This is a genomic window from Sphingomonas sp. GW821-FHT10F11 (genome assembly GCF_058809095.1).
Genome location: NZ_JBXASH010000002.1, coordinates 163,852 through 217,408 on the forward strand (window position 1 = coordinate 163,852; position 53,557 = coordinate 217,408).

Below are 53,557 nucleotides of genomic sequence, written 5' to 3' on the forward strand. Positions count from 1 at the left end.
CCATCATATGGTCCGTATCAAGCGAGCGTGTGCGGTTTTCCTGGCCGGTCACCTCGTCTCGAGCGCCTTGGCCATGTCGAGATGGGTCTTCACCACCGGCGCGATCTCGGCGGCCGCAGCCTTTAACGGCACGACGTCGCCGTCCTTCGCGAAATTCTCCATCAGTTCGAGCGCGTCGTCATGCGCGTCGATCTGGCCGTCGATATAGGCCTTGTCGAAATCCGTGCCCTTGAGCTTGCCCAGATCGGTCAGGTCGTCATTTTGCTCGCCGGTCAGCGTCGCATCCGGGGTGATCGCCGGACGTGCCTGAGCCGCCGCCGCCTCGATCCTGGCGGTGGAGGCGGTGTGCGCCTTGATCATGTCGTTGGCGAACGCCTTGACCCTGGCCGAGGAGGCGTTGGTCAGGGCAAGCTTGGCCGCCGCGATCTCGAACGCGTCGCTCTTCGCCGCGGTATCGGCGAAGGTCTGGCCGCTCGGCGTCGGGTTGAGCGCGTCATCCACCGCATCGGCCGCGTTCGAGGCGGTGTTGCCCAGATCGTCGATCGCTTCTCCGGCGGTGTTCACGGCATTGTCGGCGGCCGCCTCGGTCTTCGGCCCGCAAGCGCAAAGGCTCAGGGCGAGGGCGGCTGTTGCGACGGAAGTGAAGTATTTCATGAAGGATTCTCCCTGTGGGCACAGGCGCGTCGAACGCGCGGGCGGACGCGTACGTTCCGCCCGCGGCCCGCGTCAGCCCCGGTAGAATCCGTCGCGCCAGCGCGGGAAAATCTCGTCGGCGGTGGCGGGGTGGCCGAACAGGAAACCCTGGCCGACCGCACAGCCCCGGTCGCGCAGATGGTTCGCCTGGGCCCTGGTCTCGACGCCCTCGGCGACGATCATGATGCCCAGATTGCGACCTAGATCGATCACCGCGTCGGCGATCGCCGCATCGTCCGGGCTGTTTTCCAGGTTGCTGATGAAGCTGCGGTCGATCTTCAGCACATCGACCGGATATTGCTTCAAATGGCTGAGCGAGGCGTAGCCCGTGCCGAAATCGTCGAGCGCGATGCGGATACCCGCGGCGCTCAGCAGGCGTAGCGCCCGGTCGACGAACTGGGCGCCGCGGCCGAGGAACACCGTCTCGGTCACCTCGATCTCGAGCATGGGCGCGGGCAGGCCGCATTGCTCCAGGCTTGCCAGCACACGCTCGGCGAAATTGTCGTAGCGGAAGTCGTTGGCAGACGTGTTCACCGCGATCGACACCGGATCATGCCCCTGGTCGAGCCAGCGCCTGAGGTCGCCCGTCACCTTGCCCAGCATCCGGTCGGTGATCTCGATCGACAGGTCCGGATCGTCGAAGGCGGCGCGGATATCGGCCGGCATATGGGTGCCGCCCTGCGGATCCTGCCAGCGAAGCAACGCCTCGAACCCGACCAGCCGGTGCGTGTTGAGATCGATCTTGGGCTGGTAGAAGGCCTCGATCCGCGCATTGGCCAGCGCGTCCTTGGCCAGGTTGATCATCGAGAATTGCCGCTGCAGATCGGACCGCATTTCCGGGCTGAACAGGCGGGTGCGCCCGCGTCCGGACGACTTCGCCGCATAGAGTGCCAGGTCGGCCGATTTGAGCAGCTCGGTCGGGTTGTTGCCATGTTCCGGGAAGATCGAGGCGCCGATGCTCGCCGCGCAGTCGAGCGTGCGCCCGTTGAACGCGAAAGGCACGCGCAGGCTTTCGAGCAGCGCGGTGGCGCAGCGATCGATATCCTCGCCGCTGCTGATCGCCGGCATGACGATGGCGAATTCGTCCCCGCCCAGCCGGCCGATCGTCGCGCCCGCCGGCGCGACCGCGGCCAGGCGCCGCGCAAAGACGCGCAGCAGGGCGTCGCCCGCATCGTGCCCGAGCGTGTCGTTGATGCGCTTGAGATTGTCGACGTCGAACAACATCAGGCCGATCTGCTCGTCGCTGCCCTTGGCGATCGCGATCGCGCTTTCCAGCTCTTCCTGTAGCGCCAGCCGGTTGGGCAGGTTGGTCAGCGGGTCATGCGTCGCGGCCCAGCGGATCCGCTCCTCGGCGTCGCGCTCCTCGGTCACGTCCTGGAAGGTGACGATCAACCGGCTGAGATGGCCCGATCCGCTCACCGTCTTCCAACCGGTGGATTTGAGCCAGCGCTGGGCGCCGTCATGCGCGCGCCGGACGCGCAGCGCGACCTCGAACCCGGCGGGCAGCAGGCCGCCGGTCGCCGCCGAGACGACCGACTGGAATTTCTGCCGGTCGTCGGGATGAACGAGCGCCATCACCGCGGCCATGCTCGGCTCGGCGTCGGACGGCAGGCCGAGCATCTCGAGCAGCTCCTCCGACCAGCGCCGCTCCCCGGTGATCGTATCGTAATCCCAGACCCCGAGCCGCGCGGCCTGCACCGCCAGGCGCAGCCGCTCCTCGCTTTCAGTCAGCGCCTGCTGGGCCAGTTTGCGATCGTGGATGTCCTCGAGCGAGCCATACCAGCGGATGATCTCGCCCTGCTCGTCGCAGCGCGGCGCGGCGCGCGCGCGCATCCAGCGATAGGTGTCGCCGCAGTGCAGCCGATATTCGACATCGACCGGCTGGCGAAGCCGGATCGCCTCCTGCCAGGACCGGACCGTGGGCACGATATCCTCGGCGTGGAGCGCCTGGATCCAGCCGTCGCCGCGGGCCTGTTCGGTGGTGCTGCCGGTCAGCGAGGTCCAGAGCGGGCCGACTTCCTCGATCGACCCGTCGGGCCGCGCGGTCCACTGGATCTGCGGGTTGAGTTCGACCGAATGGCGATGATGCTCGCGGCTTTCGCGCAGCGCCTGCTCGGCGTGGCGGCGGCGGGTGATGTCCTGCGCGACGGTGACGACCGAGCGGATTTCGCCGGTCTCGTCGCGGACGAAGGAGAGGTTGACCTCGCACCAGATGATCGACGTGTCGGGCCGGACATAGCGCAGCTCGATGCGGAAGGGCGTGCCCTTTTCGAGATGCCGGCGATACTTGCCCTCGTTGCGGGCGATATCGTCGGGGTGCACGTGGATCTGGGCGGACAGCGTCTCCAGCTCCGCCAGGGTGCGGCCGACCAATGTGCAATAATGCTCGTTCGCCATCAGCAGCCGGCCGTTCAGCTCGCGGTGGACGATGCCGACCATCGCCTCGCGGAACACGGTGTCGAGCTGCGCGGTGCGGAGCGCGGGGCGGGTGACGGGCACCGGGTTCGGCGCGGGCCAGCGTTCGGCCCCGGCGAGCGCGGCGAAGCCCGCGAGCATGCGCATCGCACGGGCGTCGGGCTCGGCGCGGGGCACGGTATCGAACACGCAGAGCGTCCCGGTATCCGCTTCCCCCGGCGCGCCGATCGGCATGATGACCGCGAACCGCGCGCCGATCAGCTCGGCGGCGGGGATCAGGCCCTGCCAGTCCGCCGCCTGGGTGTCGGTGACGATGATCGGGTCGGGCTGGCCGATCAGGTCGGCCGAGAGCAGCGCGTCCGCCGGCCGCAGCGGGCCGGACATGCCGATCTGGACCCGCACCAGCTGACGGTCGGCGGCGGCGAAGCTGATGAAGCCGATCGGTGCGTCCAGCGCATCGATCGCGAGCGCGACGATGCGTCGCAGGATCGAATCCTCGATCGCGCCGGCGCCCTGCGGCATCGGCGTTACGGACGGTCCTTCCGGCAAGCCCCCGGCGCTATTCCGGTCATCTGTGAATGGGCGTGCGCCCCACCGCTTCACGCGTTCCTCCCGCGCCGCTCGCCCCTCGCGATGGCTGGAGTCCTAACTATGTTGGAAAGGCTAATAAACCATTGGGTCTCCACCCAAGATTTTCAGCCCCACTTGATCCGAAATGGAGATTTTTCGCGCTCAGGTTTTGGGCGCCTCCGCCTGGTCGAGATGCAGGTACAAGGCACTGAAATCAGCCGCGGCTTTCAGGCGGTCGAGATCGTCGAAGCGGACATGGCGCTTGTCGCGGCGGATCAGCCCGAGCTCGCTCAGGGCCTTGAGGGTGCGGTTCACATGCACGCTGGTCAGGCCGACCGCGTCGCCCAATTGTTCCTGGGTAAGGGGAAGGTGATATCCCTGCCCATCGTTCAACCCGGCCGCCTCCATGCGCACCGATACTTCGCAGAGCAGATGGGCGACCCGCGCCTTGGCGTCGCGGCGGCCGACATTCAGCACCCATTCGCGGAAGATCGACGCGTCGATCAGCGCATCGATCCACATCGCCCGGCCGATTGCCGGGTGCTGCAGCACCAGATCCTGCAGTGCGGTGCGGTCGATCTCGGCGGTCCCCAGCCGGCTCAACGCCTGGACGCTGTGGTCGGCGCGGTTGAGGAACAGATGTTGCAGATCGAGAATGTCACCCGCCATGTGAATCGAGACGATCTGCCGCGCGCCGGTCGCCGCCAGCTTCTGGCGGAAGGCCAGACCCGAGATAACGAAGCTGCAATGTTTCTTCGCCGGCTCGCCCTCGCGCAGCACATAGGCCGGCGCCTCGTACGTCCGCTCGACAAAGGGCAACTCCAGGATCGCCGCGCGATCCCTCTGGTCAAGCGGTGTCCGGCTTTCGAGTTTTCGCGCCAGTTTCAGCAGGGGATGGTCGTCCCGCGACATGCATGCTCTCCGTTGGGCGGGAGCTCACGCATCTCTCAGTCGCCGGACCCGAACTTAACCCAACGGCGATGGAGCCGCTTTAACACATGCAGCGCAATAACGAGGACAAATGTTCGTAAAACAGGCCAACTTATGTTATCAAGATCGTATCGGGAGCGAAACCGCTTTTGCCGCGTTCGACCCGTATGCCCCGATATTATTTCCACCTTCATAGTCGCGATGGCATCACGCCGGACGAAGAGGGCCAGGAACTCGACGGGTTGGGCGACGCGCACAGCGCTGCGCTGGCCGGCATCCGCTCGCTCCTTGCCGGCGAGGTGGAGGAAGGGGCGATGGACCTCGACGGCCGGCTGGAGATCACCGAAGGCAGCGGGGAACCAGTGCTGATCGTGTCGTTCCGGGAAGCGGTCTCGGTCCGTGCGCCGGGCGCGGGAAACCGGTGATATCCGCGCGCTGGAGCCGCTGGCCGAAGCACGGGCCCCTTTTGGAAACCTCGTAACAGCCGCATGTTCTCCCCATCTCACGAACGAAGGAGGCTGCCGATGCTCGAACATGTGCCGCGCTGGCTGGGGAGCCTCTTGAAGGGCGTGCGCGCCGGCCATGCCCGGCTGGTGGTTGCCGATCCAGAGCTTGGCCTCACGGGCAAGTCGATCGACCTGTCGAGCCCGGCCTTTGCCGACGGTGCGCGCCTGCCCGAGCGCTTCACCGCCGACGGAGCCGGCGTGTCGCCGCCCCTGATATGGGGGCCGGTGCCGGAGGGCACGCTGAGCCTGGCGTTGATCGTCGAGGATCCCGACGCGCCGTCGCTCAGCCCGCTGGTCCATGCGGTGGTGTGGGGCTTGCCCGCCGACGCGCATAGGCTGGCCGAGGGCGCGATCGCCGGGGACGGCGCTGGCGATGCCGATGGCCGCGATGTCGGGCGCAACAGTTTTTTCGCGCAAGGCTGGCTGCCGCCCGATCCGCCGACCGGGCATGGATCGCATGATTATGTGTTCCAGCTCTTCGCGCTGTCAGAGGTGCCGGCGCTCGAGGCCAATCCGGGCCGGGCGGCGATCGTCGAGGCGATCCGCGGCCGCGTGCTGGCGGCGGGCGTGACGACCGGCACCTATTCGCGTGGCGAGCAGGCGCCTACCGGTCCCGCGCGGCTGGGCGGGGCGGCGCGGGCCTGATGGCAACCCAGGGAGGCTGTCGGAGAAGGGAAGATCGCCGGTCAGCGGAAAACCAGGCCGGGGCACTCGCCTAAAGTCCCGGCCTGGTTCCGCCGCCGTACAGCTACTCGATAGCGGCTGGCCCGCTCAGCTAGTCTGGTGAAGGCCGCCTCAACCATTCCGTAGTCCTCCGCATAGGTAGTTTCCCGGATGCGCCGCGTACCGTGCGAGCACCCCGAACAATCGCATTGCAAGGAGGGGATGGCGTTATAGGACGGGAACCGCGCGAATCCCCGGATGCCGGTCATCATCGGTTAAACCGGAATGAGCGAGGGCGGATTCGTGACGTTGTGTTTGGGAGCAGGGAATGACGTATTTTGCAGGCCTGACGGCGATCGCTATGCTGGCCGGCTCCTCCGCGGCGTCCGCCGCGCCGCCCGCCGATGCGGCTGCGGGGGCCGTGGTGTTCAAGAAATGCGCCGCGTGTCACAGCGTCGATCCGTCGGGCAAGAACGGCCTCGGCCCCAATCTGCGCGGCGTGGTCAACCGCAGGGCAGGCACGGTCGCCGGCTTCGCCTATTCGCCGGCGATGAAGGCATCGGGCCAGGTATGGAACGACAAGAACCTCGCCCGCTTCCTCGCCGCGCCCCGTCCGGCGCTGCCGGGCACGAAGATGATCTTCATCGGTCTGCCCAACCCACAGGATCAGGCGAACGTGATCGCCTTCCTCAAGCAGAATGGCGCGGGCAAGAAATAGCCCCGCCTCGCTCGCCCCGCCTCTCGCGATGAGTCAATCGCTCGATTGCTCCTGTAGCGCCTTCTTGTGCTGCTGGAGCAGCTGCTCGGCCTTGGCCGACAGCTGCTTCGTCTCCTCGATGCTCTCGCGGAGCGCTTCCTGCGTCGCTTCGATCCGGGCTATTTCGTCCTCGAGTTTCTTGTTCATGCGTCCCACCATCGGGGTTTAATGCAGATCAAGCCGCGATCGTTCCGTCGATATCTGACACCGCCGGACAAAATGCGATGAAGCGAGCTGCTCGGATCGATATGGCGCTGATCTTCCGACTTTTTTGGACTGGATCGGTGGTACCCCGGCCGGCTTAACGGGGCTTCAACCGTGACCGTGATACCGCGGGCGCCATGCGCATCAGTACCATCACCAACTGGGCCTATGGCGTCACCTTGTTGCTCACCGGGCTTTCCGGCGCGGCGTTCATCACCTCGGTGCGGGCGGCCGATCAGGAGCGCCTTGCGGTCCAGGAACATCTGACCCTCGACGATTTCGGCGAGGAACTGGCGATCGCCGCCGAGAAGCGATCGGACGAGGCGCGGCTTTACGCCATGCGTGGTGCCGCGCGGCACCTCGCCGCCTTCCGTGCCGAGGAGCGTGACGTGCGGGCGCGGGAAAAGATCATCGATCGGCTCCATGCGCTCGAGCTGGCGCCAGCGGAACGCGCTGCGCTGAAGGAAGTCGAGCGCAACCTGGACGAGCTCGACACGCTCGAACGCACCGCCATCGCCAAGGCGCAGTCCGGCGACGCGGCGGCAGCCCAGGCCTTGCTGTTCGGCCCGGATCACGAGCGCGCCCAGACCGGCGTGCTGGAACCGGTCAACCGCTTCCGCGCGCTCGCCGCATCCCGCACCGACGCGGCCCTGCGCGAGGCGCGCGAGCGGAGCGACTGGTACGGCCGCATCGCCCGCGGCATGCTGGCGATCACCGCGCTGCTGTTCCTGGCCGTGCTCTATTTCGTGCTGCGCCGCCGGGTCGCGATGCCGCTGATGCGCATGACCGGCATCCTCGCCCGGCTGGCGCGGCAGGATTACAGTGTCGAGGTGCCGCAGGATCGCCGCCGTGACGAGATCGGCGACATGACCAATGCGATCCATGTCTTCCGCGACAACGGCCTGGAGCGCGACCGGCTCGAGGCCGAGCGCGCGGCCGACCAGCGTGCCAAGGACACCATCCTGCAGATGATGCACCGCCTGCAGGCGACCGAGACTCAGGACGAGCTGGCCGAGGTGGTCGCCTGCTTCGCGCCGCAGACCTTCCCCAATCTCGCCGGGCATCTCTATGTCCAGAACCATACCCGCACCGCGCTGACCCTGGCGAGCAGCTGGCTCGATCCGGCGGCGTCGGCCGAAACTTTTCCGCCGACCGCCTGCTGGGGCCTCAGGCGCGGGCGGCCGCATGTCAGCAATCACGACCATGTCGATATCGCCTGCCCGCATATCGGCGAGAGTTCGGTCGCGGCGCTGTGCGTGCCATTGACGGCGCAGGGCGACACGATCGGCCTGCTCTATTTCGAGGAGCGTCAGGGTGTCGGCGCGATCGGCGGCGCCTCGCGCCTCTATCTCGAGCTGATGGCCGAGAATATCGGCCTCGCGCTCGCCAATCTCCGCCTGCGCGAGCAGCTGACCAACCTCGCGATCCGCGACGCGCTGACCGGATTGCTCAACCGGCGCAGCCTGGACGGCACGCTCAACCGGAGGCGGCAGGAAGGCGATGTCACACCGATCGCCGGGCTGATGATCGACATCGACCATTTCAAGCGCTTCAACGACGAGTTCGGCCATGAGGCGGGCGATGTGGTGATGCAGCAGGTCGCGGCGATCATGCTCGATGCGGTCGGGGATGCGGGCCATGTCCATCGCTTCGGCGGCGAGGAGTTCACCGTCTTGATGCCCGGGGCCGACGAAGCCACGGCGCGCGAGATGGGCGAGCGCATCCGCAGCCGCACCGCGGCGGCACCGCTCGCCTATCGCGGGCGCGTGCTCGGGCATATCTCGGTGTCGATCGGCGTTGCCGCTTCACCGCAGGACGGGCCGGTCGCCAATCTGGTGGCACGTGCCGACGCGGCGTTGCTCGAAGCGAAGACGCGCGGGCGCAACCTGGTGATCGCTGCGTCCGGCGTCGACTCTCCCAAGAGCGCGGCCGCCTGATTATCAGCCCAAAGGTGGTCCCGGCGGCTGCGGGAAGCGCGAGCGCGGTCCCTTGCCCCAGCTTGGCGTCGCGGTCTTCGGCGCATTGGCCTTCGGGTCCTCCAGATAATGCGCGATGTCGCGCGCGGTCTGGCGGTAGAAGGCAGTGGTCAGCGCATCGGCACCGGGCTTGGTCCTGAGCGTGGTCGCCAGGGTCGAGAGCTTGTCCAGGACATAGGCGCGCGCCTCGGGTGCAGCATCGTCATTGCCGCCGAGGATCATCATCGATTCGAGCGCGACCTGCTGCGTCACCCGCCGCAGCGCGCGATCGGACCCGGTGCCGTCGGCCGGCGCGCTCCAGCTATGCGCGAAGACGGTATCGACCATTTCCGGGAAGGTCAGTGTATCGGGCTGGCGTGCGGCGAGCGCGATCATCCGGGTGGACTTGGCGGCATCGAACAGCGGCTCGAGCACCATGCCGGCCAGGATGCGTGCGGCGCGGAGCTGGTCGAACACGTCGTCGGTCGACAGATCCTCGAGGTTGTTGCCCGGATCCGGGGTGAGCTGCACCAGCAGCGATTCCGGCAGGGCCAGGTTCTTCGGCTCGATCACCTCCATCAGCAGGCCGAGCGTGTCGCGTTGCAGCTTGGCCGGAATGAACTCGGTTGGTGGCAGCGTCTCGCCCTTGACGACGATATTCTGGTAGAGGCCGCCGACATATTTCAGGCCGGATTCGATCGCGTAGCGATGGTGGAGATAGGCCATCCACAGCCGCGTGTTGCGCAGCGACCCGATCGGCTCGTCAGGCTTGAGCATTCCCTGCCCGTAATTGGCGATCATGATCGCGCGGGCAGCCATGTCCTCGCGCAGATTCTCGGTCGGCGTCGCGCGGTCGTCATACCAGGTCCAGCGCGGATCGGTGTCGGGTACATAGATGATGCCCTTCGCCCGCATGTCGGCGATGATCGCGTCGAGCCCGGCCTTTTCCGACGCGGCGGGGAAGGGGGTGTAAGCGTAGCGGACCATATAGGTGTCGTACGCGCCGATCTGCTTCTGGAAGCTCTCGGTCAGGTCGAGCTTGCCGTTGACCACCTTCACCCGCGGCGTGGGATATTCCATCACCGAGGCGCGGTTGTTGAGGCTGGAGGCGAAGTTGTGGCCGAAACCCTGGGCATGGCCGAGCTCGTGCGCGGTGAGCAACGCCTGGCGCAACAGCACCATGTCGCGCTGCCCCTTGGGCATCGCGGCCATTGTGTCCTCGCTCAGCAGGTTCGGGTCGGCGATGGTGATGCCGCTGCCGTCGCCGGGCAGGCCGCCGCTATAGGTGTCCCAGTAGTTGCCGACGGTGCGGATGCGGTGCGTGTCCATGCGCACCTTGGATCCGATCACCTCGCCGGTGCGTGGATCGCGGTACGTGCCTCCGCTCGAGAAGCCGCGCTCGTCGCGGTTGATCCACAGGACATAGGCGTAGCGGATGTCCATCGGGTCCATGTCGGCCGGCGCATCGAGCGCGACGATCGCGTTGCTGAAGCCGGCTGCCTCATAGGATTTGTTCCACCACAGCAGCCCTTCCTTCATCGCGTGCCGGATCGGCGCTGGGATGGCCGGGTCGAAATAGATGGTGATCGGCTTGATCGGGTCGCTGAGCGGGGCCGATGGGTCCTTCTTCTCGAGCCGCCAGCGGGTGATCCAGCTTTCCTCCGGGCTGTCGTTGAACGGTTTCGAATAATCCTGAAACCGCACCGTGCTGACGCCGATGCGCGGGTCGGCTTCGCGCGGTGTGTAGCCGGTCGGCGCGCGCAGGAAGCTGTGGTGGATGCGCATCGTCATCATGCGCGGATCGGGCGTCACGCCGGTGACGAGCGCGCCGGGATTCTCGGCGACGAAGGTCGCGCTGGTCTCGATCTCGGTATTGTCGGGGAAGGCCCTCATCCGCGCGGGGTAGAAGCTGCTCTTGCCCGCATCGAACTTGTAGCTGCCCTGGTTGGCGCGGCGAAGCTGTGCCTCCACATTGGCGGCGTCACGCATGAAGAAGGAGGTCGCATCGACCACCACCTTGCCGCCGCTCTCGGACTCGATCGGCAGCGCGGCGAGCGTCGAGGTCGGGAAACTGTCCGCCACGCCCTGGGCATGCGCCGCATCGCCCTTGAGCGAACGGAAGCGCAGGTTCTGCTCGTTGACCAGCACTTTGCCGCCGACCCGGGTGAAGCGGATCACCGCACTGTCCATAACCCCGCGATCGAACGGCAGCTCGACCGATCCGCCGCCCGTCGCGGCGGAGACGTAATAGAGCACATCCTCGTCGAACACTGGTACTTCGAGCAGCACGCGACCCTTCGCCGCGTCGAAATAATAGGGGATGAAGCCGTCCACCCGCGCGGGCAGCGAGGCGCTCTTCGGCGGGTCGGCTGGCCGGGCGATGACAGGCAGGGGAAGGGCGGCCAGGCAGATAGCGCCGAGCGAGGAGTATAGCAGCTTCGCCTTGTTCATGGTCCTATCCCAGATCCTTGGAGTTTGAGGTCGGCCGGATATACCCCCGCCCGTCACCCCGGACTTGTTCCGGGGTCCACCGCGCCGCACATCAAAAGGCCGAAGATTGTGCGGGCCGGTGGATGCCGGAACGAGTCCGGCATGACGGGGAAGGGGTGGGGCTTCTTACTTGGTCGCAGGCGCGGGCGGCGAGGCGGGCGCCGGGTAGGGCACGCCCATCTGCTCGAGATAGCTGCTGTACCTGGTCGGATCGTAGTAGAATTTCGTCATCTGCGGGCGCATCTGCGCCATCAGCTGGGTATTGAGGTCGATCGCCGGCTTGTCGGCCGCGGTCAGCACCGGATCGTATTTCTGGTCCTTCTGCTGGACGGTGTTGAAATAGGTCTTGGCGTCGGCGATCAGCTTCGGCGTGGTCATCAGGTCGAGCACGGTCATCGCCACTGCCTTGGCGCCCGCCACCGCGCCCTTGTGCGCGATCGGGGTCGCCATCGCGATCGCCGCCGTCACATTATGGCCGATCGTGCTGGGCACGTTGGAAGGGAAGCGGATGGTGATGGTCGGGACGGTCCACATGATGTCGCCGATATCGTCCGACCCGCCGCCATTGGATTTGCCGCGCGTCTCCGGCGTGGAGAGCGGCTCGACGGTGGTAGCGAGCGGCTGGAGCTTCAGGCCGTTGGTTTCCTGGATCGCCTTGGCGAAGGCCTGGTCCTCCGGGCTCCATTTCGGCATGCCGACCGCCTTGATGTTGAGATAGGCTGCCTCGGCCATCGGCTTGTTGGCGAAATTGGGCGCGGCATAGCCCAGCACGCGCCGGGTGACGGTGGTGCCCGTCGCCATCGCCGCGGCTTGCGAGATGGTGTTGCCTGTCTCGTAGAGCTGCCGGATCGAATCGAAGGTCTGCTCGCGGAAATAATACCAGACCGCGGCTTCGCCCGGCACGACGTTGGGCTGTCCGCCGCCATTGGTGATGACATAGTGCGAGCGCTGGGTGAGCGGCAGATGCTCGCGGCGCATGTTCCACGCCATGTCCATCACCTCGACCGCATCGAGCGCGCTGCGGCCCGCCCAAGGGGCGCCTGCCGCGTGCGAGGTCTTACCGTGGAAACTATATTCCACCGAGACCATGCCGTTGTTGCCCATCTCGCCATAGCCGGTGCCGAAGCCGTTGCCGACATGGGTGAAGATCGAGGCATCGACGTCCTTGAACAGGCCTTCGCGGACATAATAGGCCTTGGTCGCGAGCAGCTCCTCGGCGACCCCGGGCCAGAGCATCAGCCGGCCCTTGATGTTGTTCTTGATCATCACCTCCTTGGCGGCGATCGCCGCGGCGACGATCAGCGGCATGCCGCTGTTATGGCCTTCGCCATGCCCCGGTGCGCCGGGGACCATCGGCGTGATCTTCGGCGTGCCGGGCATCTGCGACAGACCGAGCAGACCGTCGATATCGCTGCCCAGCGCGATCAGCGGGCCGCCCTCGCCCCAGGTCGCGGTAAAGGCGGTCGGGATGCCGGCCACGCCGCGGGTGACTTTGAAGCCCTCCTTCTCCAGGATCCCGGTGATGTATTCGGAGGTTTTGAACTCCTGGAAGCCGGGCTCGGCGAAGCTGTAGATGGAATCGACCATCTCCTGCACCAGCTTGGCATGGGCATCGACGTTGGCGGCGGCCGCGGCCTTCAGCGCCGGCTTGGCCTGGGCATGAGCGGCGGTAGGGACATAAAGCGCGGTGGACAGCAAGGCGACCGTCAATCCAACCATCTTCTTCATTGAAAATTCTCCTGATCTTTTCTGGTCTTGAGGATTAGAAATCGAACCGGACGCCGACCCGGAACACGCGGCCGAGGACGTCGTAGAGGTTGCGGTTGGTCTGCGGATAAGCAGGCGTGTTGTTGCCGGTCGGGCCGTTGCCCACCAGCACCGGATCGGTGTCGAGCAGGTTCTTGATCGACAGGAACGCGGTGGTCTTGGCACCGGCGATCTCGAACTCGTGATTGACCTGGAGATCGAGATAGATCGCGCCGGCGATGTCGTTGCGGTTGACCGTGCGGTTCGCCACGGTCGAGACCGGGCAGTCGGTGCTGCAGACGATATAGCTGTTGTCGTACACGCCGCCGCTGACGCCGCGGCCGACCAGCTGAAAGCCCCACGGCCCGACATCATATCCGGCGGTCAGACGATAGGTCCAGTCGGGCAGGCTGCCTGAATTCTGGCCCGCAGCCTCGGTCGGCACGTCGACGCCGTTATTGGTGTAGAGGCTGATATTCTTGGTCACCAGCGCGCGGAGCGTCAGGGCGCCCGGCCCGATCGGCTTGCGATAGCTCGCCTCGAAATCGATGCCCTTGGTTTCGATGCTGACGAAGTTGGTCGGCTTCAGCTCGATGCTGGTGATGGCCAGGGTATTGGGGCTGGTCACGCCGCGACCGCCGGTGGTCGAGATGGCGGCGCAGGCCGCAGCGTTGTTCTGCTCGTAGCATTGAGTCACCAGCGTCTGTGCGGTGATGGTGTTGATCGCGCCACTCAGCTTGATCTGGAAATAGTCGACCGAGAAGGCGAGGCCCGGAATGAAGCTGGGCGTGAAGATCGCGCCCACGCCGTATGTCTTGGCGACTTCCGGCTTCAGGTCGGGATTGCCGACGGTGGATTCGTTGAATTGGTCGGCACGCTGCGCTCCGCCACCGAGCGGCACATTGACCGTGTTGGTGCGACCCGTGCCGGGGGCGAACAGCTCACCCAGATTCGGCGCGCGGATGTCGCGGGAGATGGTGCCGCGAAACTTGACGTCGCTGATCGGCTGCCAGGTCAGGCCGGCCTTCCAGGTCGTGACGCTGCCTGAGGTCGAATAGTCGGTCAGACGGAACGCACCGTTGAAATCGGCGCCCTTGAACAGCGGGACGATGGTTTCGAGATAGGCTTCCTTCACATTGTATTTGCCGAAGGTGGGCAGGTAGTTGCCGTAGATCCATGTGCCGTTGGTGACCCCGTTGGCGACGCGCGGCTGGAACAGTGGGTCGACCGAACCGGTGACCGATTCCTGACGCCATTCACCGCCGAAGCCGAGCGAGATGGGGCCGGCCCAGATATCGAACAAATTGTTGGTGAAGAAGTTGAACGCCGCCACGTCCTGCTTGAGCGTCTGCTTCCGCAGCGGCTGCAGGCCGTCATACATGATGTAGTTCAGCGCCTCGGGCGTGATGCCGCCCACGCCGATTCGGTTGATCGGCACGCAGCCATTATTGACGTTGGCGAGCGTCAGGCGCGACCGGCAGACGATGGTGCCCGCCGCGATGCCCGAGGCGTTGCCCGCCGGCGCCACGACAGCGTCGGTCGCCAGTGCCATGCGATCGAGGTTCCAGGCGTTGGTCAGCAGCTCGTTGGTCTTGGTGATGCCCTTCTGGTAATAGGCGTCCCAGTGCCAATCGCGGTCGAGCAGGCCAAAATCGCCGCTGGCGCCGACGACATAGCGAAACACCTCGCGGGTATTGTCGCTGCCCTGGGGCGGGATGCCGGCATTGCTGGTGCCGATCGAAACCGTGGAGATCGGAACGTTCCCCGGGGTCGCGTTATACGCATTGACCTGATTGACGAAGCTGGTCGGGAGATAGGCGTTGATCAGCCCGCCATTGGACGCGGACGGCGCGACCTGGATGGTGACACCGGTAGTGGGCGTCTGCTGGTAATAGCTCTGGCCCTGGTATCGGCTATAGGCGAACTGGCCGTAGATCTCGATGGCGGGCGAGAATTCATAGCTCACCCGGCCGAACGCGCTCTTGCGATCCTCCGACGGCAGCAGGGTTGCGCTGCTGACATGGCCTTCGCGACCGATGAGGTAGTCGCCGCCGACCATCCACTGGCCGTTGGCCGGGCCGTACACGAAGTTGTTGACGCTTGCCTTGCCGGTCGCCGGGTTGATCTGGCCGAAATAAATGCCTTTGAAGAAGTTCGTTGCCGCGACGCCGCCAGGCGTGTTGGGGACCCCTGCGGAGTTGATCAGGCCGCCTTGCGTGAACTGGCCAGTGCCAATGCCGCCCTGGATCAGGCGTGCCGGATAGCAGATCGTCGAGGCGAGGGCGTCCTTGCAGGCGGCTTCGCTGTAGGCGGGGTTGTCGATCTGGAAGAAGCCGCTGTCGTTCCAGTCGCGGTCGATCGACTGGATGCCCTTTTGCGTGAAATATTCGCCGCTGACCAGGATATGGCCCTTGCCACCGGCAAAGGGCGTGCCCGCCGTCAGGGTGAATTTGTGGTTCGGGCCGTCGCTATAGGTGGTGACGCCATATTCGTAGCTGCCCTTCACCCCGGTATATTTCTTGTCGAGGATGAAGTTGATCACGCCGGAGACTGCGTCCGAGCCGTAGGCCGAGGAGGCGCCGCCGGTCACCACCTCGACGCGCTCGATCAGCGCCTGGGGGAAGGTGTTGACGTCGACCACGCCGCTGGTCGCCGAGGCGACCGAGCGCTGGCCGTCGAACAGCACCAGGGTGCGCTGTGAGCCGAGGTTGCGCAAATTGACCGAGGCGACGCCCGCCAGGCCGTTGCTGAGCGAGCCGTTCGAGTTCGCCGCGGTCGAACTGCCGCGCACCGAAGGCAGGGTGTTGACGAAATCCGCGACGTTCGCGGGGGCCTCGGCCTGCAATTCCTTGGCGCTGATCACGCTGACCGGCGTGGGGGCGTCATAACCGTCGCGCACGATGCGCGATCCGGTGACGGTAATCTCGTCCTGAGGCCCCTCTCCCGATGCTGACTGATCCTGAGCGGCCGTGTCGATCGTCGCCGTGTCGACCGTCGCGGTGTCGCCGGCGGCCGGTGCCTTGTCCTCGACGCTCGCCATCATCGCCGGCGCGGCCTGCGCATGGGCGATGCCGGGCATCGCGGCAATGGCCAGCGTCAGGATCCCGGCGGTCGAGAGGCTATGCCGCCTGAAAATCCGGCGGTCGGAAGTCGTGTTCGCGCTGAATCGAATTGTCATGGTCGCCCCCGATTATTGTTACTCCCTGGGCAACCTCTCCCTTCACTCTGTTCTTTTCGAACATTGTTCTTGAACGCCGTAGTTACTGGTCGATTTGTTGAGCGCACACTTCACCTGCGGCGCCGGCCTGGTGGTCGGCGCCCCGGATCATGTCTCGCCTGGTCTATTCTCCCTGGTGGGAACAATTCTCTGCGGAATTGCCCTGACGCAAGATTAGCAGAGTTTACTTGGGGGATGTCGCTATTTTCGCGCGCAGATCGACGCTGCTTGCGTGGATTCTTTCACGAATGCCGGATCGAGCGGTGATTCCCGGCGCCGTCAAACGTCAGCTAGCCCGATTTCCGCGTTACCACCGAATTCGATCCGAATCGGTGGAACGTCTTCAGGCGGGGCCCTTGAGCAGCACGGGCGGGACCGAGCGCTGCGCCACCTCGCGCATGACGAAGCTGCTGCGGATCTTGGCGACGTGCGGCAGCATGGAGAGTTCGCTGCGATAGACCCGGTCGTAATCCTCGAACGACTTCACATGGATGATCATCAGGAAATCGACATTGCCCGAGACGAAGCTGCAATAGGACATGGAGGGGCATTTCACGACCGCCGTCTCGAACTCCATCAGGACGTTCTCGGCCTGGGAGCGCAGCTCGATCATCACGATCACCACGATGCCGAAGCCGAGCCGCGCCATGTCCAGATCGGCGGAATAGCCGCGCACCGCGCCGCGCTCCTCCAGGATCTTGCGCCGGCGCGCGACGGCGGTGCTCGACAAATGCACCCGCTCGCTCAGCGCCACATCGGACGCGCGCCCGTCGCTCGCGAGCTCACGGAGGATGCGATAGTCGATCGCATCGATATCGGTCATGCCCGAATCGTTCACGCACTGTCCCCTTTGCGCATCAATTGATCGATTGTGCGACGCAACATGAATAGAAGCAACGCCGATGGCAATGCTTCTAGGGGATTCCAGCGAGAGAATCGGCTCGGCCGGCTACGGTGCAGGGACAGTCCAGGCGATCGCGGATGCTGCGGCGCGGCGCGCCACATCAAGCGGCACCATGCCAGGCGACAGCCCCTGGGACGGCTCGACTGGTGCGTCGTTGAACAGGGGATCGGTATAATCGTCGGTGACGATCACCCGCGCGCCGAGCCCGATGATACCGTACAGCTTCCGGGCAAAGGCCATCGGCACTCGGACGCAGCCATGCGAGGCGGGATAGCCCGGGTTGCGGCCGGCATGGATCGCGATCCCGTCCCAGGTGAGGCGCAGCATGAAGGGCATGGGCGCGTCGGAATAGATGTTGGAGCGGTGATTCGCGTCTTTCTCCAGGACGGTGAACTCGCCGACGGGCGTGTCGAAGCCGGGCGCGCCACTCGAGATCGGGGACAGCGCGATCAACGCCCCGCCGCGATAGACATAGACGCGCTGCAACGGGATGCTGACCAGGATGCGGATATCGCCCGTGCCGCCATTGTCGTTCCAAAGGAACTGGCCGGGCTCGAGCATCGCGACATTATCCATGGTGAACGGCGCGCCCTCTGCCGCGCGCGCCGGCGTCGCGGTCCAGGCAAGGAGGAGCACGACGGCGAGAGAACAGATCGAACTCCGGGACCGGACCATGCACACCTCGTTGTCGACCTCTCATCCGTTTCGGGACACGAACGGTCTTATGGTTAATATGTGCCGCAACTTTGTTCAGGAATCGAGGGGCCAAATCTGCTATTCCATGGTCATAAGGATCTTCGAGGCTTGATAGTGCGGGACAGGGAAGCAGCGCCCTCGCGGCGTGCAATCTTGCGGAGGGGCGCGGGCGCCGCCGGCGCGCTGACCGCGTCCCTTCTACTGCCCGACCTGCTCGGCTCGGCCGCGGCGGCGGCGGCGTGGGAGGAGTTTCCGCCGATCGCCGCGCCTCGCAAGGTGCGCCCGGCCTTGCTCGGTCAGGCGATTGTCGCGCTTGATCAGCACCGCGACCGGATCGAGTTCCGCGACCGCATCGCCATCGCGGATTTCAGCGCGCCGTCGTCCCAGCCGCGCTTCTATCTGGTCGATATGCTGAACGGCGCCACCACCAGCTTCCTCGTCGCCCATGGCAAGGGCTCCGATCCGGATCATAGCGGCTGGCTACAGCGTTTCTCGAACGATGAGGGGTCGCTGTGCTCGTCGGAGGGGGTCTTCCTCACCTCGGACTATTATATCGGCGACCATGGCGCCTCGCAGCGATTGATCGGCCTCGATCCGACCAACAGCAATGCGGAACCACGCGCGATCGTCATCCACAGCGCCTGGTATGCCAATCCCGAACTGCTTCTGACCCAGCCGATGCTGGGCCGGAGTGACGGGTGCTTCGTCTTCGGCGAGGCCCAGATCGATTACGTGTTCGATCGGCTCGGGCCGGGCCGGATGCTCTATTCCGCCAGAATCTGACGCGCGGCCGGCGGGTGCCGCGCGCTATACCGATGTCAGGCGAGCGCGGCGCGCCGCCGGGGCCGCGCGATGCGGAAGCTGTCGCCGACGCCGCGCTGTTCGGCGCGAAGGCGCAGTTTCTCCGCCAGGACCCGCCCGACCAGCTCGTGATCGGCTCTGAAATAGATCGTGCCGTTCATTGTCAGTCTCCGTTACCCAGTCATGGACTCACCAGAGTCAGGCGCTTCATCGTGATTCCTGCACGCCTCGACCGACAACGTCGTCGATTCCCGATTGTTCCGCGATTCGTCGCAAACGCGTCGCGCCGCCCCATCGGTCGATGGGACGGCGGCGACGTAGCGAAAATGATGGGATCGGAGCCCGGCGTCAGAACTTCTGGTTGACGCTCAGGTAGAAGTTGGCGCGCCGCGGATCGCCGAAAAAGCTGTAAAAGGTGCTCGTCGTCGCATTGATCGGCGGGGAGCGATCGAACACGTTGTTCATGCCGGCCCGCAGCTCGGTTTTGGGCGTTATCTTGAAGGAGCCCATGAGGTCGAAATAGGCTTGCGACCCCATCTTCGCCGTTCCCTGCAACGGCTGCACGCTATGGTCCGGGTTGAACCAATAGGGCCCGAAATAGCGGCCCTTGACCCCCAGGCTCCATTTGCTGGTCGAATAGACGATCGAGCCGTTGCCCTTCCACTCGACGCCACCCGCGGCGCCGAGCATGCCGAGGAACAGGTTGGAGACGACGCCCGCCGACTGGAGTGGCTTTGCCGACGGCGTGGTCTGGAGGGTCAGATCGCGCAGCCATGTCGCTGCGGCCTGGAGGGCAAGGCGCCCATTGCCCAGAGGGATATCGTAGCTGCCGGCGAAATCGATCGCCTCGGAACGGTTGGACGAGACGTTGGCGGTCGTGACATCGGCGAAGATGATGGGGCCTATGCCGTACTGGCCAAAGGTGGCCGGATTGGTGCTGCGGGTGAAGCGCTCGGGATGGGCGGCGAGGAAGTCGTTGAACGCCTGTTGCCCGCCAGGAAAATTGCCGCTGCTGAGCAGCGACTGGGGCTGGAAATAGACATTGTTCTGCGTGATGCGCGACCAATCGACCGACAGGCGCAGACCAGGCAGGAAGCGCGGCGTCAGGATCGTGCCGAACGACCAGCTCTTCGAGGTCTGCGGATCGACATCGGGATTGCCGCCCAGCCGCGCCGGCAATATCCGAAAGAACCCGAACAGGTCTTCTCCGATGATTTCGTTGCCCCGCAGCGGATCGGTGACGTTGACGATCGTCTTTCCGGCGAGAAACGTCCCGGGAATGCCGGCGTCCACCGATATGACCGAGTTGAGATAAGGGGGCAGATAGCCAGTCGAATAGGAGCCGCGGAACGCGATATCCTCCGACACCGCCCAGCGCAGCGCCACCGTCGGGTTGGTCGAGCTGTTGCGCGTCGTCGCGAAGACCGGCTTGTCACCCGCTTGCGGGCAGGGTGCGCTATAGGCACTGGCCGGCAACGGCCCGGCAAAGATGGTCGGCGTGCCGGGGAAGCAATTGAGGAACGTATTGGACCCAACGCCGACATAGCGATCATAGCGCGCCGCGACCTGGAGCTCGAGTTCGTGGATCAGCGGGACGTTGTTGTCCTTGCCGACGACCGGGAAACGTACTTCGGCATAGGCGCTGTCGGTCCGCTGGGAGCGCTTGGGCGTGAAGCTGATCGACGAGCTGGTCACGCTGTTGGCGAAGGAAGCATATTCGCCCTGAGTCTGCTTGTCCTGCTCGACCAGCAGGGTCGCGATCGGTTTGCCGCCCCATAGTCGCAACAGGGGCAGGGGACCGGCGAGCTTGAGCGTATAGGAACGCGAATAGGAGCGCGACGGTTGCAACAGGCCCGTCTGCGGACCGTCGAGATAGCCGAACTGAACCGGAAACTGGCTGACATCCTTCAAAAGGCTGATCGTGCCGTTCGTTGTCCCGTCGCTGGTCGCCTGGTCGAACGAGGGCAGCCCGTCCGCCGCGGCATAGCGGCTCCAGTTCCAGGTCAGGTCGATCGCCGCTTGCCAGTCGAAGGGCAGCTTGACGATCGCACCGGCCAGCGCCCGCATCGTCGTGCTGACATTGGTGATGGTCCGATTGCCGGTACTGATCGGCACCGACACCGAGATCGCCTGGGTAAAGGGATTGTCGATCGAGGTGGCCGCAAGCGTGTAGGTGCCTGCCGCCGGGTTGGTCAGGTTCTTCGTCTCGTAACGCGTATAGCCGAACTCGCCATAAAGGCTGAGCCACTTGTTGAAATCGCGCCGCACCGTCAGCGACCCGTTGTAATTCTGCGTGGGCGTGATCAGCGGCGACAGCGTGCCGTTACCGGCCTGGCCGCCCACCACCGTTGGAGAGAGGTCGAAATTCTGCTTCCCGGCATTGGCGATCAGCGCCGCCACGCCGTCCTGAGCGATGCCGCGAAAGCCGTACGGGATATAGGTGCTACGCGCGCCCAGCGACGTGCCGCCATATTGCGGCTTGAGCACCAGATTGCCGCCATTGGTACTGACGATATTGGGCGTGGCGCCCGCCACCGGGTTGGTGATCGTGCTGAAATAATTGGGGGCGTTCGACAGCAGCAGAGCGCGTCCACGCGCGATATAGTCGCGCTCGCCTTCATAGAGCCCGTCATTCTGCTGCCAGCCGCCCGTGACCGAGATGCGGGTCCTGCCGCCCTCGACCGAAAAGCTGCCGTTGAGGCTCAGCCGTTTTTCAGCGGCGTCGAAACGGCTGGTGTTGCCATAATAGGCCGTCGCCTCGATCCCGTTATAGTTGCGGCGCATGATGATGTTGATCACGCCGCCGACGGCATTGGAGCCATAAATGCCCGAGGCTGACGAGGCGAGGACCTCGATGCGCTCGATCGCATCCAGCGCGATGCCGTTGACCGAGGCCTGGGTGAAGGCACCATCGCCGGTATTGGCCTGCGCGTAGCGCCGCCCGTCGACCAGGATCAGCGTGCTGGCCGTACCGAGGCCACGCAGGTTGATGACGCTCTGGCTCTTGGTCGTGGAGGTCTGGGTCGAGTTGGACCCGGTGTTGTTGGCACCGAGATTGGCGCGAAAGAAATCCTCAAGGCTGGTGGCGCCCGACCGCTGGATCTCCTTCTGGGTGAACACGACATAGGGCTGGGCGTCGTCGGCGGTGCGGGGAATGTCGAGATTGAGATTCCAGTTGCGGCCGCCGACCACCAGGATGTCCGGGATGACCGACCTGCCCTCGGCATCGCGGCCCTGGGCGGTATTGGCGTCCTCGATCACGCGCTTGATCTTGGCCTGCGTCTCGGCTGAAGGTCCGCCGACGACATAGGAGCCGTTCGGCGTCCGCTGGTGACGCAGCGCGGTGCCGTTCAGGAGCCGCTCGAGCGCTTCCTCAACGGTAAAGGTGCCGCGCACCGCGACCGCGCGGTGCCCACGAACCCGATCGGGCAGGAAGGCGATCTGCACATTGGCCTGGCGACCGAGCAGCATCAGCGATTTGGAGAGCGTGCCGGCGGGGATGTTGACCCGCACTTTGGCCTGAGCGGGCGCTGCCTGGGCATAAGCGGTGCCGGCCATGCCGGCGGTCAGTGCGATCGCCGCGGCCCCCGCCGCGAGATAGTGACAGATATGTGCGTGCTTGCCCCGAAACTGGGTCATCGACTTCGCCCCCTATTGGATCCCTTTTTGTCGGGGGCTTTTCCCTGCCCCCCGACTCGAGAACGCAAGCCGATTTCGAATCCACATCCTTATATGAAAAAAATGTGACGAAGGGGAGATCACCACAAGTCATGCCAAGTCGGCCGGCGCCTTTGAGAGCCGGATTTATCGTGCCTGTTCTTTGGCTTACCTACTTCTGGGCGCGGCTCGACAGCGACAGTTCGATGCCGCCCTGCGGTGTCGTCTTCGATTCGATCGGCAGGATCGCACCGACGGCATCGACGAACCGGTCAGGCGCGCCGGTGCTGAACACGCCGCTCAGGTGAAGCGAGGCGACACCGTCATCGCCGAGCGTGATCGGCCGGCTCGAATAGCGGTTGATCTCCGCTACCGCGGCGCCGAGCGGCTCGTCGTCGAACTCGACGAACCCGTCGCGCCACAGCAGCTGGCGGTCGACATCGACCGAGCCGACCCGTTGCGGCGCGCCAAGCGCCACGCTGAATTCCTCGCCGGGCTTGAGCAGGGTCGGGGCGAGCGGGGCGGAGTCGAAGGCGCGCGCCGCCTCGGGCGTGCGATCGACCACCACCCGCCCCTCGATCAGCACGACATTGACCCGGCCGGGATCGACCCGCACTTCGAAGATGGTGCCGAGCGCGGTCACCTGCCGGTCGGCCGCCTCGACCACGAAGGGCCGGGTGCGGTCGTGAAAGACCTCGAACAGCGCCTGGCCGCGCAACAGCCGGATGAGACGCCGGCCACCGGTGAAGACGACCGAGAGCCGGGTGCGGGTGTTGAGCGTGACCGTACTGCCGTCGGCCAGCTTGACGGTGCGACGCTCGCCGACGCCGGTCGCATAGTCATTGGTGGCGTTCGCCGGCTGCACCACCGGTGTCACGGGCGCCTGGGCGACCACGACGGCGGAGGGCCTGGCGGACGGCGCCGGGCTCTTGCCCGACCGCTCGATGCCGAGAAAGGTGATCGCGCCGACCAGGCTCGCCGCCATCAGCGCGGCGACCGCCTGGAAGCGGCGGCGCGGCGCCGGCGTGGCGTCCAGCGCTGCCTGGCGCAGCGCCTTGAGATGCGGGTCGGCACCGAGATCCGCGTCGAACAACTCCATCGCGCCGCTCGCCCGGCGATAGGCGTCGGCATTGACCGGATCGGCGCGCCAGGCGTCGAACTCGGCCTCCTCGGCTGGCGACAGCTCATGTGCGTCGCGGCGCACCAGCCAATGGGCGGCGGCTTCGACCGGGGACATGCCGCGGGTGCGGGGGATGGCGCGCAATTGCATCATTCCGGTTCCACGCTCTCCGCGAGGCGCGCGACGGCGCGCTCCATATGCTTCTCCACCGCGCTGACGGAAATGCCAAGCCGCGCCGCGATGTCGAGATACTTCATGCCCTCAAGCCGCCTCAAGACGAAGATCACCCGTGTCCGTTCGGGAAGCTCGAGCAGTACCGCGGTCGCGCGGGCCAGCCGTTCCCTTTCGAGAAGGACGTGCTCGGGCGAGAAATCCACATCTCCATGATTTCTCTCGTCGAATTCGTCGTGCGCATCGGCGTGGCGGCTGCGGCGGCGGCGCAGGTGATCGGCGAAGACGCTGGAGGCGGTCTGGAACACATAGCCGCCAAGATGCTCCACATTGGCTACATCTCCGCGCTTGAGCAGGCGTTCGAACACCTGCTGGACCATGTCGTCGATCTCGGATGCGTCGCGCACCCGCCGCGCGAAATAGCGCTGCAGCGACGCACGAAAGCCGGCGTTCAGCGCCTCGAACGAGGCCTGATCGCCGGCTGTGTCGGGGCGAGGTGCGCGAGGTGTTACGACCGACCCTCTCCCTTCATGGTGCGCGCGTTACTTGGCATCCGCTTTGGCCGAGGCATCGGGCGTGACCTCGGCCTTCCAGGCGGCCTCGGGCCGCAGATATTTCTGCGCAAGCGCCTGGATGTCGGCGGGGGTGACCGCCTCGAACTGCGGCACCACGGTCAGTGTCTGCGGAATATAATAAGGCCGATCGACGATATAGGTGAGCTGGCCGAGCCACCAGCCATTGGTGTTCTGGCCGCGCTTGGCCGATTCGACCAACGGCTCGCGCGCGCGCTTCAGCTCGTCCGCGCCGATCGGCTTTTCGCGCAGGCTCCTGGTGATGTCGTCCATCGCGGCGAAGAAGGCGGGCAGCTTCTCCGGCGCCGTCTCGGCCTGAACCGAGATGGTGCCATATCCCTTGTAGGTGTCCGAATAGCTGGCCGAAACGCCGGGCGAATAGGCCAAGGCCTGCTTTTCGCGGATCTCGTCGAGCACGCGCAGCTTGAGCACCGCGGCGAGCACTTCGATTCGCCGCGCTTCGCCCAGATCCTGCACCACATCGGTGGCCGGCCAGGCGATGAAGCCAAGGCCCTGCTCCGCCAGCCCCTTATGGGTGAAGTGGAGCGGTACCGGCGTCGGGGCGGGGAAACGGCGCTGGTCGGCACCGGGCGCGGGGGCAGCTGCCGCGGGCCGAGGCGGCAGCGCACCGAAGGTGGTGGCGGTGACCTTGATCGCTTCGTCCACCGTCATGTCGCCGACCATGGTGATATGGATCGGCCCGACCGCCAGCAACGCCTTCAGCCCCGGCCGCACTGCATCCATCGACCACTGCGACAGGGTCTCGGGTGGGACCACCGCTGTGCGCTTGTCGCCGCCGGCGAGCAGTTCCTTCGCCTGCACGCTGAACGCGCCGGCCGGCAGCGCCAGCGTCGCCTGGTACATTGCCGGATAGTTCGCCTTGGTCTGCTCGAATTGCTGGCCGCGATAGGCAGGGTCGGTCAGATAGGCTGCCATCACCTGCATCTGGAGCTGCAAATCCTCGCGCCGCGTGCCGCCGCCCAGCAGGAACTTGTCGCCCAGGGTGTTGAGCCCGGCCCCGACCATGTGGCCGTTGAGCGACCGGCTCATCTCGTCGACCGTCATCTTGCCCAGGCCGCCCGATTGCAGGCCGCCGATCGTGGTGGCGCGCGGATCGAGCGTGTCGGGCGAGAAATTCTGCTCGCCGGTGCCGGTCAGCAGGTTGATATAGATCGAATCCTTGCTGAAGCTGGTCGGCTTCACCGTCAGCGTCACCCCGTTGGTGAAGGTGACGACGGTGGTGCCCAGTCCGGCGATCTCGCGGCGGTCCTTGACGGTGCCGGGCCTGCCGAAATCGGTATAGGGCCAGGGCATCTTGATCCCGGCGGCGGGCGCCGCGACCGCGACCGCGCGCGAGCCCTGCAGCGCCGCCGCGACGGCCTTTTCGCCGCCCTCGATCTCGACCGGAGAGATCAGCATGGTCAGCGGGCCGCCACCGGTGAAGACCGGCTTGATCGCCTCGTTCACTTGCGCCGCGGTCAACCCTTTCACCGTCGCCTCGAACAGCGCGAGGTCGGTCTTGGGCGCGGTGAACACCTGACGATCGTTGACCGCGCCCAGGATGCTGCCGGCAAGACCGCGGGTGTTGCGGGTAGGGGCGCCCTTCACCGCATTCTCCAGCGCAGTGCGATAAGCGGTCACCTCGCGCTGCAGCTCGGCATCGGACACGCCATACTGAACCAGGCGGCGCTGCTCCTGGTCGATCGCTTCGAGCGCGGGCTTCCATTTGCCCTGGATGAATTGCGCGGTGACGGTCGCGACCTCCAGGCTGCGCATCAGGCCGGAATCGCTGGCGCTGGCGTTGAGGAAGGGCGCGTTGTCGGTGCGCGACAATTCGGAGAGCCGGCGGTTGAGCACGGCGAGGCCGAGATACTGGATCGTGTCCAGGCGCCGCTTCGCGACGGTGTCCGGGCGAAGGTCGGGCGCGCGGGTCCAGGCGAGCGAGATGCCGGAGGAGACGCCCGGCTCGACCGTGACATGGGTTTCGGGGCCATGCGTGGCGACGGTGCCGAGATCGGGCTCGGGGCCGTCCGGCGCCTTGGGCTGCCAGTCGGAGAAGCTCTTCCTGATCTTCGCTTCCATCACCGCGACGTCGAAATCGCCGACCGCGACCATCGTCGCGCGGGTGGGGCGGTAATAGCTCTGGTAGAAATCGACGAAACGCTCGCGCGGGGCGCTGTTGATGATCTTCAGGTCGCCGATCGGAAAGCGCGATGCGATCTTCTGCCCCTTGGCGAGCACGTCGAGCGTCTTGCGCGAGACGCGCAGCGCCGGCGAGTTGCGCAGCCTTTCCTCGCCCGCGATCACACCGCGTTCGTCGACGATATCCTCCGGGTCCATCGTCGCTTCGGACACCTGCTCGCGCATCACGTGAAGCGCGGTGTCGACCGTCTCGTCATTGGTGCGTGGCAGCTCGAGCTGGTAGAAGGTCTGGTCGAAGCTGGTCGCCGCATTGAGATCGGCGCCGAACGCCAGGCCCAGTCGTTCCAGGATGTTGATCAGCTCGTTCTTCGGGATATTGGTCGTGCCGTTGAACGCCATATGCTCCATGAAATGGGCGAGGCCGAGCTGGTCGTCCTTCTCCATCAGCGAGCCCGCGTCGATGCGCAGCCGCAAGGATGCCTGGCCGGGCGGGGTGGCGTTCTTCATGATCGCATAGCGCATGCCGTTGGGCAGCGTGCCGGTGCGGACATCGGGATCGGCCGGTACGTCGCTCGCGATCTGCGGCCAGGGTTGCGAGGGCTGGGATTGAGGCTGGGCGGTGGCGGCAACGCTCGATTTCACATCGGCTTGCGCCAGCACCTGGGGTGCGACGAGCAGGGCCGCGGAAGACGCGGTGACCAGAAGAAGCAGGCGGCGCGAACTCGACATCAATCATTCCTCCACAAGGTGCGCGATGCCCGTCTCGGTGCAAGCCTTCGCTATGGAGCGCAGAGATGTTGCGGCTCCCCCACCCGAGGACGCGATGATAGTGGATTTCCCCATCTGCCCGGTGCAATTTTTTTGTAACGAAGCGTCCCGCCCGTAGCGGCAGTGACCTTTGCGACGATCGTCAGCCCTCGCGCGCGCTCGGCAGAACGGCCGTCGCCTCGATCTCGATCCTGGCGGCCGACTCCATCAGCGATGACACGGCCACCACGGCCATCGCCGGATAGTTTCGCCCCATATGCTCGCGCCACGCCGCGCCGATCTCGGTGAGCGAGGCCAGATAGGCGTCGCGATCGGTGATGTACCAGGTGAGGCGGACGATATGTTCCGGCCCGGCATCGCCCTTGGCCAGGATGGCGAGGATGTTCTTCAGCACCTGGCGGAACTGGCCGACCAGGTCGTCGGCTACGAGGCGTTCCTGCTCGTCCCAGCCGATCACGCCGCCGGTGAAGATCATCCGCCCCTCGGCGAGGATGCCGTTGGCATAGCCCTTCGGGCGCGGCCATCCGTCGGGGAGCAAGGTCTGGTGGATTGTCATGTCGTTGTCCCCGAGCCGAGCCGTGCATGCCACGCTTCCGGCCACGCCATGGCCTTTCCGTCACCGTCCGTCAGGACCTGCACATAGGTCGCGGCGAAGCGCGGTTCGCCAGCGCAGCTGATCGTGGCAGTCAGCGCGATCGAGGAGCGACCGGGATCGGCACCCGCAACCACGATGTCGAGCGTCTCGCCAAGCCGGCATGGCCGGACGAAGGTGACGTGAAGATCGACCGTCGGCAGCGCGAAGCCGAGCCCGACATGCATATGCGACCGCGTGACGCCGATACAGGCCTCGGTCCAATCCTCGATCGCTGCGTCGACGATCTCGAGCAGCCGCGGATAATAGCCGATGCCGGCCGGATCGCAGTGCGCGAAGCGAACCGGATAGGTGCCGCGGAATTCGGTGGTCATCGCGCCACCCCGGCATCGGCGAGGTGCGCTCGGGCGATCACGATCTTCTGGACCTCGGAGGAGCCTTCATAGATGCGTAGCGCCCGGATCTCGCGGTAGAGCGCCTCGACCGGCACGCCCTTCACCACGCCCATGCCGCCGAAGATCTGCACGGCCTTGTCGATCACCTGCTGGGCGCGGTCGGTGGCGAAGAGCTTGGCCATCGCGGCTTCGCGCGTGTTGCGCCGTCCCGCGACATCGCGCGTCCAGGCCGCCCGATAGACGAGGAGCGCGGCCGCGTCGACGTCGAGCGCCATCTCGGCCAGCTTGGTCTGGGTGATCGGATTGTCCGAGAGCCGGGCGCCGAACAGCTGACGCGAGGCGGCCCGATCGGTCGCGTCGTCCAGCGCGCGGCGCGCGAAGCCGAGCGCGGCGGCACCAACCGTGGTGCGGAAGATATCGAGCGTCGCCATCGCCTGCGCGAACCCCTTGCCGCGCTCGCCGAGCAGGGCGGAGGCGGGAAGCGCCATCCGGTCGAAGCCGATGGTGGCGAGCGGATGCGGCGCGATCACCTCGATCCGTTCGACGATGGACAGGCCCGGCGTCTCCGCCGGTACGATGAAGGCGGAGATGCCCTTCGCACCCGGTGCTTCGCCGGTGCGCGCGAAGAGGACATAATAATCGGCGATGCCGCCGTTCGAGATGAAGGTCTTGGCGCCGTCGACGACATAGCCGTCCGCGGTGAGCGTCGCCGTGCTGTCCATGCCTGCCACGTCCGATCCGCTGGCGAGCTCGGTCAGCGCGAAGGCCGCGATCCGGTCGCCGCGCGCGACGGCGGGCAGGTAATCGGCCTTCTGCTCGGGCGTGCCGAACAGGCTGATCGTGCCCGATCCCAGGCCTTGCATCGCGAACACGAAATCGGCGAGCCCCGAATGGCGCGCCAGCGTCTCGCGGATCAGCGCGAGCGAGCGCACGTCGAGTGCGTCGTGCACCCCGCCATAAGCCGCGGGCACGGCATAGCGCAGCCAGCCGCCGTCACCGAGCTGGCGGACCAGCGTGCGGCAGGCCGCATCGACATCGTCGCCATGATTGTGGCCCAGGGTCGCGCCGCACCAGGCGTCGAGATCGCGCGCGAGTGCCCGGTGGGAATCGTCGAAGAACGGCCAGTCGAGGAAGGTCCGGTCGCTCACGCTCAATTGCCTTCGAATACGGGCCCGCGTTTTGCGGCGAAGGCTTCGAAGGCGCGGCGGAAGTCGGCGGTTTGCATACAGATCGCCTGGGCCTGGGCCTCCATCTCGATCGCGACGTCGAGGCTGACCGCCCATTCCATGGTGAGCTGGGTCTTGGTCATGCCGTGAGCGAAGGTCGGGCCATCGGCGAGCGCGCGGGCCATCTTGTTGGTTTCGCTCGACAAAGCGTCGGGCTCGACCAGGCGGTTGTAGAAGCCCCAGCGCTCGCCTTCCTCCGCCGACATCGAGCGGCCGGTGAAGAGCAGCTCCGACGCGCGGCCCTGGCCGATGATGCGGGGCAGGAGCGCGCAGGCGCCCATGTCGCAGCCGGCCAGGCCGACCCGGGTGAACAGGAACGCCGTCTTCGCCCGAACCGTCGCGATGCGCAGGTCGGACGCCATCGCCATGATCGCGCCGGCACCGGCGCAGATGCCGTCGACCGCGGCGATCACCGGCTGCGGGCAGGCGCGCATCGCCTTGACCAGGTCGCCGGTCATGCGGGTGAAGGCGAGCAGCGCGGGCATGTCCATCTCGGTCAGCGGGCCGATGATCTCATGCACGTCGCCGCCCGAGCAGAAATTGCCGCCGGCGCCGGTGACGATGACCACTTTCACCCCGGGCGCGAAGGCGAGGTCGCGGAACAGGTCGCGCAGCTCGGCATAGGAATCGAAGGTGAGGGGGTTCTTGCGCTCGGGCCGCGACAGCGTGATCGTCGCGACGCCCGTATCATAGGCCCAGGCGAAATGCCGCGGCGTGTAGGTTTCGGGATTCATGCGGCTTCCCCTCCCGCGACGATGATGGATTGTCCGGTGATCGATCCGCTGTCGGGATGGCAGAGCCAGGCGACCGCATTGGCGACTTCGCGCGGCTCGATCAGCCGCCCCTGCGGATTGAAGGCGGCGAGATCGGCGCGCGCCGCGTCCGCGGTCCGGCCGGTCTTGGCGACGATGCCGGCGACGGCGTCCGCGACCAGATCGGTATCGGTGAAGCCGGGGCACACCGCGTTCACGGTGACCGCGCTCTTCGCCAGCTCGGCGGCAAGCGCCTTGGTGAAGCCGATCGCGCCGTGCTTCGCGGCGCAATAGGCAGTCGTATAGGCATAGCCCTTCACGCCCGCGGTGCTGGCGATCGTGACGATCCGGCCCATCGGCGCGGCCTTCAGGTCGGCCAGCGCCGCCTGGGTGCAGATGTGCAGCGCATCGAGGTTGATCGCCATCATCGCCCGCCAGTCGGCCAGCGTGGTGCGCGCAAAGGGTGCGCTGCTGGCGGCGCCGGCATTGTTGATCAGGATCGCGATCGGGCCGTTGACGGCGCGCGCGCGATCGAAGGCTGCCGCGACCGCCTCCGGATCGGTGACATCGGCCGGCGCGACATGCGCGCCGATCGGGCCGGCCACGGCCCGCAGCGGCTCGGTCCGCCGCCCGACCAGGGTCAGCGTCGCGCCCTCCCCGGCGAGGCGCCGAGCGATCGCGGCGCCGATGCCGGTGCCGCCGCCGGTGACGACGGCATGAATCCCGTCGAGCATGGTCATGCCTTTCCTTCCGCCATGTCGGCCGCGCGCTTCAGGGTGCGCGTGAGCTGAACCTGGCCGTTCTGATAGGGTGGGGGAACATGAATCCCGCGATAGTCGAAAGCGGCGGCCGCGTGCAGCGTCCAATAGGGATCGACGAGATGCGGCCGCCCCAGCGCGACCAGATCGGCGCGGCCGGCGGCAAGGATCGCGTTGACGTGATCTGGCTCGAAGATGTTGCCGACGGCCATGGTCGACAGCTTCGCCTCGTTGCGGATCTTGTCGGCGAAGGGCGTCTGGAACATGCGGCCATAGACCGGCCTGGCCTCGGCCCAGGTCTGGCCGGCGGACACGTCGATCAGGTCGGCGCCGGCATCGGCAAAGGCGCGGGCGATCGTCACCGCGTCGTCGGGCGTCACGCCCGCATCCGCCATCCAGTCGGTCGCGGAGATGCGCACCGACATCGGGCGCTCGGCCGGCCACGCCGCGCGCATCGCGGCGAATATTTCGAGCGGATAACGCAGCCGGTTCGCCAGGTTGCCGCCATAGTCGTCGGTGCGGCGGTTCTGCAGCGGTGTAATGAAGCTCGACAGCAGATAGCCATGCGCCGCGTGCAGCTCGACCATGTCGAACCCGGCATCGACCGCCATCCGGGTGGCAGCGACGAACTGATCGCGCACCTGATCCATATCGTCGCGGGTCATGGCGCGGGGCTGCGCATTGCCGGCGGTCCAGGCCGTGTCGGCCGCGGCGATCAGCGGCCAGTTGCCGGTTTCGAGCGGCTGATCCATGCCCTCCCAGCCAAGCCGGGTCGAGCCTTTCGCCCCGGAATGGCCAAGCTGCAGGCAGATGCGCGCTTCGCTTCGGGCATGGACAAAATCGGTGATGCGCCGCCAGGCCGTCACATGATCGTCCGCGTACATGCCCGGACATCCCGGCGTGATCCGGCCATTGGCCGAGACGCAGGTCATCTCGGTGAAGACGAGCCCCGCGCCGCCTTGCGCTCGCGCGCCATAATGGACGAGATGGAAATCATTGGGCGTCGCATCCTCGCCCGCCGAATAGGTCGCCATCGGCGACACCACGACGCGATTGGCGAGGGTCATGTCGCGCAGCCGGAACGGCGCGAACATCGGCGGCACGGCGCGGTCCGTCTCACTGCCGGCGCCGGCATGGAACCAGCGCTCGACGCTTTCGAGCCAGGGCTTGTCGCGCACGCGCAGATTCTCGTGACTGACGCGCTGCGACCGGGTCAGCAGCGAATAAGCGAACTGGATCGGCTCGAAACCGAGATAGCGGTCGAGCGTCTCGAACCATTCGGTCGAGTTGCGCGCGCTGTTCTGGAGCTTCAGCACCTCGACCGATCGCTCGGCCTGATATTCCGCCAGCGCCGCCTCGCGCGAAAGGCCGGGGCGGTTGAGCACCTCGGCCAGCTTGATCGCATCCTCGAGCGCGAGCTTGGTGCCCGACCCGATCGAGAAATGCGCGGTATGCGCCGCATCGCCGAGGAGGATCAGGTTGCGATAGGCCCAGCGCTCGCACAGCACGCGGCGGAAATTGAGCCACACCGCCGCCCCGCGCAGATGGCCTGCGTTCGACATCAGCGCGTTGCCGCCGAGATAGTCGGCGAAGATCGTCTCCAGCCGCGCGATCGTCTCCGCCTGGTCCATCCGGTCGAAACCCAGGCCGGCCCAGGTTTCCGGCGCGCATTCGACGATGAAGGTCGAGGCATTGTCGTCGAACCGGTACGCGTGCGCCCATATCCAGCCGGCCTCGGTCTCCTCGAACGCGAAGGTGAAGGCGTCGAAGTCCTGGCGCGTGCCGAGCCACATGAACTTGTTGCCGCGCACCTCGATATCGACGCCGAAATGGGGCGCGTACCGATCGCGCATCCGGCTGTTCACACCGTCGGCGGCGATCACCAGGTCATAGCCGTTCCAGGCATCGAGATCGGGCGCCGCCTCCTGCTCGAAGTGGAGCCGGACACCGAGATCGCGGGCGCGGTCCTGCAGGATCGAGAGCAAGGTCTTGCGCCCGATGCCGATAAAGCCATGGCCGCTCGACCGGATCGTCTCGCCGTGAATATGCACGGCGATATCGTCCCAATGGGCGAAGGCGTCGCGCACGACCGCGCCGCTCACCGGATCGTTGGCGATGAGGTTGGCGACGGTCTGGTCGGAAAACACGACGCCCCATCCGAAGGTGTCGCCATCGCGGTTGCGTTCGAACAGGTCGATCTCGCAGGCGGGATCGCGCAGCTTCATCGAGATCGCGAAATAGAGACCGGCGGGTCCGCCGCCCAGGCAGGCGATCTTCACCAGGTCTCTCCAGCCAGGGCGCGCAGCTTGAACCGCTCGATCTTGCCGGTCGCGGTCTTGGGCAGCGTGTCCAGGAAATGGACCCGCCGCGGATATTTATAGGCGGCGAGCGATGCTTTCGCATGCGCTTTCAACGCGGTTTCCAGCGCCGGGTCGCAGCAGGTGCCGGGTGAGGCCACGACGAAGGCGACCGGCTTCACCAGGCCGTCGCGATCGGCCGCGCCGACAACCGCGACTTCGGCGACCGCGGGATGCTGCGCGAGCGCCGCCTCGATCTCGAACGGGGAGACATAGATGCCGTTGACCTTGAGGAGATCGTCGGCCCGGCCGCAATAGAGGAAGCGGCCCTGATCATCCTGGCGGAACTTGTCGCCGGTCCTGACCCATCCGTCGACGAACACCGCGGCGTTCCTCTCCGGCTTGTTCCAATAGCCGAGCGCGCGGGTCGGCCCCTTCACGAACAATTCCCCGATCTCGCCGGCGGGGACCGGTCCACCAGTCTCGCCGCGCAATTCGAGGCGATAGTCGCCGACGGGCCGGCCGGTGGCGCCGGGGGTGATGTCGCCGGGGCGATTGGACAGGAAGATGTGGAGCATCTCGGTCGACCCCATGCCGTCGACGATCGGGACCCCGAACCGCGCCAGCCAGCGCCGGCAGAGTTCGGCGGGCAGTGCTTCGCCGGCCGACACGCAGAGCCGCAATCGCGACAATGCTTCGGCGGGGATGCTCTCCTCCGCGAGCAGCGCGGCGTAGAAGGTCGGGACGCTGTAGAGGATGGTAGGCAGATGGAGCGCCATGCGGGACAGCACCGCCACCGCGGAAGGCCGCTCGGCCATGAGGATCGCGGTGGTACGGTGCCACAGCGAAAAGAGCACGCTGTTGCCGAAGCCATAGCCGAAGAACATCTTCGACACCGAGAAGCTGATATCTTCCCCGGACAAATGCAGCACGTCCTCGGCGAACTGCGCGGGCGCGGCGATCATCGCGCCGTGCGAATGCATCGTGCCCTTGGGGCGCCCGGTCGTCCCCGAGGAATATTGCCAGATGCACACGGCGTCCGTGTCGACCATCACCGGGTCGGGCACGGTCTGGCCGTCCTCGATACCGGCCGTCGCATCGCCGATCACGATCGTGTCGGGAAGCGGAAGGCCATCGAAGCGCGGTAGCGCCGCCTGCGACACTGCCAGCAGGCCCGCGCCGCTATCCTCGATCAGATAGCGATAATCATCGGCGGCCAGTTGCGGATTGACCATGACCGGCACCACACCGGTCCAGATCGCGCCGAGGCAGGCGACCACGAAATCGACGCTGTCTTCGGCACAGAGCAGCATGCGCGTGCCGGGCGCGATGCCCCGGGCAGCGAGATGGCCGGCGAAGTTCCGGACGCGCTGCGCCAGAGCGGCGCGTGAGCAAGTGCCCGCATCGTCGATGAAGGCGATCCCGTCGCCATCATCGGCACCGCGCGCGAGCATCGCAACCGCTGCATTGACCGGCATCTCAGCTCACTCCGGTCACAACCGGGTCCGGACGCTGAGCAATTCGGGGAAGAACACCGTTTCGAGCACCTTGGCGAGATACTGGACGCCCGCGGTGCCGCCGGTGCCGGTCTTGAACCCGATGACGCGCTCGACCGTCTTCAGATGGCCGAAACGCCAGAGCTGGACGTGATATTCGACATCGACCAGCTTCTCGGCGAGCTCGTACAGATCCCAATATTGCTTCGGGTTGGCATAGACCGCGGCCCAGGCGCGCTCGACCTCGGGCGAGGGCTGGTAGGGCAGGGTGAAGTCGCGATCCAGCCGGTCGGCGGGGATGTCGAATCCTCGGCGCGCGAGCAGGCGCAGGGCCTCGTCATAGAGGCTCGGGGTGTCGAGTTCGGCCGCCAGGCGATCATGCACCTCGGGCTCGGCCGCATGGAGATCGACCATGCTGGCATTCTTGTTGCCGAGCATGAACTCGATCTCGCGATACTGGTCGGATTGGAAGCCGGAGCTGGTGCCGAGTTTCCCGCGCATCACGGTGTAATCGGCGGGCGTCATCGTCGCGAGCACTTCCCAGCTCTGGATCAGCTGCGCCTGGATGCGCGCGACGCGGGCCATCATCTTGAAGGCCGGCGACAGATCGTCGGCGATCACATGCGTCCGCGCGGCGCGCAGCTCGTGCAGGGTGAGCTTCAGCCAGATTTCGGACGCCTGGTGGATCGAGATGAACAGCAGCTCGTCATGGGCATCGGTGAGCGGCCGCTGGCAGGCGAGGAGATCGGAGAGGCCAAGATAACTGCGGTAGGTGACGGTCGCGCTCATCTGCCCTCCTGTGCCGTTCTCGTCGCTTGTCTCCGGCAGGAGAGTCGTACCGCCACTGGCCGCGACCATTGTTCGCGGATTCGCCTTTTCAGGCACGGCTGGTAGAATAGATCGCGCTCCAGTGGCATTTTGACGGAACGATGTTCTGCTGAGCGGGAAAGACGAGGACAATTGATGGATCGCATCGATCGGGACATTCTGAGCGCGCTCGAGGCGGATGCGCGGCAATCCTATGCGTCGCTGGCGGAGAGCGTCGGCTTGTCGAAGACGCCGTGCTGGAACCGCGTCCAGGCGATGGAGGAGGCCGGGATCATCACCGGCTATCGCGCCGACATCGATCCGGCGCAGATCAACCTGGGCGTCATGGCCTATATCCAGGTCATCATCGATTCGGCACGCCGGGAGGCGTTCGAAGCGGCAGTCCTCGACACGCCCGCGATCCTTGAATGTCACACGATTGCGGGCGACGGCGATTATGTGTTGCGGGTCGCGTGCCGCGACGTCGACGATCTCGACCATCTGCTGCGCTTCGACATCGTCGTCCTGCCCGGGGTGCAGCGATCGTCCACCATGGTGTGCCTCAAGACGATCAAGCGGGGCGGGCGCGTGACCCAGGCGGCCCATGCCCGCGAGGGGTTTTCGCAAGCCTGACGCGCTTGCCGGCGGGAACGTCCGATGCCGGAAACCTGTTTGCGGTTGAGCCGGATCTTTGAAGACTGGCGCCCCGTGCAGGATAAACATAACGAATATATTTCGCCGTTTGTACTACCCTAATATCGCCTGAGGTCGTCGCTCGCCGCCCTTCACCACCCCGTGCGGTCCCGAGTGCTACTGCGGCGGCGAGGGTGGCAAGCGCAGGGGGAATGCCAGGCCCGTGTTCTCCGGCGCGGTACCCGGCCCGCCATTGGTGTTCTGCGACGCGATGACTAGCCAGCGATCGCGCCGCTTTTCTACCAACATGGACATCAGCCCGACACGCGGCGGGCGCGCTGATCCGTCGAAATCGCGGTCGCCGGCGATCCGCCACGTCCATCGCACGAACATCAGGTCCGGCCTGACGGGCCGGACATCGATCTCGAGCGGCGTGATGGTCGAGCCGCGGAAGCGGCCGTCGAAAAGGCGCTGATGATAGAGGGTAAAGTCCTTGCGGCCATGCAGCCAGGAGCCGCCCACAGTGACAAAATCGATCTCCGGCGCCATCAGCATGCCGAGCGCCTCGCCGTCTCCGCCTGCCCAGGCGGCGCTGAACTCCCGGGGAATCGCATTCAGTGCCGCGAGATCGGAGGGAGCCGGGGCCTGAGCCCAGGCGGTCGATGCAATGACGAACGCAGCGAAAAAGGCGAGGATGCGCGACATGGTCATCTCCTGTCGGCCTACGAGCAACGGACGCGCGTCCGTTGAAACTCCGTCCGTTTCGAGAATCGAAATCAGAATGAACGCTACTTACAATCTTTGCGTACCTAGTGCGGCGGAATTTCGATCACTTATTCGCCGGGCGAATGCGGATTGCGGCAGGTGGCCACGGAAGAAACCAAGCGACTCCCGCACCATCCCCCTTAAGGAGGATACCGCCCTCCTCCCTTGCGACATCAATCGCTCCTAGGAAATCACCGTCCTCGATAACAAGGTTCACGCTTAGCCTACCTTCTTGACCGTCTGGATCGATGAATGGGCCACCGATAAATGTCACCTCCATCGGCACCCTCTCGTCTTCACCCACTGCCTTGTCCTTCCTCAAAATTTCTTTTGCCGCGTTATCTGGCGTTGCGAATGGAAGCGCCAATTTCACTTGCCTTTTGGGTCAGCAACCTCCGCACGTCCTCGCAGAGATTCGTAGTAAGCTGCCCAGCTTGAACTACATGACCATATATGGCGGTCATTTTGTCCATATCCTCATTTTGGAGGTCTGCCCGCAATGTCATGATTAGTTCGCTGCACTTTTCATCATACACCGCGAGCACCGCTGCGAGGTCTGGAAGGTAAAGCGCCACCAGCGACCGTATCCTGCCAAGGTTGAATTTTTCAATCTTTGAGCCGGTTGCGTCCCTCCGATTGAGAATCCCAATTGCCGTGACGATCTGTTGGGACGCGAGGTTTTGGAGCAGGTCCAGCTCGGAGAAGAGTTCTTCTACCTTCGTCCTCATTAGCGCCGCATCGTCCCGCTTATGCGATTTGCGCAATTCCCGCATTCTGAAGCTGCCAGTGATGAAGCCCCCGCCCCAACCGGCCAGCGCGGTAATCGCGGCAATTAATGCAGTGCTATAGTCGGCCATCGCTGATCTTCCTTTCGAGACGATCTGCAAACAGCTAATCAACCACCTCCGCAGGCGCATCGGTCTCAGCAACCTGCCGCTCAATCTCCTCTGCAAAGAGGCGAAGCATTGGAGCAAGCTGTTTCGCAGCCTCAGCCTCAATTTCCGAATAGGAACTGTCGGCAGGCTTATCGACAAGCGGGATTGTCAGATTGAAGATGTGGAACTCGCTCACTCCGGCCTCTTCAACGTGCCCCTGAATTTGAAACGCGACCTCAAAATAGGCGGGGCTGCCGGGCTGGGCTGCATTGTGGGTGGTGACGTTGCCCTGCTTAACAACCGAGGCGGGTATGGCCTCGATCCCACCGCGATAAGTCAACGTACCAAATCCGATTTTGAGGTTTTGAATTTGCACCATTGATCTCCCAAACGTTCGCTATATGTACCGCCTCACGCGGCGGTTGCAAATGGGCGAATGAATGGGTTGGGTGCGTTTGCTGGGATGGGAGGATTTCTGTGGACCTTGTTTCGAGCATCTCAACCGCGATCGACATCGTGAAGAAGCTCCGCGAGCTTGACCGAAAGGTGAGCGAAGCCGACTTCAAGATGTTGCTCGCGGACCTAACAAGCCAGCTTGGAGACGCGAAGCTCGATGCCGCTAATCTCAAAATCGAGCTTGCCGACGCGAGGGGGCGTGTCGAGGAGCTAGAACGGCAAGCGACGCAGCGCGCTTCCACCGACCCTGAGTTGGACGAGGGCGCGTATATCTTTGGCGACCCTTCCCGACACTACTGCACGGGTTGCTACGACAAGAATGGACGAAAAATTCTGCTCAATGAGCTTACTGGTCACTGGACCTCTTTCGGGAAATGGGAGTGCCCAGCCTGCGACAAGACATTTGGTCCCTCGACACTCTGAACGGCTGGTGCTTTTGATGGAAAAACGAATGAGCTTCCTCGACGACCTATTGGCTGGCGGTCCTGACTATCGAGTTGTTCTCGATATAGGAGGTGCCGTTTTCGGGCCGGTGGACGACTCGGAAGAAGCTACGGAACGGTTCCAAACGGTTGCCGACAGGATCAGGGCCAACGATGGCCTCGGCTATCGCTTGGTCGATAGGCTCACCCACAAGAGCAGCGAGTACGCGCAAAGCTATATCGATCGTTTGGTGATCAACTTCTAGAGACAGGCGCTTAGTGCTGTTGCGCCATAATACCGGGTATTTGGCGCACCCGACAGGATTCGAACCTGTGGCCTCTGCCTTCGGAGGGCAGCAATCATTTCAAGATTCTCCTACTACTTTGCGCAGCTTAATGCCAGTGATCTTTTCGGCTTGTACGCGCCCTGTACGAAACGCCTCCAGAATCTTGTCGTCGGACCCTTCGCCGTGCGTATAGGTGCCGTCGAGCAATTCGGTGTCATCCCAGCCGCCATATTGCCCGACCGCCTTCTTATCGACGCCCTGTCGAACGCGCATTTCCTGCCCGAAGCCGTGGCGGCCGGCGGAATGCGGCGGGAGGTACGGAATGCCCGCTTTCTTGCAGGCGGTCATCCAGCCCTTGCGCGGGCCATCCTTGCTGGCGAACCCGAATACGCGCTTGTTCGCCTTGCGGCTCGTATCCCAGCCGCGCGGCACCTTTGGAGGCAGCGCCTTCAGTTCGGCTATCACTTCCTCTGGCAGCATCACCACGCGATCGTCATGGCCCTTGGCGCCGGGAATGATCGCCTTACCCTCGGACAGCTTCAGGTTGTCAGGATGCATCTCGACGGACTGCCCGACCCTGGCGCCGGTCGCGAACATGAAGAGCGCGAGCGCGGCGTGATAGCGCCCGGCATGCTGGCGGAACTTCAACAGCCATTCCCAGCTACCCGGCGTTTTCGGGACGCGGCTTTTCTTGCCTCGCCTGCGGTCCTGCTTGACGCGCTCCTCCTTCTCGAATCCCTTGATCCGAATGGGCGGGCATTTGCCCAGCTCGTGCGCGTTGTTGATGACCGATCGCGCGGGCGTGACGACCCATCGCCGCCATGTGTCGGTCGCGTTCTTCGGATACAGATCCTTGCCCAGATCGCGAATCATCTTCGCGGTGATCGCCTTGACCGGGAGATTGCCCAGCCTGGCTGAAATGGGGATCAGATACTTGGCCATATCCGGGCCGGCGTCGTAAAGGACCACGGCATCGTTGAAGGTGAAGACATGCTCTTCGTGGGCATCGCCTAGGAGGTAGCGCCGCTCTTCAGCTTCCTGCCGGTTCGTGATCCATTGCCTTGCGCCAGCCTCTGAAGATGCGCCAGTGCTTTCGCGGATGTAGTCCGTGATGGGGAGCCCGTTGTATTCGATGCGCCCCTTTGCCCACCACGTGGGGCCTCTTTGATATGGTTCGAGCGGCATACGCCATCCTCTAAAATGCGGTCTATTTGCTCGGGCGTGATAATCATCGCCGCGCCGAGAATGTGGCAGGCGCCGAGCGCGCGAGCCTTTTGCCGAAGCGTGCGTTCTGATACCTGTAGTCCGCGGGCGTCGAGCAGCGCGCACCATTCCCCAGGCGTGCGGCCCCTGTCCAGTACGAAGCTCCCGACCGTCTCCATCACCCATCATCCCCATCACCAGAGGAAGGGGAGAGGGCTCGGATTGCACGCGCGATCTCTTCGGCCTCGACAGCCTTCGCTGCGTTGATCGATGCGCCATTCTCATTGAACAGCCCCTCGCGCATCCTTGCTCGCTCCTCCGCCACCATCGCACACCGCTCCACGACGGCCGCACGATGTTGAGCAAATCCCTGCGACAGCGGCGACTGGTCCAATTCCCCGGCGCGGTACATGGCGGGCAGGAATGCAATCTCCGGATTGCATTCGTCGGCAATCCTGGCTGCTGCCTCGCGATCCAGTTGCGCCGGGCCGATCTCCCGCCCACCGATCATGTCGGTAACGTCACCGACATGATCCCGCCCATCGATCGCAGAGGGGGCGATGAGAGCGGCAACCGCATCCGCGCGAGACAGCCACGTCTCTTTGTCGCCAAGCAGCTTCCAAGGCGCCATCTCGCCGCCCTGCAGTTCGACCTCAGCAACCCAATGTTCGTACAGCGCCTCTGCCACCCTCTCCCTCAGCTCCGGGGGCTGGGCAACCTGTAAGGTGGCGGGGGCAAGCAACGCTGCAACCGCTTCGCCAACGGTATCGAAGCGCGTCACCAGCGGGTGCGATATCCAGGAACCGATCGGGCGATACGATCTCGCCTCGTATGCGACACCGGGCGCCACCACACCGATACGCTTGCCCATGCCGATCGCGATGCCTGCCTCGGTCAGCGCACCTTTCAGCGGGAAGTCGGATGCTTCGGCGTAGAGGATCAGCGCGTCCGACCGGGCAATCTCGCCAGTGATGCGACCCCACAGTTCCGAGAAACAGGCCGTCTCACCGTCGCCAGCTTCATCAATCCATGTCGAGTTGATCGGTACGCCCTGGTCGCGCAGCTTGCGCCACATGGCGGGGCGTTCGGCGACAGTCGCGCGCGAGGCGACGTACAGGCCGCTCACGACACACCCCCATCGACGGGCGAGGTGGGCGACAGGCCGGCGAGCCAAGACGACAAAGGCCCTTCGGGGTCAAGCCGATCAGTGAACATCGCAAACGCTTCCGCGAAATCACTCTCGGTTACGAAGTCGTGCGGCCGTGCGCGTTGGCCCGGCCCTCTTGTGGCGTTCCGATCATCGGCAGTGTCGGCCGCGCTACTGAACGGCTGCAACGCGCCCAAAAGATCAGCGATATACGACTTCACTTCTTCCCGGGCGGCGGCTTCGTCGATGTCCTCCCCTTCCACCCGACCGGCTTGAGCGGCGGGAAGGGCGCGGAGGGCGGCGACCTGCGCGACCGTCCAGCGAGGATTCTCAGCGTAACAAGCGCTGGCATGCCGATCGATATCCTCTCCACAGTCGGGGCATTTGGGAACAGGCATCGCCCCCGTCACCCCTTCGTCCACACAGCCTTCAGCCTTGAAGGCGAGCATGGCGCGGATGGCTGATCGTCGCGCGAATCCCGGTACGCCCGGCCCGGTCGCCTCAGCCTCGGCGCGCAGCGCATCGTCGTAAATGGCGCTCGCGCGGTCTGTCTCTTTCGTCACGGTCATGATTCAGTCCTCGCCCCAATATTCAAGGTCGCTATCGACGGCGGCCTCTGCGTCTTTGAAAGTGCGGGGCCTCGGATCGCTCTCCCACTCGGTGTCCCAGGTGGCGACTGCGGAGGCGTGGGCCTCGTCATATTCGAGGCCGGGCACGCACTTGACGTATCGGACGGTCATCGCGCCGATCATCATGGCTCGCACGAAGATGGGCTCTACGCCGTCGATGGGTTCGAGCGGATAATCGCCCAAGGCCTGCGCCTCGCTCAGCCCAGCCGCGAGCGTTGGGATGTCGCTCACCCCACCTCTCCCGCCGCTCTCCGTCTCCGCTCCATCTCGCACAGTTGCGGTCTGTTGCTGGGGCGGATGGCGGTGCTGGCGTCGAGCGGAACACGGCGTTGCGCAAGCTTGATGGCGATCACGCGGCCGACCAGTTCCAGGTCTTCGCGGTAGTAGATGAGGCCGTTCATGCTGGCGTGCCCGACGCGGGGATCTGAAACACTTCGCTCGTTCTCGGCGTCCAGCTACTGGCCGTTTGCGCAGCATTGAAACGTTCGAGCGCTGCGATAATTTCAGCTGTCAGGGTCTCTGCGCCCTTTACATGCTCTTCGGCATCCTCGAACGCCTCTTCGCACATATCCTCGACTGCGCGCTCGACCAGATAGCCCGCAAGCTGCTTGGGGTTGATCTTCAGCGGCTCTTCGTCGCATGGGTGCGCCCACCTGCCAGCATAATCCTCGCTGGCGTCGTCGATGTCGCTGAAGAACGTGTCGGTGCCGACGATCGCTAGCGGCGTGGACGGTTGCACGACGATAGCCTTCGCGATGGTCTCCTTGTCGTGGCATTCCCAACAAACACGCTCAAACCTGCTGAGCGCCTTTCCGCAGATGCAAAGTCTCTCGACTGTCTCTTCCATCTCTCAATCCCTATCCAGCCACCCGGCCGGTGTTTTGTGGAGCCGGCCTCGGGGGTAACGGCCGGCTCCTGCGCTCGCGGTGTGCGGGCGCTTCAACTCGTCAGGCGGCTTCGGATTCACCCTCGCGCCGCAAATCAGTGATGTCGCAGCCGAGCCATTTGCTCAGCGTGAGAAGCGCCCAGTCGATGAATGCTGCCCGCTCGTTCTCCGGCATCTTGGCGAAGGACGTGCTTTCGTAATCCTTGATCGTGTCGCCGCTCGGAAGCGTGATGACGCGGACCAGCCCCGCCTTGTCTTTGAGAATTCTGTGAAGCAGCTCGACGTTCAGGGCCGGGCCGTCGATCTTGTCCGACAGCATCGGCGCAGCCACACCCAGGCAGGCCCAGTACAGGGCGTTGCGGCGCACGTTGCCGGTCGTGCGCGTGATGCGGACTCGGATCGGCTTATCGTCGATCGCGGCCAGCGCGGCCTCCGCTGCCTTGCTGGCAGGCCGTAGCGCACCAAGCACCTTGCGGAATATCAGCGGGGCTTCATCCATTCGGGGCCTCCCATTGGAAGCGGTGGGGGCTCGCCTTGGCGTATTCCTTGGCGGCCTCAATCAGATCCACGCGCCACGTGCGCTGCCATGTCGCCGCGCCGTACTGGTGCAGAAGGCGATGGGCTTCCGAACAGCCCGGCACGGCCTGATAGTCCGCAACCTTGAGGCTCATTCCCTTCCCGCCAGCGCCATCGACGTGCATGGCTTCCATGCGGCCTTCGCAGGCGTGGCCGTGGCGACCCTCAAGGATGCACGGGCGCTTGCGCAGCCAGGCTAGGTGCGACGGGAAGCGTTTCCCTTCGTGCTGGCGTCCGCTGTTCTGGCGACGTGGGCGGAATGCGGTGCGGGCGAGCATCACAGACCCTCCCGCTTGCGATAGCGTCGCAGCGTGCGGCTAGAGACACCTGCGTAGAACGCGATGCGGTCAGCGGGCATGGCGCCTTCGCGGACCAGTTCGGCGACATAGCTGGCTCGCGCGGCCGCTCTGCGCTGGCGGACCTCGGTAGCGAGGCGGAAGCGTTCGCGGTGCGTCATCATCCGGCCGCCAGCACGTTCGTGCGCCACGACTGGTCGCCCTCAGGGTAGCGCGAGCGCAGCCGCGAAACCGTCGCCTCGACTTCAGCCAGAAAGGCGTCCACCTCGGATTCCAGAAACGCGATGCGCTCCGGGTCGCGGGGGATGCGCTTGACGTAAAGCTGCATCTGTTCGGGCAACCGCGGGTCATAGGACACGTAGTCGCACCACTTCCGGTCGCAGCACGCGATCTGCCATTGCATCTGCGCCAGATGATTGTCCGGTATCGCGTCGTTGAGGAGCGTGTTGATGTGCGTGGCGGTGATCGGGCATTTGATCTCGAGCAGCCCTTCCGCGCCGATCAGGCCGTCAGGCGAGGCTCCCGCCATTTCGAGCGCCGGATGATCGACAAATCCGACTTCCTCGACATCGACATCCATGCGGAAGCTGTAGGCGGCGCGGGCGTCAGGCTCCTTCTCGGTGCCCCATGTCATCGCAGGGCTGCTGAAGCTGTCCGCCTGTACGCCCGTCAGGCGCTCGCAGACGAGCTGTGCGGCATAGTTGGCGCGAGAGGTCGAATAGCCGCTCTTGGTGCGCGCAACCAAGTCAGCGACGCGGGAGGCGGTCGCCTTGCCCATGCGGGCGCGAAACCACGCCTCGGTGCGCTGGTCCATGCCGTGAATCATGGCTGCTGCCTCGCTGCGACCTTGGCCGTCTCGAAAGCGTCGATCTTCGCCATCGCTTCGCTGAAGCGGGCGGCGGGCAACTGCGCGAGCGACGGAACCTTGAGGGCAACAGCCAGCTTCGTCTCATTGGCGCCGGCCTGCGACGCGCGGCGCTTGATGTCGTCCAGCTCCTGAAAGGATACGGGCGCGCCCGTCGTTGCAGCCTGGCCGTCATCGTCAGTCGTCGCGATGTCGAAGATCAGCAGTTTGAGGTAGCGGCGCCCGTAGGACATGGTCGAGCCGAAGCCGTGAGTGGGCGTCTTGTTCTGATTGCCCTTCATGCCGACCGTATCGGAAGGCACGTCAGCGAACCGATCCTCGAAGAAGCCGCCGCGATGCCGGATGCGGCACGTCACGCGGTAGTGACCCTCCAGCGGGCAATCGGCGGTGCCGTAGGACAGCGAGAACCCGTGCTTGTGCGCGACCGGGTCGATCTTCGCAGCCAGCGTGTCGAGGTTCGTATAGGTCGATCGCGTTGTGTCGTTCTTGCCGTCGCGCAGCACCTGAGGCATTTCAGCCTGTGCGGCGGTCATGGCCTCGCTGAATGCGACTTCGGCTTGCCGCGCCAGCATCCGCTCCTGAAGCGCGAACAGACGCTCCATCTTGTCCACGTCCGTGTTCGGGTCGCGGGCGGCGCGCTCGATGATGGCGAGCAGGCCGGCGGTCTGGTCGATCACGTCGGCCTCGGGAATCTTGGCAACAGCGGTCATTGATTGTCTCCAGTCGCGGTAAAGATCGAAGCCCGAAGGGCCGAGACGGGCACCGGCTCGGTGCGCAGCACGAGAGCTTGGGCCGAAGGCACCGCCATGCATCCGGCGATCACGACCCCAAGCTCCACCCCCATGGCCAACCACCATCCCCACTGAGCCACCTCCCTACTGACAGCGTCTCTGGTCATAGTGGTTGCTCGTTGCGGGCGAGGGTGGCAGCCTCTCGCAGCTTGGCCACTACTTCGGCCTGGGTGCGCTCGGGGGCGTCGTTCCAGAGCGGGATCGCTGTCTTTTCGGGATCGCTAGGCCTCGGAACCTGCCGCTCTAAAAACTGATGTGCGTCTCGTGAGGACATGCCCAGTTGAGCGGCGGCGGAGAAAATCGCGCCTTCCGCGCACATGCAGCCGTCGTCGTTTCTCCATTGGCCCTTGATCCAAGCCCCTTCCGGCTCGATCAGATCAGCCGCCTTATCGAGAACATCAGCTACGGATAGCGTGGTCATCACCCTTTCCTTTCAGCGGTGTCGGGGGTCTGGCGGGCATCCTTGATCGCCCGGCGTTCAGCAGCCCGGCGTTGCTGGCGCGTGAAAGTGCCGACCGGTATGGGCGCGCTAGATGGCTTGCCCGATCGCCGCTGTTTGCGGTTGCCGACCGGTTCGGGAATGAAGGCTATGGGGCCAGCGCCCGCCAAGCATGCGAGCATTGCAGCCGCGCCAATTCCAGAGTGCCGCATCACATCGTCTCCATCATGCCGTAAAAGGGATCGCGGACGGTCATCAGTTGTCGAACCAGAACACGAGGCGGGATTGCTTGCCGTTCGCCTCGAACGATCGCATTGCCGCGAGCATCGCCGCCCACTCGGCAGGAACTTCGCCTTCGTTCGGCCAATATGTGACCGCGAGTTTCTTGTAGTGGTCGAGAGCCTGGGCGAGTTCGTCGGGGGTCAGCCAGCTATGGCTATGCCAGTCAGGTCCGGACACTCGACGCAGCCTGCCCGCGTCGTCGGCTTCGCCGACTGAGTAGCCGCTTGCGACCCATTTCTGAGCCTGTTCGTGCGAGACCCAATCGTCGCCGTCTGCCCACTCTGGATGCGCCTCGGGAGCGACATGCGTCCAATAATCGTTGCCGGTGTAATGGCCGATCTTGTCCGCAGGCATACCCTTGGGGTCGAACAGCTTGGCGTCTTCAACCCGGACCCCTGCCAGCACACCGAACATGACGTAGTTCCGACTGCCGCCATCGCGGGTGAAATTCGACCAGTAAGGATTACCCTCCCGGTCGGTGAAGCTGGCAAACTCTACGTACGTGTGGATATCGCATCCCATCACATCATGCTCCAAAGGGGGTCGTGTTCCGCAGCCTCAGCCTCGCACCGAGCGACGTAGTCTTGCTCCTCAGCCGTCAGCGGGCCGTCACGCAGCAGGATCGTCGTCAGCCGTCCTAGCTCCCGAACCTGGGTCGGAATCTGAGGGACGTAAGGGATGGTGCGGAACGGCGCGCTCATGCGGTCAACTCGCGCATGATCTGGTCGAACTCGTCAGCGGACATACCGGGCGCGACACCACCTCCACCCAAGACAGCGTCGATAATCGAATCCGCATCGACATCGCCGGGCTCGCAATCGTAGAGCTCAACGCAGAGTTCGCTCAGCAATGAGTTCCAGTGATTGAACCGGTTGTTCGCGGCGACGGCGCCGTTAATATAGCGCTGCAACTTCCTGAGCTGCGCGCGGGATGTCTCTTCCCCGCTCATTCTGCGGTGCCTCGGGCGAGGGCAATTGCTGCGCGGGCGGCACGGCAGCGGGCGCCTACGTAATCGCTGGGGCGAGCGTCAGACTTGTTCGCGCTTTCGAGCAACGCGGTCACGCTCTCCAGCGCTTCCAGCAAGGCGGGGCTCGCTGCGATCAGTCGGGCGTTGGCCTCAGCTTCCAGCAAATCCTTCGCACTGTGCTTATGGCCGTTCTTTGCCGATCCCGAGTTGCGGATTACCGCGTTGCAAATGACGATGCCGTTCGCATTGGTGACACGGCGGCCAGATGAGTTTTTGGAAACGGCCCAAGGCCCCGGCGTCGATTGCGTCGTCATGCCAGCCGCTCCGTTCGGAAGCCCTTGGCATGGAACTCGCTCGGCATCGCGGTCGTGATGTAGCGATCTTCCCACGGGCCATCGCCAGCGCGGGCGATATCCACAGGCCCGTCATTGGCCTTGGCGAGCGTGCCCGCCTGGCCGATGATCGCCGCGTCGGAATTTGCCCAACGCATGACCGTCTCAAGCTGCTTGCCTGTCTCCGAGAACGGGCGCAGTTCATAGTTCGCGCTCATCGAAAAGCCTCCGTCAAAGGGGTTCGCGCTCATCGAAGGCGCGCTCGAAATATCCAGATGCGGTGTCCCGAGCCTTCGCCTGCGCAGGGGTAAGCACCAGATGCGCAACCCTCGCGGACATGGCCGCAAGCTCTGCGTCGGTGACGACCAGCGTCTTGCGCGGGGCGGCGACTGGTGGGTGACGGAGAGGGGCGGTCACTTGGCTGAGCCTTGGGCCGGGCCGATGTCAGCATCTGGCACCGTGAAGAACGGATAATCGCCAGAGGGCTCAAGCGTCATGCTGGTGTGAGGTAGGCCGGTTGCGCGACGGTCATCTTCAGCGCAGCCATAATCGTAGCCCTTGGCGCGATAGATCAGCGCTCCGGCCTTGTGCTCGAAGCGATCCTTGAGCAGCCGAAAGGCGGGAAGCGGCTCGTATACGCCGTCGCAATTATCTCCCTTCGCGCTCATTTTCTCGGCGCGACCGTCGATGGCGTGGCGAAGCGATCCCCGCTTTTCGCAGGACCAGCCAGCGCCGCCGATCGCCAGATACCGGCAACATGCAGCCCCTTGCCCAATACGGCATACGGCTTCGCGGTGCGCGTCGGTGAAGCCGCTCGGCGCAACGCCCTGCGCCTGATCGTTACCCGAAGGGACGAGACCGCTTGCGGGCTCGGTCGGCGAAGCCGATAGAGCAGGTTGCCCAACGGGCCGCCCAGCCTCTTCCGGCACCCCTACAGGTGGGAAGGTGGGGAGGGGGGTCATGCGACTTCGCCGAGATAACAGGGGTCAACATAGCCAGCGAGCTGCTCATAGCCGTCGGATGGAAGCCCTTTAGTCAGTAGCCACTCAATGCGGGCAGCGGCACCGTGCGCGGTGTTATCGATCTCCGACCAATCTTCGTCGAAGCACCAAACCCATGCGTCGCCATTGCAGAACGCTCGCTCGGAATACTTGCACCAAGTCTCATCAGGGAGCGGATCAATGCCCGCGATGGGGCCGTGGCCCGCCGCGCATGCCGCAGTGCCGCATTCAGCCCGATGCGCCAGATTGTCCGCATACCCGCCTCCAACGCCGCCCTCACGAGTAGCGACGAACATGCCCATCGCGAAGTCGGGATACTCAACCGGGAGCGTCCGCAGATACGCGGCCAGCTTCGCGAGATTCGCGCGCTGCTCGTCGGTGATGTCGGGGGCTGCACTCGCCATGGTTCAAACTCCGCGGCCCGAATGGCCGTGGACCTGTATTACGCAATACGTAAGTTCGGCGCAATAGGGAAATTACGCAGCACGTAAATTTATTGACGGCGCGCGCCAAGACCGGGGCTTGGTAGGAAATTTCCTAGACATGTTGGAGAATCGGGAACAGATGTAGAACATGCAGACGACTCGTCCGCCTATCATCCGACAGGAGCCCGCTTGCGATGTGGGCTGCCGAAGCTGCCTGCTGAGCTGCGCGGTTATCCCCGAGCGGCTGGCTTGGTGGTCTCGGGAGATCGAGCGTCTTTGCCGCGAGCGCTCTCTTGCCGCCGCCGCTGAGCCGCTAACCGAGCAGCTTGCAGTTGCGTTAGCTGCGTATGAAGGCTTGAAGCAGCGGCACTTGGCCAGTCCCCGTATGACAGATCAGCACGAAGCTCGTCTCGCGCACTCTCCAGCATCCCGGCGAGGTCTTCTTCACTGATGGCCGGTATCGGGTCCTCGAATATCTCACCGATGGTGCACTCATAGGCTTGAGCCAGGGCGGGCAGGCGATGGCTCGGAATCGAATCCTCGCCCGACTCCCAGCGCGAGATCTGAGCGGTGGACAGCCCCATGCGCGCGGCGATGACGCCCTGTGACGGTTTACCCGACATGGCTTTACGAATGAGTTGAAGTCGATTGCCCTGCATGCGGGCATTATTACGCACGGCGCAAACCGGCTCTATGCCCCCGTGCGCAAATCGTGCTTGCATATTATTTACGCAATACGTAATAATGCCTCCATGGACCTGAAAGCATATCTGGCACAGGCGGGCGAGACGCAGAGCGACTTCGCCGAGCGCGTTTCCACCACGCCGGCCACCATTTCGCGCATCATCGCCGGGTCAATGCGCCCGGGGCTTGATTTGGCCCACGACATCGAAAGGGCCACAGGCGGCAAGGTCCCGACCGAGTCATGGAAGCGTCCTGTCGAGCGCCCCGCGCGCGAGGCCGCGTAGATGACTCCTCTAACCGTCCAGAATATGCCGCCCCGGGCACATCCGACAGGCGGGCGCGACATTGCCACCGATCGTATCGTTGTGGGCGAGCAGCGCCTCCGTCGCGCCACCCATCCCGGCGTACAGGATCGATGGAGTGAACCGAAGCTCCACGACAAAGCGGCCGCTGGTGATGGTGCAGTGCCCGATGCCATCTGCGATCTCGAACACTGGCGGCTCTTCAAGCCAGTAGATCGCATGTTCGTCTCGCGGCTGGCCCGCCATCGCTCGCGGCACCACGACCATGCCGAGAACATCGGCTGCTCGCACGACCAGTTCCAAATGCTCCGCAACGGATACGTCGGTAATCGTATCCTCGCCCAGCTCCATCGTGACCCGGTTGTCCCGGCGAACGAATATCGCTCTCTCGGCTCCCATAACTCACTCCCATCACAGGCCAAATACGCGACCGCTGACCGGGTTTCCCCCGATTCTGCGGTAGTTGTGCGCCCGAGAATTGGCGTTGTCGATGCCATAATTAGGGGCGCCGGGTACGTAGAAATGCGGAGCCCTTCCCCCACTGCGATTACGGGAGCGGGGGAGTGAGGTATTGCCCGCACAACCCGCTGCGTGAATGTCTGCCCGCGCGGACGGCTCGCAAAGCCTACTGCGCGCGTGTCGCGGACGGTCGCTGCACGCTGCCGGTCGTGGTTCAAAGCGCCCTTCACAACACCCCCGAGCTTACCGCGATTGGCGGTGGGGTGTGAGGGAAGTCGTCGGCAACGCGGAAATCTACCTCGGTAGCGCGCAGGCAGTTCTCGAGAACATGGAGGCCGGTTCGGCTGATGCTCTCGTTTCGTCGCCGGCATTTTGGCGCCAGCGCGATTACGACGCCCCCGGCCAACTCGGCGCCGAACGCACCCCGCAGGAGTATGTCGCGGCGCTCGTCGGCATCATGCGCGCAGCTCGCCGTGTCCTGAAGGCTGACGGCTCGGCGTGGCTTGAACTGGGCGACACCTATTCTGCCGGCGGGAATGGCGGCGGCGGATCGCGCTGCGCCAAGCGCCGCAAGCTGGTCTCGCTGCAAGCCCGCACAGGATGGCGCAAACCTCCCCCTGGGTACAAGGAAAAAGACCTTTCGCTGACGCCGTTTCTCGTCGCCGATGCTCTGCGCGCGGATGGCTGGTATCTGCGTCAGACGATCATTTGGGACAAAGGCAACGCGACCGAGCCGCCGCGGTTGGATCGCCCCTCGGTTTCGCATTCGTACATCTTCCTGCTGACCGCGAAAGAGAGCAGCCGAGTCCGCAACCCGGGCGAGGCATGGTTCAATTCCAGCGTCTGGAATGTCCGCCCATCGGTTGGAGCAGAGACCGGCGACCACCCAGCCGCAATGACGCCAGAGATCGCCCGACGCTGCATCGTCTCGAGTACCGCGCCGGGCGAGGTCGTGATTGACCCATTCCTCGGCAGCGGAACCACCGCAGCGGTCGCTATTGCCAATGGTCGCAAGGCGATCGGGATTGAGTTGAACCCCGATTATTTCGCCAACGCGCGGGCATGGATTGAAGACGCTCAACGTCAAGGCTCCCTGTTCGGAGCAGCAGCATGACCATCGCCCTCTGGCTCGCCCCCGGCGCGCTTCTCATCAGCGCATGGGTCGCACTCGGCCTGCGCACCCGCCAGCCTCACCAGCTCTCGTGCAACGAACAATCGAAGCGGCTTCAGGCCGATGGGGTCGGGGTCGATCATCATGGGAGTGTTGAATAATGGCGCAGTGCAACAATGTCTGTCCTCCCGAGCCGCTTTCGAAGGACAAGTTTCAGCGGCTGCTCGCCGGGGCATGGGGCCGCGTATGGCCGAACCTGGGCAACATGAGCGTGATGGCCGGCAAGATGGGCCTGAACGACACGAAGACCATCAGCAGGGCGGTAACGGCGTCCAATCTGCCTGAGGCACACACGATTTTCAATTCGCTGGTCGCCGATCGCACGGCGCTTGCCGAAATCCTCGCCCACTACGGGCTTGAGGTGTGCGTGACGCGCCCTGAGGCGGCCAACGACCTGACCACGCTGTCGGGCCTGTGTGAGACCGCTGCGGAGCTGTCCGAGGCGCTGAAGGACGGCAAGCGCGTCCACCCTGAGACGCTGAAGGTTGCCGAGAAGCTGCGGCCCCACATGCCCGCGCTGGTGGCCCTGATCCGCGAAGCCGACGAACTGAGAGGTGCAGCATGAGCGATCATCCATCGACCGGGCCAATCTCGGCCAGCGAGCTGCGCAGGCTGGCAGATGCGCCAATCGACAACGCTGAACGCGCAAGCAAGGTCTGGAAGCCATTGGGTACGCGACCGAACGCGCGCGGGCCTGTCCCGACCTATGAATGCGAGTTCGCGCCCGCCGCGACGAGCAAGGAGGTTCGCGCCCGCCGCGACGAGGACAAGGACAAAAAGCTCGGGTCGCTGCTGAACTATTACGCTGGCACGCAGACATCCTTCGAGGACATCGCGGGATATCTGAAGCTCGATCTGGTCACCGTCATTCGCGCCATGAAAGCGCGGGGGCGGGCGGCATGATCACCTTCGTCACCGTGCGCTATGCGAGCATTCTCGATGCGCTGAAGATCGCGGAAATTCCTGGGTTCGAGATGGGCGACGAAACCTCGCTGCTTGTCGAAGCCGATGTGGATGAGAGCAACTTCGAATGCCCGATCTGCGACGGCGAGCCTGAAGACACTGCCGACGCGGTCAACCCCATGCTCATCGCCGATTTCCTGAAGGCGGTTCGGACGGGCGACATTCACACGGCGCAGGCACTGGTCGGACGCGTGTTCGAGACGCCTGACGATGTGGCGATTGTCGATCGCGGCCTGTGTCGGTGCGCAGCATGATCTTCCTCGCCATCGCCATAGCCGCGCAACCCGCGCCGCTTCCCTCAACCGCCATGAAGCGGATCAAAGCCATGATGGAGCCCGTGCGTATCGTCGTGCCGCTTCAATGCCCGCAGCCGGGGAGGGTCGCATGAGAAGCGCCAACGATAGCGATGGAGCAACGGCGGTCGGGTTGGCCATCGTCGCGCTCCTCCTGCTCGCGGTGCGGGGGTGCGTGGCATGACCCGCATCCGTCCGCCCGCCAAAATAGACCGCAACGCAGACGGCGAGATCATAGCGGTAACGCCGCTTCGATTCATCCCCCTGCGTTCGATCGTCCCCCTCAACAACGCAATGCTTCGCGCGAGGAAGGCAGCATGAACATCCTCAGATTCTGGCGCAAGCCAACCCCCGCCGAACGCCTCCAGTCGATCGTTGATGCAACGGCTAACAGCTATGCCGTCTCCGAGTACCGGATACGCCGTGCTGCTGCTCTCAAGGGCATCCGGCGCAAGCGGGAAGGGGCCGGGGCGTGAGCGCATCCTGGCAGACCATGTTCGACCGCCTCGACGCCCTGTCTCGTCAACGCGCGCTGACGGAAACTGAGAGCGGGCTGCTCGAGCTGGCGATCTACAAGATCGACCGGGCCAGCGAGCGCCGCGCCAATGGCGATGCACGGAGGGCGCGGGTGTGACGTTCGACCTCCCCATGCCCCCGACAGCGAACGGCATGTTCGCCACTGACTTCAAGACGAAGCGCCGCTTCACGTCGAAGGAATATGCCGCATGGAAACGGGCGGCTGGCGATGCCCTGGGTTCGCAATACGCGGCCTATGGCGCCCCCTCAGTGCTGCGCCCGGTCCATCTGCGGATCCAGTTGGGCATCAACTACCAGAGCGACATAGCGAACCGTGAGAAGGCGATAACAGACCTTCTCGTCGCCACGATCGACATGCCCGATGATCGCTACATCGATCGCCTCGTCATCGAGCGCGATCCATCGGTGACAGGCGCTCGGGTGACGATCGAAGGCAGCGCCGTTGACGGCGAGGCCCGCTCCATCGGTGAGATCATCAAGCCCATCATGCAGCGCATTGCGGAGAATATCGAGCCGTGAGCCGCTGGTTCCGCTTCTACGCCGACGCGATCCGCAATCCAAAGGTCATTCG

At 64.8% G+C, this 53,557-nt stretch carries 65 protein-coding genes and 1 tRNA gene (2 of these 66 running past the window's edge); 19 read left to right on the forward strand and 47 right to left on the reverse strand.

What is annotated here, in order from left to right:
- The 4 genes from AC1RT8_RS06900 to AC1RT8_RS06915 form a co-directional block, all read right to left on the reverse strand.
- On the reverse strand, nt 1–52 hold the beginning of the coding sequence (locus tag AC1RT8_RS06900) for a type II toxin-antitoxin system Phd/YefM family antitoxin (protein ID WP_493074861.1). The gene continues 308 nt to the left of window position 1, outside the view; 52 of the gene's 360 nt are visible here — the first part of the coding sequence; it begins with the start codon at nt 50–52; its stop codon lies beyond the left edge, outside the window.
- Nucleotides 49–654, reverse strand: coding sequence for a DUF4142 domain-containing protein (locus AC1RT8_RS06905; RefSeq protein WP_493074862.1), 606 nt, complete (start codon nt 652–654; stop codon nt 49–51). The genes AC1RT8_RS06900 and AC1RT8_RS06905 overlap by 4 nt, the downstream gene beginning before the upstream one ends.
- Nucleotides 655–726: 72 nt before the next feature.
- A complete protein-coding gene (locus AC1RT8_RS06910; protein ID WP_493074863.1) occupies nt 727–3,630 on the reverse strand; it encodes a sensor domain-containing protein in 2,904 nt (967 codons plus the stop codon).
- A 210-nt stretch (nt 3,631–3,840) separates the two neighbouring features.
- On the reverse strand, nt 3,841–4,590 hold the full coding sequence (locus AC1RT8_RS06915; protein WP_493074864.1) for a Crp/Fnr family transcriptional regulator: 750 nt from the start codon (nt 4,588–4,590) through the stop codon (nt 3,841–3,843).
- A 185-nt stretch (nt 4,591–4,775) separates the two neighbouring features.
- Here AC1RT8_RS06915 and AC1RT8_RS06920 point away from each other — a divergent pair, with 185 nt between their 5' ends.
- The 3 genes from AC1RT8_RS06920 to AC1RT8_RS06930 all read left to right on the forward strand — a co-directional run bounded on the left by AC1RT8_RS06920 (nt 4,776) and on the right by AC1RT8_RS06930 (nt 6,495).
- Nucleotides 4,776–5,033 (forward strand): DUF6894 family protein, encoded by a 258-nt coding sequence (locus AC1RT8_RS06920; RefSeq protein ID WP_493074865.1) that lies wholly within the window; start codon nt 4,776–4,778, stop codon nt 5,031–5,033.
- Nucleotides 5,034–5,132: 99 nt separating this feature from the next.
- Nucleotides 5,133–5,759 (forward strand): YbhB/YbcL family Raf kinase inhibitor-like protein, encoded by a 627-nt coding sequence (locus AC1RT8_RS06925; protein ID WP_493074866.1) that lies wholly within the window; start codon nt 5,133–5,135, stop codon nt 5,757–5,759.
- 346 nt (nt 5,760–6,105) lie between these two features.
- The gene (locus AC1RT8_RS06930; protein ID WP_493074867.1) at nt 6,106–6,495 is read left to right on the forward strand and encodes a c-type cytochrome; all 390 of its coding nucleotides are present in this window, start codon (nt 6,106–6,108) and stop codon (nt 6,493–6,495) included.
- Nucleotides 6,496–6,528: 33 nt separating this feature from the next.
- Here the strand turns inward: AC1RT8_RS06930 and AC1RT8_RS06935 are convergent, their stop codons facing one another.
- Nucleotides 6,529–6,681, reverse strand: coding sequence for a hypothetical protein (locus tag AC1RT8_RS06935; RefSeq protein WP_493074868.1), 153 nt, complete (start codon nt 6,679–6,681; stop codon nt 6,529–6,531).
- 194 nt (nt 6,682–6,875) lie between these two features.
- On the opposite strand from AC1RT8_RS06935, the gene AC1RT8_RS06940 reads away from it, so the two are divergent.
- Complete coding sequence (locus tag AC1RT8_RS06940) at nt 6,876–8,675, forward strand: diguanylate cyclase (protein WP_493074869.1); 1,800 nt, start codon at nt 6,876–6,878, stop codon at nt 8,673–8,675.
- A gap of 3 nt (nt 8,676–8,678) precedes the next feature.
- Here AC1RT8_RS06940 and AC1RT8_RS06945 read toward each other — a convergent pair whose 3' ends face one another.
- From AC1RT8_RS06945 to AC1RT8_RS06965, 5 genes are all read right to left on the reverse strand, one after another.
- Entirely contained in the window at nt 8,679–11,144 is a 2,466-nt protein-coding gene (locus AC1RT8_RS06945; RefSeq protein ID WP_493074870.1) for a DUF5117 domain-containing protein, read from the reverse strand.
- 165 nt (nt 11,145–11,309) lie between these two features.
- Nucleotides 11,310–12,911, reverse strand: a complete 1,602-nt coding sequence (locus AC1RT8_RS06950) for an amidohydrolase (RefSeq protein ID WP_493074871.1) — start codon at nt 12,909–12,911, stop codon at nt 11,310–11,312.
- Nucleotides 12,912–12,945: 34 nt separating this feature from the next.
- Entirely contained in the window at nt 12,946–16,107 is a 3,162-nt protein-coding gene (locus AC1RT8_RS06955; RefSeq protein ID WP_493074873.1) for a TonB-dependent receptor plug domain-containing protein, read from the reverse strand.
- A 382-nt stretch (nt 16,108–16,489) separates the two neighbouring features.
- Nucleotides 16,490–16,984, reverse strand: a complete 495-nt coding sequence (locus AC1RT8_RS06960) for an Lrp/AsnC family transcriptional regulator (RefSeq protein ID WP_372850024.1) — start codon at nt 16,982–16,984, stop codon at nt 16,490–16,492.
- A 111-nt stretch (nt 16,985–17,095) separates the two neighbouring features.
- Nucleotides 17,096–17,725, reverse strand: coding sequence for a L,D-transpeptidase family protein (locus AC1RT8_RS06965; protein ID WP_493074874.1), 630 nt, complete (start codon nt 17,723–17,725; stop codon nt 17,096–17,098).
- A 174-nt stretch (nt 17,726–17,899) separates the two neighbouring features.
- Here AC1RT8_RS06965 and AC1RT8_RS06970 point away from each other — a divergent pair, with 174 nt between their 5' ends.
- Nucleotides 17,900–18,529 (forward strand): murein L,D-transpeptidase catalytic domain family protein, encoded by a 630-nt coding sequence (locus tag AC1RT8_RS06970; protein ID WP_493074875.1) that lies wholly within the window; start codon nt 17,900–17,902, stop codon nt 18,527–18,529.
- 35 nt (nt 18,530–18,564) lie between these two features.
- Here AC1RT8_RS06970 and AC1RT8_RS06975 read toward each other — a convergent pair whose 3' ends face one another.
- The 13 genes from AC1RT8_RS06975 to kynA form a co-directional block, all read right to left on the reverse strand.
- Entirely contained in the window at nt 18,565–18,708 is a 144-nt protein-coding gene (locus AC1RT8_RS06975) for a hypothetical protein (protein ID WP_493074876.1), read from the reverse strand.
- Nucleotides 18,709–18,895: 187 nt separating this feature from the next.
- A complete protein-coding gene (locus AC1RT8_RS06980) occupies nt 18,896–22,186 on the reverse strand; it encodes a TonB-dependent receptor (protein ID WP_493074877.1) in 3,291 nt (1,096 codons plus the stop codon).
- Between the two features lie 190 nt (nt 22,187–22,376).
- Nucleotides 22,377–23,441: a FecR family protein gene (locus tag AC1RT8_RS06985; protein WP_493074878.1), complete on the reverse strand. Its 1,065-nt coding sequence runs from the start codon at nt 23,439–23,441 to the stop codon at nt 22,377–22,379.
- A gap of 32 nt (nt 23,442–23,473) precedes the next feature.
- A complete protein-coding gene (locus AC1RT8_RS06990; RefSeq protein WP_493075563.1) occupies nt 23,474–23,950 on the reverse strand; it encodes an RNA polymerase sigma factor in 477 nt (158 codons plus the stop codon).
- Between the two features lie 87 nt (nt 23,951–24,037).
- Nucleotides 24,038–26,938: a M16 family metallopeptidase gene (locus tag AC1RT8_RS06995; RefSeq protein WP_493074879.1), complete on the reverse strand. Its 2,901-nt coding sequence runs from the start codon at nt 26,936–26,938 to the stop codon at nt 24,038–24,040.
- 181 nt (nt 26,939–27,119) lie between these two features.
- Complete coding sequence (locus tag AC1RT8_RS07000; RefSeq protein WP_493074880.1) at nt 27,120–27,533, reverse strand: RidA family protein; 414 nt, start codon at nt 27,531–27,533, stop codon at nt 27,120–27,122.
- On the reverse strand, nt 27,530–27,943 hold the full coding sequence (locus AC1RT8_RS07005) for an acyl-CoA thioesterase (protein WP_493074881.1): 414 nt from the start codon (nt 27,941–27,943) through the stop codon (nt 27,530–27,532). Before AC1RT8_RS07005 ends, AC1RT8_RS07000 begins: the two co-directional genes overlap by 4 nt.
- A complete protein-coding gene (locus tag AC1RT8_RS07010; RefSeq protein WP_493074882.1) occupies nt 27,940–29,112 on the reverse strand; it encodes an acyl-CoA dehydrogenase family protein in 1,173 nt (390 codons plus the stop codon). The genes AC1RT8_RS07005 and AC1RT8_RS07010 overlap by 4 nt, the downstream gene beginning before the upstream one ends.
- 2 nt (nt 29,113–29,114) lie before the next feature.
- On the reverse strand, nt 29,115–29,924 hold the full coding sequence (locus AC1RT8_RS07015) for an enoyl-CoA hydratase family protein (RefSeq protein ID WP_493074883.1): 810 nt from the start codon (nt 29,922–29,924) through the stop codon (nt 29,115–29,117).
- Nucleotides 29,921–30,682, reverse strand: a complete 762-nt coding sequence (locus tag AC1RT8_RS07020; protein WP_493074884.1) for an SDR family NAD(P)-dependent oxidoreductase — start codon at nt 30,680–30,682, stop codon at nt 29,921–29,923. The genes AC1RT8_RS07015 and AC1RT8_RS07020 overlap by 4 nt, the downstream gene beginning before the upstream one ends.
- Nucleotides 30,679–32,979, reverse strand: a complete 2,301-nt coding sequence (locus AC1RT8_RS07025; protein ID WP_493074885.1) for a bifunctional salicylyl-CoA 5-hydroxylase/oxidoreductase — start codon at nt 32,977–32,979, stop codon at nt 30,679–30,681. Before AC1RT8_RS07025 ends, AC1RT8_RS07020 begins: the two co-directional genes overlap by 4 nt.
- Nucleotides 32,976–34,475: a benzoate-CoA ligase family protein gene (locus AC1RT8_RS07030; protein ID WP_493074886.1), complete on the reverse strand. Its 1,500-nt coding sequence runs from the start codon at nt 34,473–34,475 to the stop codon at nt 32,976–32,978. The genes AC1RT8_RS07025 and AC1RT8_RS07030 overlap by 4 nt, the downstream gene beginning before the upstream one ends.
- A gap of 15 nt (nt 34,476–34,490) precedes the next feature.
- Nucleotides 34,491–35,282 carry a tryptophan 2,3-dioxygenase gene (kynA, locus tag AC1RT8_RS07035; protein WP_493074887.1) on the reverse strand — a complete coding sequence of 264 codons (792 nt, stop codon included), beginning with the start codon at nt 35,280–35,282 and terminating at the stop codon, nt 34,491–34,493.
- 174 nt (nt 35,283–35,456) lie between these two features.
- On the opposite strand from kynA, the gene AC1RT8_RS07040 reads away from it, so the two are divergent.
- Nucleotides 35,457–35,933 (forward strand): Lrp/AsnC family transcriptional regulator, encoded by a 477-nt coding sequence (locus AC1RT8_RS07040; protein WP_493074888.1) that lies wholly within the window; start codon nt 35,457–35,459, stop codon nt 35,931–35,933.
- Nucleotides 35,934–36,110: 177 nt separating this feature from the next.
- On the opposite strand, the gene AC1RT8_RS07045 is transcribed toward AC1RT8_RS07040, so the two are convergent.
- The 3 genes from AC1RT8_RS07045 to AC1RT8_RS07055 form a co-directional block, all read right to left on the reverse strand.
- Entirely contained in the window at nt 36,111–36,638 is a 528-nt protein-coding gene (locus AC1RT8_RS07045; protein WP_493074889.1) for an SgcJ/EcaC family oxidoreductase, read from the reverse strand.
- A 398-nt stretch (nt 36,639–37,036) separates the two neighbouring features.
- Nucleotides 37,037–37,555, reverse strand: a complete 519-nt coding sequence (locus AC1RT8_RS07050) for a hypothetical protein (RefSeq protein WP_493074890.1) — start codon at nt 37,553–37,555, stop codon at nt 37,037–37,039.
- A 34-nt stretch (nt 37,556–37,589) separates the two neighbouring features.
- Nucleotides 37,590–37,949, reverse strand: a complete 360-nt coding sequence (locus AC1RT8_RS07055) for a hypothetical protein (protein ID WP_493074891.1) — start codon at nt 37,947–37,949, stop codon at nt 37,590–37,592.
- Nucleotides 37,950–38,050: 101 nt separating this feature from the next.
- Between AC1RT8_RS07055 and AC1RT8_RS07060 the strand changes: the two genes are divergently transcribed.
- Together AC1RT8_RS07060 and AC1RT8_RS07065 are read left to right on the forward strand one after the other, a co-directional pair.
- On the forward strand, nt 38,051–38,452 hold the full coding sequence (locus AC1RT8_RS07060) for a hypothetical protein (protein WP_493074892.1): 402 nt from the start codon (nt 38,051–38,053) through the stop codon (nt 38,450–38,452).
- Nucleotides 38,453–38,480: 28 nt separating this feature from the next.
- Nucleotides 38,481–38,717 carry a hypothetical protein gene (locus AC1RT8_RS07065; RefSeq protein WP_493074893.1) on the forward strand — a complete coding sequence of 79 codons (237 nt, stop codon included), beginning with the start codon at nt 38,481–38,483 and terminating at the stop codon, nt 38,715–38,717.
- Nucleotides 38,718–38,758: 41 nt separating this feature from the next.
- Here the strand turns inward: AC1RT8_RS07065 and AC1RT8_RS07070 are convergent.
- The 20 genes from AC1RT8_RS07070 to AC1RT8_RS07165 all read right to left on the reverse strand — a co-directional run bounded on the left by AC1RT8_RS07070 (nt 38,759) and on the right by AC1RT8_RS07165 (nt 49,236).
- A tRNA-Arg gene (locus AC1RT8_RS07070) sits at nt 38,759–38,860 on the reverse strand.
- Nucleotides 38,817–39,923 carry a tyrosine-type recombinase/integrase gene (locus AC1RT8_RS07075; RefSeq protein ID WP_493074894.1) on the reverse strand — a complete coding sequence of 369 codons (1,107 nt, stop codon included), beginning with the start codon at nt 39,921–39,923 and terminating at the stop codon, nt 38,817–38,819. Before AC1RT8_RS07075 ends, AC1RT8_RS07070 begins: the two co-directional genes overlap by 44 nt.
- A 196-nt stretch (nt 39,924–40,119) precedes the next feature.
- A complete protein-coding gene (locus tag AC1RT8_RS07080; protein WP_493074895.1) occupies nt 40,120–41,067 on the reverse strand; it encodes a hypothetical protein in 948 nt (315 codons plus the stop codon).
- The gene (locus AC1RT8_RS07085; protein WP_493074896.1) at nt 41,064–41,657 is read right to left on the reverse strand and encodes a hypothetical protein; all 594 of its coding nucleotides are present in this window, start codon (nt 41,655–41,657) and stop codon (nt 41,064–41,066) included. The genes AC1RT8_RS07080 and AC1RT8_RS07085 overlap by 4 nt, the downstream gene beginning before the upstream one ends.
- 3 nt (nt 41,658–41,660) lie before the next feature.
- The gene (locus AC1RT8_RS07090) at nt 41,661–41,948 is read right to left on the reverse strand and encodes a hypothetical protein (protein ID WP_493074897.1); all 288 of its coding nucleotides are present in this window, start codon (nt 41,946–41,948) and stop codon (nt 41,661–41,663) included.
- Nucleotides 41,945–42,118, reverse strand: a complete 174-nt coding sequence (locus AC1RT8_RS07095; RefSeq protein ID WP_493074898.1) for a hypothetical protein — start codon at nt 42,116–42,118, stop codon at nt 41,945–41,947. The genes AC1RT8_RS07090 and AC1RT8_RS07095 overlap by 4 nt, the downstream gene beginning before the upstream one ends.
- The gene (locus tag AC1RT8_RS07100) at nt 42,115–42,564 is read right to left on the reverse strand and encodes a hypothetical protein (RefSeq protein WP_493074899.1); all 450 of its coding nucleotides are present in this window, start codon (nt 42,562–42,564) and stop codon (nt 42,115–42,117) included. The genes AC1RT8_RS07095 and AC1RT8_RS07100 overlap by 4 nt, the downstream gene beginning before the upstream one ends.
- A 100-nt stretch (nt 42,565–42,664) precedes the next feature.
- A complete protein-coding gene (locus AC1RT8_RS07105) occupies nt 42,665–43,102 on the reverse strand; it encodes a hypothetical protein (protein WP_493074900.1) in 438 nt (145 codons plus the stop codon).
- Nucleotides 43,095–43,457, reverse strand: coding sequence for a hypothetical protein (locus AC1RT8_RS07110; RefSeq protein WP_493074901.1), 363 nt, complete (start codon nt 43,455–43,457; stop codon nt 43,095–43,097). The genes AC1RT8_RS07105 and AC1RT8_RS07110 overlap by 8 nt, the downstream gene beginning before the upstream one ends.
- Nucleotides 43,457–43,639 (reverse strand): hypothetical protein, encoded by a 183-nt coding sequence (locus AC1RT8_RS07115; protein WP_493074902.1) that lies wholly within the window; start codon nt 43,637–43,639, stop codon nt 43,457–43,459. The genes AC1RT8_RS07110 and AC1RT8_RS07115 overlap by 1 nt, the downstream gene beginning before the upstream one ends.
- Entirely contained in the window at nt 43,636–44,289 is a 654-nt protein-coding gene (locus AC1RT8_RS07120; RefSeq protein WP_493074904.1) for a lambda exonuclease family protein, read from the reverse strand. The genes AC1RT8_RS07115 and AC1RT8_RS07120 overlap by 4 nt, the downstream gene beginning before the upstream one ends.
- An 8-nt stretch (nt 44,290–44,297) precedes the next feature.
- Nucleotides 44,298–45,050, reverse strand: coding sequence for an ERF family protein (locus tag AC1RT8_RS07125; RefSeq protein ID WP_493074905.1), 753 nt, complete (start codon nt 45,048–45,050; stop codon nt 44,298–44,300).
- Between the two features lie 184 nt (nt 45,051–45,234).
- The gene (locus tag AC1RT8_RS07130) at nt 45,235–45,552 is read right to left on the reverse strand and encodes a DUF6197 family protein (protein WP_493074906.1); all 318 of its coding nucleotides are present in this window, start codon (nt 45,550–45,552) and stop codon (nt 45,235–45,237) included.
- Nucleotides 45,553–45,825: 273 nt separating this feature from the next.
- Nucleotides 45,826–46,389 carry a hypothetical protein gene (locus AC1RT8_RS07135; RefSeq protein WP_493074907.1) on the reverse strand — a complete coding sequence of 188 codons (564 nt, stop codon included), beginning with the start codon at nt 46,387–46,389 and terminating at the stop codon, nt 45,826–45,828.
- A 160-nt stretch (nt 46,390–46,549) separates the two neighbouring features.
- Nucleotides 46,550–46,801: a hypothetical protein gene (locus AC1RT8_RS07140; protein ID WP_493074908.1), complete on the reverse strand. Its 252-nt coding sequence runs from the start codon at nt 46,799–46,801 to the stop codon at nt 46,550–46,552.
- On the reverse strand, nt 46,798–47,133 hold the full coding sequence (locus AC1RT8_RS07145; protein ID WP_493074909.1) for an XkdD/Y8K6 family phage-associated protein: 336 nt from the start codon (nt 47,131–47,133) through the stop codon (nt 46,798–46,800). The genes AC1RT8_RS07140 and AC1RT8_RS07145 overlap by 4 nt, the downstream gene beginning before the upstream one ends.
- Nucleotides 47,130–47,369: a hypothetical protein gene (locus AC1RT8_RS07150; RefSeq protein ID WP_493074910.1), complete on the reverse strand. Its 240-nt coding sequence runs from the start codon at nt 47,367–47,369 to the stop codon at nt 47,130–47,132. Before AC1RT8_RS07150 ends, AC1RT8_RS07145 begins: the two co-directional genes overlap by 4 nt.
- Before the next feature lie 195 nt (nt 47,370–47,564).
- Nucleotides 47,565–48,113 carry a hypothetical protein gene (locus AC1RT8_RS07155; RefSeq protein WP_493074911.1) on the reverse strand — a complete coding sequence of 183 codons (549 nt, stop codon included), beginning with the start codon at nt 48,111–48,113 and terminating at the stop codon, nt 47,565–47,567.
- Entirely contained in the window at nt 48,110–48,556 is a 447-nt protein-coding gene (locus tag AC1RT8_RS07160) for a hypothetical protein (protein WP_493074912.1), read from the reverse strand. Before AC1RT8_RS07160 ends, AC1RT8_RS07155 begins: the two co-directional genes overlap by 4 nt.
- 251 nt (nt 48,557–48,807) lie before the next feature.
- Entirely contained in the window at nt 48,808–49,236 is a 429-nt protein-coding gene (locus AC1RT8_RS07165; RefSeq protein ID WP_493074913.1) for a helix-turn-helix domain-containing protein, read from the reverse strand.
- Between AC1RT8_RS07165 and AC1RT8_RS07170 the strand changes: the two genes are divergently transcribed.
- On the forward strand, nt 49,216–49,545 hold the full coding sequence (locus AC1RT8_RS07170; protein ID WP_493074915.1) for a helix-turn-helix transcriptional regulator: 330 nt from the start codon (nt 49,216–49,218) through the stop codon (nt 49,543–49,545). The two genes, AC1RT8_RS07165 and AC1RT8_RS07170, sit on opposite strands and share 21 nt — an antisense overlap.
- A gap of 9 nt (nt 49,546–49,554) precedes the next feature.
- Here the strand turns inward: AC1RT8_RS07170 and AC1RT8_RS07175 are convergent, their stop codons facing one another.
- Nucleotides 49,555–49,914: a hypothetical protein gene (locus AC1RT8_RS07175; protein WP_493074916.1), complete on the reverse strand. Its 360-nt coding sequence runs from the start codon at nt 49,912–49,914 to the stop codon at nt 49,555–49,557.
- Nucleotides 49,915–50,287: 373 nt separating this feature from the next.
- Between AC1RT8_RS07175 and AC1RT8_RS07180 the strand changes: the two genes are divergently transcribed.
- The 10 genes from AC1RT8_RS07180 to AC1RT8_RS07225 all read left to right on the forward strand — a co-directional run.
- On the forward strand, nt 50,288–51,136 hold the full coding sequence (locus tag AC1RT8_RS07180) for a DNA-methyltransferase (protein WP_493074917.1): 849 nt from the start codon (nt 50,288–50,290) through the stop codon (nt 51,134–51,136).
- Complete coding sequence (locus AC1RT8_RS07185; RefSeq protein WP_493074918.1) at nt 51,133–51,294, forward strand: hypothetical protein; 162 nt, start codon at nt 51,133–51,135, stop codon at nt 51,292–51,294. The genes AC1RT8_RS07180 and AC1RT8_RS07185 overlap by 4 nt, the downstream gene beginning before the upstream one ends.
- Nucleotides 51,294–51,758 carry a hypothetical protein gene (locus AC1RT8_RS07190; RefSeq protein WP_493074919.1) on the forward strand — a complete coding sequence of 155 codons (465 nt, stop codon included), beginning with the start codon at nt 51,294–51,296 and terminating at the stop codon, nt 51,756–51,758. Before AC1RT8_RS07185 ends, AC1RT8_RS07190 begins: the two co-directional genes overlap by 1 nt.
- Nucleotides 51,755–52,096 (forward strand): hypothetical protein, encoded by a 342-nt coding sequence (locus AC1RT8_RS07195; protein WP_493074920.1) that lies wholly within the window; start codon nt 51,755–51,757, stop codon nt 52,094–52,096. Before AC1RT8_RS07190 ends, AC1RT8_RS07195 begins: the two co-directional genes overlap by 4 nt.
- The gene (locus AC1RT8_RS07200; protein ID WP_493074921.1) at nt 52,093–52,410 is read left to right on the forward strand and encodes a hypothetical protein; all 318 of its coding nucleotides are present in this window, start codon (nt 52,093–52,095) and stop codon (nt 52,408–52,410) included. Before AC1RT8_RS07195 ends, AC1RT8_RS07200 begins: the two co-directional genes overlap by 4 nt.
- Nucleotides 52,407–52,544, forward strand: coding sequence for a hypothetical protein (locus tag AC1RT8_RS07205; RefSeq protein WP_493074922.1), 138 nt, complete (start codon nt 52,407–52,409; stop codon nt 52,542–52,544). Before AC1RT8_RS07200 ends, AC1RT8_RS07205 begins: the two co-directional genes overlap by 4 nt.
- 222 nt (nt 52,545–52,766) lie before the next feature.
- Nucleotides 52,767–52,925, forward strand: coding sequence for a hypothetical protein (locus AC1RT8_RS07210; RefSeq protein WP_493074923.1), 159 nt, complete (start codon nt 52,767–52,769; stop codon nt 52,923–52,925).
- Nucleotides 52,922–53,083: a hypothetical protein gene (locus AC1RT8_RS07215; RefSeq protein ID WP_493074924.1), complete on the forward strand. Its 162-nt coding sequence runs from the start codon at nt 52,922–52,924 to the stop codon at nt 53,081–53,083. The genes AC1RT8_RS07210 and AC1RT8_RS07215 overlap by 4 nt, the downstream gene beginning before the upstream one ends.
- Entirely contained in the window at nt 53,080–53,505 is a 426-nt protein-coding gene (locus AC1RT8_RS07220) for a RusA family crossover junction endodeoxyribonuclease (RefSeq protein WP_493074925.1), read from the forward strand. The genes AC1RT8_RS07215 and AC1RT8_RS07220 overlap by 4 nt, the downstream gene beginning before the upstream one ends.
- Nucleotides 53,502–53,557, forward strand: partial view of a hypothetical protein gene (locus AC1RT8_RS07225; RefSeq protein ID WP_493074926.1) — the 5' end (the start) only. Its footprint extends 592 nt past the window's final position; 56 of the gene's 648 nt are visible here — the first part of the coding sequence; it begins with the start codon at nt 53,502–53,504; its stop codon lies beyond the right edge, outside the window. Before AC1RT8_RS07220 ends, AC1RT8_RS07225 begins: the two co-directional genes overlap by 4 nt.

Excerpts from the sequence above, each read along its gene's own strand:
- AC1RT8_RS06905 (WP_493074862.1), bottom strand. The coding sequence starts at position 654 with ATGAAATACTTCACTTCCGTCGCAACAGCCGCCCTCGCCCTGAGCCTT.
- AC1RT8_RS06910 (WP_493074863.1), bottom strand. The coding sequence starts at position 3,630 with ATGCCGCAGGGCGCCGGCGCGATCGAGGATTCGATCCTGCGACGCATC.
- AC1RT8_RS06915 (WP_493074864.1), bottom strand. The coding sequence starts at position 4,590 with ATGTCGCGGGACGACCATCCCCTGCTGAAACTGGCGCGAAAACTCGAA.
- AC1RT8_RS06920 (WP_493074865.1), top strand. The coding sequence starts at position 4,776 with ATGCCCCGATATTATTTCCACCTTCATAGTCGCGATGGCATCACGCCG.
- AC1RT8_RS06925 (WP_493074866.1), top strand. The coding sequence starts at position 5,133 with ATGCTCGAACATGTGCCGCGCTGGCTGGGGAGCCTCTTGAAGGGCGTG.
- AC1RT8_RS06930 (WP_493074867.1), top strand. The coding sequence starts at position 6,106 with ATGACGTATTTTGCAGGCCTGACGGCGATCGCTATGCTGGCCGGCTCC.
- AC1RT8_RS06935 (WP_493074868.1), bottom strand. The coding sequence starts at position 6,681 with ATGAACAAGAAACTCGAGGACGAAATAGCCCGGATCGAAGCGACGCAG.
- AC1RT8_RS06940 (WP_493074869.1), top strand. The coding sequence starts at position 6,876 with ATGCGCATCAGTACCATCACCAACTGGGCCTATGGCGTCACCTTGTTG.
- AC1RT8_RS06945 (WP_493074870.1), bottom strand. The coding sequence starts at position 11,144 with ATGAACAAGGCGAAGCTGCTATACTCCTCGCTCGGCGCTATCTGCCTG.
- AC1RT8_RS06950 (WP_493074871.1), bottom strand. The coding sequence starts at position 12,911 with ATGAAGAAGATGGTTGGATTGACGGTCGCCTTGCTGTCCACCGCGCTT.
- AC1RT8_RS06955 (WP_493074873.1), bottom strand. The coding sequence starts at position 16,107 with ATGACAATTCGATTCAGCGCGAACACGACTTCCGACCGCCGGATTTTC.
- AC1RT8_RS06965 (WP_493074874.1), bottom strand. The coding sequence starts at position 17,725 with ATGGTCCGGTCCCGGAGTTCGATCTGTTCTCTCGCCGTCGTGCTCCTC.
- AC1RT8_RS06975 (WP_493074876.1), bottom strand. The coding sequence starts at position 18,708 with ATGAACGGCACGATCTATTTCAGAGCCGATCACGAGCTGGTCGGGCGG.
- AC1RT8_RS06980 (WP_493074877.1), bottom strand. The coding sequence starts at position 22,186 with ATGACCCAGTTTCGGGGCAAGCACGCACATATCTGTCACTATCTCGCG.
- AC1RT8_RS06985 (WP_493074878.1), bottom strand. The coding sequence starts at position 23,441 with ATGTCCCCGGTCGAAGCCGCCGCCCATTGGCTGGTGCGCCGCGACGCA.
- AC1RT8_RS06995 (WP_493074879.1), bottom strand. The coding sequence starts at position 26,938 with ATGTCGAGTTCGCGCCGCCTGCTTCTTCTGGTCACCGCGTCTTCCGCG.
- AC1RT8_RS07000 (WP_493074880.1), bottom strand. The coding sequence starts at position 27,533 with ATGACAATCCACCAGACCTTGCTCCCCGACGGATGGCCGCGCCCGAAG.
- AC1RT8_RS07005 (WP_493074881.1), bottom strand. The coding sequence starts at position 27,943 with ATGACCACCGAATTCCGCGGCACCTATCCGGTTCGCTTCGCGCACTGC.
- AC1RT8_RS07015 (WP_493074883.1), bottom strand. The coding sequence starts at position 29,924 with ATGAATCCCGAAACCTACACGCCGCGGCATTTCGCCTGGGCCTATGAT.
- AC1RT8_RS07020 (WP_493074884.1), bottom strand. The coding sequence starts at position 30,682 with ATGACCATGCTCGACGGGATTCATGCCGTCGTCACCGGCGGCGGCACC.
- AC1RT8_RS07030 (WP_493074886.1), bottom strand. The coding sequence starts at position 34,475 with ATGCCGGTCAATGCAGCGGTTGCGATGCTCGCGCGCGGTGCCGATGAT.
- kynA (WP_493074887.1), bottom strand. The coding sequence starts at position 35,282 with ATGAGCGCGACCGTCACCTACCGCAGTTATCTTGGCCTCTCCGATCTC.
- AC1RT8_RS07040 (WP_493074888.1), top strand. The coding sequence starts at position 35,457 with ATGGATCGCATCGATCGGGACATTCTGAGCGCGCTCGAGGCGGATGCG.
- AC1RT8_RS07045 (WP_493074889.1), bottom strand. The coding sequence starts at position 36,638 with ATGTCGCGCATCCTCGCCTTTTTCGCTGCGTTCGTCATTGCATCGACC.
- AC1RT8_RS07050 (WP_493074890.1), bottom strand. The coding sequence starts at position 37,555 with ATGGCCGACTATAGCACTGCATTAATTGCCGCGATTACCGCGCTGGCC.
- AC1RT8_RS07065 (WP_493074893.1), top strand. The coding sequence starts at position 38,481 with ATGAGCTTCCTCGACGACCTATTGGCTGGCGGTCCTGACTATCGAGTT.
- AC1RT8_RS07075 (WP_493074894.1), bottom strand. The coding sequence starts at position 39,923 with ATGCCGCTCGAACCATATCAAAGAGGCCCCACGTGGTGGGCAAAGGGG.
- AC1RT8_RS07085 (WP_493074896.1), bottom strand. The coding sequence starts at position 41,657 with ATGACCGTGACGAAAGAGACAGACCGCGCGAGCGCCATTTACGACGAT.
- AC1RT8_RS07095 (WP_493074898.1), bottom strand. The coding sequence starts at position 42,118 with ATGAACGGCCTCATCTACTACCGCGAAGACCTGGAACTGGTCGGCCGC.
- AC1RT8_RS07100 (WP_493074899.1), bottom strand. The coding sequence starts at position 42,564 with ATGGAAGAGACAGTCGAGAGACTTTGCATCTGCGGAAAGGCGCTCAGC.
- AC1RT8_RS07105 (WP_493074900.1), bottom strand. The coding sequence starts at position 43,102 with ATGGATGAAGCCCCGCTGATATTCCGCAAGGTGCTTGGTGCGCTACGG.
- AC1RT8_RS07110 (WP_493074901.1), bottom strand. The coding sequence starts at position 43,457 with ATGCTCGCCCGCACCGCATTCCGCCCACGTCGCCAGAACAGCGGACGC.
- AC1RT8_RS07115 (WP_493074902.1), bottom strand. The coding sequence starts at position 43,639 with ATGATGACGCACCGCGAACGCTTCCGCCTCGCTACCGAGGTCCGCCAG.
- AC1RT8_RS07120 (WP_493074904.1), bottom strand. The coding sequence starts at position 44,289 with ATGGACCAGCGCACCGAGGCGTGGTTTCGCGCCCGCATGGGCAAGGCG.
- AC1RT8_RS07125 (WP_493074905.1), bottom strand. The coding sequence starts at position 45,050 with ATGACCGCTGTTGCCAAGATTCCCGAGGCCGACGTGATCGACCAGACC.
- AC1RT8_RS07130 (WP_493074906.1), bottom strand. The coding sequence starts at position 45,552 with ATGACCACGCTATCCGTAGCTGATGTTCTCGATAAGGCGGCTGATCTG.
- AC1RT8_RS07140 (WP_493074908.1), bottom strand. The coding sequence starts at position 46,801 with ATGAGCGGGGAAGAGACATCCCGCGCGCAGCTCAGGAAGTTGCAGCGC.
- AC1RT8_RS07145 (WP_493074909.1), bottom strand. The coding sequence starts at position 47,133 with ATGACGACGCAATCGACGCCGGGGCCTTGGGCCGTTTCCAAAAACTCA.
- AC1RT8_RS07150 (WP_493074910.1), bottom strand. The coding sequence starts at position 47,369 with ATGAGCGCGAACTATGAACTGCGCCCGTTCTCGGAGACAGGCAAGCAG.
- AC1RT8_RS07155 (WP_493074911.1), bottom strand. The coding sequence starts at position 48,113 with ATGACCCCCCTCCCCACCTTCCCACCTGTAGGGGTGCCGGAAGAGGCT.
- AC1RT8_RS07160 (WP_493074912.1), bottom strand. The coding sequence starts at position 48,556 with ATGGCGAGTGCAGCCCCCGACATCACCGACGAGCAGCGCGCGAATCTC.
- AC1RT8_RS07165 (WP_493074913.1), bottom strand. The coding sequence starts at position 49,236 with ATGCAGGGCAATCGACTTCAACTCATTCGTAAAGCCATGTCGGGTAAA.
- AC1RT8_RS07175 (WP_493074916.1), bottom strand. The coding sequence starts at position 49,914 with ATGGAGCTGGGCGAGGATACGATTACCGACGTATCCGTTGCGGAGCAT.
- AC1RT8_RS07185 (WP_493074918.1), top strand. The coding sequence starts at position 51,133 with ATGACCATCGCCCTCTGGCTCGCCCCCGGCGCGCTTCTCATCAGCGCA.
- AC1RT8_RS07190 (WP_493074919.1), top strand. The coding sequence starts at position 51,294 with ATGGCGCAGTGCAACAATGTCTGTCCTCCCGAGCCGCTTTCGAAGGAC.
- AC1RT8_RS07195 (WP_493074920.1), top strand. The coding sequence starts at position 51,755 with ATGAGCGATCATCCATCGACCGGGCCAATCTCGGCCAGCGAGCTGCGC.
- AC1RT8_RS07200 (WP_493074921.1), top strand. The coding sequence starts at position 52,093 with ATGATCACCTTCGTCACCGTGCGCTATGCGAGCATTCTCGATGCGCTG.
- AC1RT8_RS07205 (WP_493074922.1), top strand. The coding sequence starts at position 52,407 with ATGATCTTCCTCGCCATCGCCATAGCCGCGCAACCCGCGCCGCTTCCC.
- AC1RT8_RS07210 (WP_493074923.1), top strand. The coding sequence starts at position 52,767 with ATGAACATCCTCAGATTCTGGCGCAAGCCAACCCCCGCCGAACGCCTC.